The sequence below is a fragment of the Chryseotalea sp. genome (assembly GCF_057350905.1).
In genome coordinates this window covers 1-57671 of record NZ_JBMRCF010000003.1, presented here as the reverse complement: position 1 = coordinate 57671, position 57671 = coordinate 1, and the positions used below count along the sequence as shown (strand labels likewise).

General features: G+C 40.4%; 42 protein-coding genes (1 of these 42 running past the window's edge). 12 read left to right on the top strand and 30 right to left on the bottom strand.

Going from position 1 to position 57671, the window contains the following annotated elements; translation table 11 throughout:
• Nucleotides 1-1547, bottom strand: partial view of an ATP-dependent helicase HrpB gene (hrpB, locus tag ACO1XM_RS06025; protein WP_486226876.1) — the 5' portion only. 931 nt of this gene lie to the left of the window's left edge; only the first 1547 of its 2478 coding nucleotides appear in the window; its start codon is at nt 1545-1547; its stop codon lies beyond the left edge, outside the window.
• Nucleotides 1548-1750: 203 nt separating this feature from the next.
• Nucleotides 1751-2344 (bottom strand): porin family protein, encoded by a 594-nt coding sequence (locus ACO1XM_RS06020; RefSeq protein ID WP_486226874.1) that lies wholly within the window; start codon nt 2342-2344, stop codon nt 1751-1753.
• 224 nt (nt 2345-2568) lie between these two features.
• Here ACO1XM_RS06020 and ACO1XM_RS06015 point away from each other — a divergent pair, with 224 nt between their 5' ends.
• Nucleotides 2569-5940 carry a methylmalonyl-CoA mutase family protein gene (locus ACO1XM_RS06015; protein ID WP_486227096.1) on the top strand — a complete coding sequence of 1124 codons (3372 nt, stop codon included), beginning with the start codon at nt 2569-2571 and terminating at the stop codon, nt 5938-5940.
• A gap of 152 nt (nt 5941-6092) precedes the next feature.
• Here ACO1XM_RS06015 and ACO1XM_RS06010 read toward each other — a convergent pair whose 3' ends face one another.
• The 16 genes from ACO1XM_RS06010 to ACO1XM_RS05935 form a co-directional block, all read right to left on the bottom strand.
• Nucleotides 6093-7541, bottom strand: a complete 1449-nt coding sequence (locus ACO1XM_RS06010; RefSeq protein WP_486226872.1) for a RagB/SusD family nutrient uptake outer membrane protein — start codon at nt 7539-7541, stop codon at nt 6093-6095.
• 19 nt (nt 7542-7560) lie between these two features.
• Nucleotides 7561-10659 (bottom strand): SusC/RagA family TonB-linked outer membrane protein, encoded by a 3099-nt coding sequence (locus ACO1XM_RS06005; RefSeq protein WP_486226870.1) that lies wholly within the window; start codon nt 10657-10659, stop codon nt 7561-7563.
• 523 nt (nt 10660-11182) lie between these two features.
• Complete coding sequence (locus tag ACO1XM_RS06000; RefSeq protein WP_486226868.1) at nt 11183-13615, bottom strand: T9SS type A sorting domain-containing protein; 2433 nt, start codon at nt 13613-13615, stop codon at nt 11183-11185.
• Nucleotides 13616-13653: 38 nt separating this feature from the next.
• Nucleotides 13654-14145: a hypothetical protein gene (locus ACO1XM_RS05995; RefSeq protein ID WP_486226866.1), complete on the bottom strand. Its 492-nt coding sequence runs from the start codon at nt 14143-14145 to the stop codon at nt 13654-13656.
• A gap of 64 nt (nt 14146-14209) precedes the next feature.
• A complete protein-coding gene (locus tag ACO1XM_RS05990) occupies nt 14210-15001 on the bottom strand; it encodes a hypothetical protein (protein WP_486226864.1) in 792 nt (263 codons plus the stop codon).
• Between the two features lie 17 nt (nt 15002-15018).
• Nucleotides 15019-16320 carry a RagB/SusD family nutrient uptake outer membrane protein gene (locus ACO1XM_RS05985; protein WP_486226862.1) on the bottom strand — a complete coding sequence of 434 codons (1302 nt, stop codon included), beginning with the start codon at nt 16318-16320 and terminating at the stop codon, nt 15019-15021.
• A gap of 10 nt (nt 16321-16330) precedes the next feature.
• Nucleotides 16331-19303 (bottom strand): SusC/RagA family TonB-linked outer membrane protein, encoded by a 2973-nt coding sequence (locus tag ACO1XM_RS05980; protein ID WP_486226860.1) that lies wholly within the window; start codon nt 19301-19303, stop codon nt 16331-16333.
• A gap of 118 nt (nt 19304-19421) precedes the next feature.
• The gene (locus tag ACO1XM_RS05975) at nt 19422-21347 is read right to left on the bottom strand and encodes an OmpA family protein (RefSeq protein ID WP_486226858.1); all 1926 of its coding nucleotides are present in this window, start codon (nt 21345-21347) and stop codon (nt 19422-19424) included.
• An 8-nt stretch (nt 21348-21355) separates the two neighbouring features.
• On the bottom strand, nt 21356-21952 hold the full coding sequence (locus tag ACO1XM_RS05970; RefSeq protein ID WP_486226856.1) for an aminotransferase class IV: 597 nt from the start codon (nt 21950-21952) through the stop codon (nt 21356-21358).
• The gene (locus ACO1XM_RS05965) at nt 21936-22907 is read right to left on the bottom strand and encodes an aminodeoxychorismate synthase component I (RefSeq protein WP_486226854.1); all 972 of its coding nucleotides are present in this window, start codon (nt 22905-22907) and stop codon (nt 21936-21938) included. The genes ACO1XM_RS05970 and ACO1XM_RS05965 overlap by 17 nt, the downstream gene beginning before the upstream one ends.
• 22 nt (nt 22908-22929) lie before the next feature.
• Nucleotides 22930-23553, bottom strand: coding sequence for a 7-carboxy-7-deazaguanine synthase QueE (locus ACO1XM_RS05960; protein ID WP_486226852.1), 624 nt, complete (start codon nt 23551-23553; stop codon nt 22930-22932).
• Nucleotides 23554-23583: 30 nt separating this feature from the next.
• The gene (locus tag ACO1XM_RS05955; protein WP_486226850.1) at nt 23584-24471 is read right to left on the bottom strand and encodes a bifunctional 5,10-methylenetetrahydrofolate dehydrogenase/5,10-methenyltetrahydrofolate cyclohydrolase; all 888 of its coding nucleotides are present in this window, start codon (nt 24469-24471) and stop codon (nt 23584-23586) included.
• 99 nt (nt 24472-24570) lie between these two features.
• A complete protein-coding gene (lepA, locus tag ACO1XM_RS05950; RefSeq protein ID WP_486226848.1) occupies nt 24571-26355 on the bottom strand; it encodes a translation elongation factor 4 in 1785 nt (594 codons plus the stop codon).
• Nucleotides 26356-26428: 73 nt separating this feature from the next.
• A complete protein-coding gene (locus tag ACO1XM_RS05945; RefSeq protein ID WP_486226846.1) occupies nt 26429-27739 on the bottom strand; it encodes a histidine kinase dimerization/phospho-acceptor domain-containing protein in 1311 nt (436 codons plus the stop codon).
• Nucleotides 27739-28413, bottom strand: a complete 675-nt coding sequence (locus ACO1XM_RS05940) for a response regulator transcription factor (protein WP_486226844.1) — start codon at nt 28411-28413, stop codon at nt 27739-27741. The genes ACO1XM_RS05945 and ACO1XM_RS05940 overlap by 1 nt, the downstream gene beginning before the upstream one ends.
• Before the next feature lie 4 nt (nt 28414-28417).
• Nucleotides 28418-29635, bottom strand: a complete 1218-nt coding sequence (locus ACO1XM_RS05935) for a hypothetical protein (protein ID WP_486226842.1) — start codon at nt 29633-29635, stop codon at nt 28418-28420.
• Nucleotides 29636-29760: 125 nt separating this feature from the next.
• Between ACO1XM_RS05935 and ACO1XM_RS05930 the strand changes: the two genes are divergently transcribed.
• A complete protein-coding gene (locus tag ACO1XM_RS05930; protein WP_486226840.1) occupies nt 29761-30594 on the top strand; it encodes a thioredoxin domain-containing protein in 834 nt (277 codons plus the stop codon).
• Nucleotides 30595-30671: 77 nt separating this feature from the next.
• Here ACO1XM_RS05930 and ACO1XM_RS05925 read toward each other — a convergent pair whose 3' ends face one another.
• Nucleotides 30672-33062: a S9 family peptidase gene (locus ACO1XM_RS05925; protein ID WP_486226838.1), complete on the bottom strand. Its 2391-nt coding sequence runs from the start codon at nt 33060-33062 to the stop codon at nt 30672-30674.
• 122 nt (nt 33063-33184) lie between these two features.
• The gene (locus ACO1XM_RS05920) at nt 33185-33802 is read right to left on the bottom strand and encodes an SRPBCC family protein (protein WP_486226836.1); all 618 of its coding nucleotides are present in this window, start codon (nt 33800-33802) and stop codon (nt 33185-33187) included.
• Between the two features lie 110 nt (nt 33803-33912).
• On the opposite strand from ACO1XM_RS05920, the gene ACO1XM_RS05915 reads away from it, so the two are divergent.
• The 3 genes from ACO1XM_RS05915 (at nt 33913) to ACO1XM_RS05905 (ending at nt 36301) form a co-directional block, all read left to right on the top strand.
• Nucleotides 33913-34371, top strand: coding sequence for a DUF4199 family protein (locus ACO1XM_RS05915; protein WP_486226834.1), 459 nt, complete (start codon nt 33913-33915; stop codon nt 34369-34371).
• A gap of 181 nt (nt 34372-34552) precedes the next feature.
• Nucleotides 34553-35845 carry an aminopeptidase P N-terminal domain-containing protein gene (locus ACO1XM_RS05910; RefSeq protein WP_486226832.1) on the top strand — a complete coding sequence of 431 codons (1293 nt, stop codon included), beginning with the start codon at nt 34553-34555 and terminating at the stop codon, nt 35843-35845.
• Nucleotides 35846-35884: 39 nt separating this feature from the next.
• Nucleotides 35885-36301, top strand: a complete 417-nt coding sequence (locus ACO1XM_RS05905) for a RidA family protein (protein ID WP_486226830.1) — start codon at nt 35885-35887, stop codon at nt 36299-36301.
• Between the two features lie 9 nt (nt 36302-36310).
• Here the strand turns inward: ACO1XM_RS05905 and ACO1XM_RS05900 are convergent, their stop codons facing one another.
• Entirely contained in the window at nt 36311-36637 is a 327-nt protein-coding gene (locus ACO1XM_RS05900; protein ID WP_486226828.1) for a HesB/IscA family protein, read from the bottom strand.
• A gap of 57 nt (nt 36638-36694) precedes the next feature.
• Complete coding sequence (locus ACO1XM_RS05895; protein ID WP_486226826.1) at nt 36695-37105, bottom strand: hypothetical protein; 411 nt, start codon at nt 37103-37105, stop codon at nt 36695-36697.
• 73 nt (nt 37106-37178) lie between these two features.
• Between ACO1XM_RS05895 and mce the strand changes: the two genes are divergently transcribed.
• Complete coding sequence (mce, locus tag ACO1XM_RS05890) at nt 37179-37580, top strand: methylmalonyl-CoA epimerase (RefSeq protein ID WP_486226824.1); 402 nt, start codon at nt 37179-37181, stop codon at nt 37578-37580.
• Nucleotides 37581-37771: 191 nt separating this feature from the next.
• A complete protein-coding gene (thiL, locus tag ACO1XM_RS05885) occupies nt 37772-38806 on the top strand; it encodes a thiamine-phosphate kinase (protein WP_486226822.1) in 1035 nt (344 codons plus the stop codon).
• A 6-nt stretch (nt 38807-38812) separates the two neighbouring features.
• Here thiL and ACO1XM_RS05880 read toward each other — a convergent pair whose 3' ends face one another.
• Both ACO1XM_RS05880 and ACO1XM_RS05875 read right to left on the bottom strand, forming a co-directional pair.
• Nucleotides 38813-41944, bottom strand: a complete 3132-nt coding sequence (locus tag ACO1XM_RS05880) for a sensor histidine kinase (protein ID WP_486226820.1) — start codon at nt 41942-41944, stop codon at nt 38813-38815.
• A gap of 1 nt (nt 41945) precedes the next feature.
• The gene (locus tag ACO1XM_RS05875; protein ID WP_486226818.1) at nt 41946-42311 is read right to left on the bottom strand and encodes a hypothetical protein; all 366 of its coding nucleotides are present in this window, start codon (nt 42309-42311) and stop codon (nt 41946-41948) included.
• A gap of 91 nt (nt 42312-42402) precedes the next feature.
• On the opposite strand from ACO1XM_RS05875, the gene ACO1XM_RS05870 reads away from it, so the two are divergent.
• Entirely contained in the window at nt 42403-45234 is a 2832-nt protein-coding gene (locus tag ACO1XM_RS05870) for a VPS10 domain-containing protein (RefSeq protein WP_486226816.1), read from the top strand.
• Between the two features lie 58 nt (nt 45235-45292).
• Here ACO1XM_RS05870 and ACO1XM_RS05865 read toward each other — a convergent pair whose 3' ends face one another.
• Nucleotides 45293-45886 (bottom strand): acyl carrier protein phosphodiesterase, encoded by a 594-nt coding sequence (locus ACO1XM_RS05865; RefSeq protein ID WP_486226814.1) that lies wholly within the window; start codon nt 45884-45886, stop codon nt 45293-45295.
• A 70-nt stretch (nt 45887-45956) separates the two neighbouring features.
• Here ACO1XM_RS05865 and ACO1XM_RS05860 point away from each other — a divergent pair, with 70 nt between their 5' ends.
• The 3 genes from ACO1XM_RS05860 to ACO1XM_RS05850 all read left to right on the top strand — a co-directional run bounded on the left by ACO1XM_RS05860 (nt 45957) and on the right by ACO1XM_RS05850 (nt 50424).
• A complete protein-coding gene (locus ACO1XM_RS05860) occupies nt 45957-46349 on the top strand; it encodes a TerB family tellurite resistance protein (protein ID WP_486226812.1) in 393 nt (130 codons plus the stop codon).
• A gap of 27 nt (nt 46350-46376) precedes the next feature.
• Nucleotides 46377-47654 carry an amidohydrolase family protein gene (locus tag ACO1XM_RS05855; protein WP_486226810.1) on the top strand — a complete coding sequence of 426 codons (1278 nt, stop codon included), beginning with the start codon at nt 46377-46379 and terminating at the stop codon, nt 47652-47654.
• 304 nt (nt 47655-47958) lie between these two features.
• Nucleotides 47959-50424 carry an ABC transporter permease gene (locus ACO1XM_RS05850; RefSeq protein ID WP_486226808.1) on the top strand — a complete coding sequence of 822 codons (2466 nt, stop codon included), beginning with the start codon at nt 47959-47961 and terminating at the stop codon, nt 50422-50424.
• 14 nt (nt 50425-50438) lie between these two features.
• On the opposite strand, the gene ACO1XM_RS05845 is transcribed toward ACO1XM_RS05850, so the two are convergent.
• From ACO1XM_RS05845 to murI, 3 genes are all read right to left on the bottom strand, one after another.
• The gene (locus ACO1XM_RS05845) at nt 50439-52442 is read right to left on the bottom strand and encodes a tetratricopeptide repeat protein (protein WP_486226806.1); all 2004 of its coding nucleotides are present in this window, start codon (nt 52440-52442) and stop codon (nt 50439-50441) included.
• Between the two features lie 11 nt (nt 52443-52453).
• Complete coding sequence (locus ACO1XM_RS05840; protein WP_486226804.1) at nt 52454-53530, bottom strand: complex I subunit 1/NuoH family protein; 1077 nt, start codon at nt 53528-53530, stop codon at nt 52454-52456.
• A 142-nt stretch (nt 53531-53672) separates the two neighbouring features.
• A complete protein-coding gene (murI, locus tag ACO1XM_RS05835; RefSeq protein WP_486226802.1) occupies nt 53673-54476 on the bottom strand; it encodes a glutamate racemase in 804 nt (267 codons plus the stop codon).
• Nucleotides 54477-54617: 141 nt separating this feature from the next.
• Between murI and ispE the strand changes: the two genes are divergently transcribed.
• Nucleotides 54618-55424 carry a 4-(cytidine 5'-diphospho)-2-C-methyl-D-erythritol kinase gene (ispE, locus tag ACO1XM_RS05830; RefSeq protein ID WP_486226800.1) on the top strand — a complete coding sequence of 269 codons (807 nt, stop codon included), beginning with the start codon at nt 54618-54620 and terminating at the stop codon, nt 55422-55424.
• Here the strand turns inward: ispE and ACO1XM_RS05825 are convergent.
• Both ACO1XM_RS05825 and ACO1XM_RS05820 read right to left on the bottom strand, forming a co-directional pair.
• A complete protein-coding gene (locus tag ACO1XM_RS05825; protein ID WP_486226798.1) occupies nt 55413-56312 on the bottom strand; it encodes a DMT family transporter in 900 nt (299 codons plus the stop codon). The two genes, ispE and ACO1XM_RS05825, sit on opposite strands and share 12 nt — an antisense overlap.
• Nucleotides 56312-57448: an LptF/LptG family permease gene (locus tag ACO1XM_RS05820; protein ID WP_486226796.1), complete on the bottom strand. Its 1137-nt coding sequence runs from the start codon at nt 57446-57448 to the stop codon at nt 56312-56314. The genes ACO1XM_RS05825 and ACO1XM_RS05820 overlap by 1 nt, the downstream gene beginning before the upstream one ends.
• Nucleotides 57449-57671: the final 223 nt, after the last annotated feature.

Sequence of the window (57671 nt, the reverse complement as noted above, 5' to 3'; positions counted from 1 at the left end):
GGATAAGCCGACAACAACAACTCTCCTAAATGATGATTCAGATTATCTTCATTATACGCTTCTGCTTTTAAAGCCTTACGCCATTGTGCTGATAATTTTTCTATGCGTGTAATAATATTTCTATCAGCAAAATAGCGGTCTCCTTTTCTGAATTTCTGCAGTGCTTCTACACGTAAAGCCACGTCTACACCAGATTCCTTTTGCAAAGGATCTCGTTCCTCCAATACAGCTGCCAGATCACACACCAAGGAAAGCATGGCCTTATGCTTGGGTGTAGTTGTCAACATATGGGCTATGCGCGGATGTGTTGGCAAAGACAACATTTGTCTACCCTGCTGTGTAATTACATTTTTGTCAATAGCACCGAGTTGTTGCAACAATTCTTTCGCCTGACTCCAGGCCCCGATAGGCGGAGAAGTGATCCAGGTTAACTCGTCAATCTCTTTAATGCCCCATTGCATCAACTCCAATACAAGCGATGATAAATCTGCCTCCAGTATTTCTGGTTTACGCTGCTGCACCAGCGCCAGGTTTTCAGCCCACAACCTGTAACACACCCCCGGCCCTAAACGCCCTGCCCTTCCTCTTCGCTGGTCTGCTGAATCTTTTGTAATGCGGATTGTCTCTAATCGCGTTAAGCCACTTCGGATATCAAAACGTGGTACACGTGCATACCCACAATCAATCACCACCTTCACACCTTCAATGGTTAAAGATGTTTCTGCTATAGACGTTGACAATACAATTTTTCTGATGCCCTCGCGATTGGGTAAAAGCGCTTCTTCTTGTTGCTTGTAAGGTAAATCTGCGTATAAGGTATGCAGACGAATATTTAAGTTTAATTGTTCTAAGTCATCAGCTACTCGCTGAATTTCTCCGGCACCGGGAAGAAAAACCAATACATCGCCCTCCTCTTCATTAATTGCTTTTCGAATGGCAGAAACTACACGCTTATTCAACCACTCCTCTTCTTTTTGTGCCAGGTATTGTGTTCTGATAGGAAACTGTTTTCCTTCACTGGTCAGCACAGGCACTTCATTACCCAATACTTTTTTTAATCCTTCTGCATCCAAGGTTGCAGACATGATTAAAATACGCAAATCAGGACGCAAAACATTTTGAACTTGCAAGCATAAAGCAAGTGCCAGGTCGGCTTGCAAACTGCGTTCATGAAATTCATCAAAGATCACTAAGCCAACACCTTCCAAAGCATTATCACTTTGAATCATGCGGGTTAATATCCCTTCTGTTACTACTTCCAGTTTTGTTTGCTGACCTACTTTAGTATCGAAGCGCACGCGATAACCAACCTTCTCCCCTACTTCCTGCTGCTGCATAGAAGCCATGCGTTGTGCCACAGATTTTGCGGCCAGTCTTCGTGGCTCAAGCATGATTATTTTTTGCGCTGCAAGCCAGCCCTCAGCCAATAACTCGAGCGGTACAATGGTTGATTTACCCGCACCGGGAGGCGCTTGTAAAATTACAATCTTGTCAGATTGCAATTTTTCGCGTAAGGCAGGAATAATATCAGCAACCGGATAATTCATGATTGCTGCGAAGAAACAACTACTTTAATTAAAAGAAAAAGAAGCCACCCAAAATTCATTACAGTTTAGCACTGTCATCCCCTTTGTTTAAGTGGATAAGCTAGTCAAGTCCGGAAAGCGTTTACCCTCGTATCAACCCTAAGCCTTCGTGGTACTTTAACTTAGCCCAATGAATCTGAGTGAGCTTCTTTTAACCCCAAGTCTTACTTCAGAAAATTCCAGCCAATTGAAATCAAAAACACCCTGCTTTTGGCTTCGTCACCATTGGTGGCATTATTAATATCCTTTACTCCAATGTTGTAGCGTGCATCCAGGCTTAAGCCAAAAGAGAAATCATAACCGGCACCTGCAGAGACTGCGAAGTCGCTGGACTCATATTGATCTTTAATATCTTGTTTAACTGTGCCGAATACAGTGTTAGCCGTGCGTTCCCCATCCAACAAGAAACCAAATTGGGGTCCTACCTGAAGATTGAGTCCCATCACCGGATAAAACTTTACCATCAGGGGTATGGTTAGATAGGTGAAGTCTTCATTTCCGGTATAACCAGGGCCTGAGAAATCACCACGCTGCGTATACAAAAGTAATTCAGGCTGTATGGCTACTTTATCAAATTTACCTCTTACAAAAATACCAGCATGGTAACCTGTCTTTGAATTATAGCTTGCTTCAGGATCATCAATTTTTATTTCACTTAAATTTAAGCCACCCTTTACACCAAAGGCAGTTTCTTGTGCCATAGCAGAAGTCCCCAAAAACAACAAGCCTACAATCACTATCAAATTCAATTTTCTCATGTTAAGTATGTTTGGTTTCTTATACATACGATCATTTTTGCGGCATAGTCTTGATCCAGGTGGGAATCATCGGTAAATCGCAATATTGGCCTGTAAAATACCCAAATAAGCCCCCTAACCATTGTTAGCTTAATCCTGACCTAATCCGTATTTTTGAGCTTTAAAATTGATATTTCATGAGCACTGCAACCATTAATCCTCCAAAGGCTGACAAAAAAGCAAGCATGGCAGGACATAGCGCCCCGGAACCCTATAAGCCAGTCAATAAAGTGCGCATTGTAACGGCTGCAAGTTTGTTTGATGGGCACGATGCTGCTATCAACATCATGCGCAGGATCATACAATCTACGGGAGTAGAGGTAATCCATTTGGGTCACGATCGCAGTGTGGAAGAAGTAGTGAACACCGCCATACAGGAAGATGCCCAAGCCATTGCGATGACCAGCTACCAAGGCGGTCATAATGAGTATTTTAAATACATGTACGACTTGCTGAAAGAAAAAGGAGCAGGACACATTAAAATATTTGGTGGCGGAGGTGGTGTAATTCTACCTGATGAGATTAAAGAGTTGATGGACTATGGCATCACACGCATCTACTCACCTGACGATGGTCGCTCCATGGGTTTGCAGGGCATGATTAATGACCTGGTGCAACAAAGCGATTATCCAACAGGAGAAAAAATTGACAATGGACAATTGACAACGGACAATCATGTTATGATTGCTCAATTGATCTCTGCTGCTGAGAATTATTTCGATAAGCACAAAGTTGCTTTTGCTGACATTAATAAGAAAGCAGCTAATTCAAAAGCACCAGTTTTAGGTATCACCGGAACAGGGGGTGCCGGTAAATCATCCATGGTAGATGAACTGGTACGCAGATTTCTGGTTGATTTTCAAGATAAAAAGATAGGATTAGTTTCTGTTGATCCATCCAAACGTAAAACAGGCGGTGCTTTATTGGGCGATCGCATTCGCATGAATGCCATTAACAATTCACGTGTGTACATGCGCTCATTGGCCACACGCCAGAGCAATCTTGCTTTATCAGCTTATGTAAAAGAGGCTATTCAGGTGTTGAAAGCAGCCGGTTTCGATCTTATTATTTTAGAAACATCAGGCATCGGACAAAGTGATACGGAGATTCTAGATCACAGCGATGTTTCCTTATATGTGATGACCCCTGAATATGGCGCTGCCACACAGCTCGAAAAAATTGATATGCTCGATTTTGCCGATGTGATTGCCTTAAATAAATTTGACAAGCGTGGTGCTCTCGATGCATTGCGTGATGTAAAAAAACAGTATCAACGCAACCACCAGCTATGGGATAAGAAGCCTGAAGACATGCCAGTATTTGGCACCATTGCTTCGCAGTTTAATGATCCTGGAACGAACCAATTATACAAGCACATCATTGATAAGGTAGTTGAGAAAACAGGTGCCGCCCTGACTTCTACTTTCGCCATTACACGCGAAATGTCGGAGAAGATTTTTGTAATACCACCACACCGTACACGTTACCTCAGTGAAATTTCTGAAAATAACCGCAAGTATGATCAGTGGGTGAATGAACAGGCAGAGGTGGCAGAAAAATTGTATGCCATCAACAAAACATTGCACACGCTTTCTAATGTTGACGATGCCATTATCAAAGTTTTACAAGCAGAGTTTGATCGCGTTAAACTAAACCTTGACCCGAAAAACTGGAAGCTGATTGAAGAGTGGCCAAACGTGATTAAAAAATACAAAGAGCCCCTTTTCAAATTTAAGGTACGCGATAAGGAGATTGGCATTCAAACGCACAGTGAGTCATTATCGCATCAGCAGATTCCGAAAATTGCTCTGCCGAAATATTCAAGCTGGGGCGATTTATTAAAATGGACCCTACAAGAGAACGTTCCTGGTGAATTCCCTTATACAGCCGGTATCTATCCATTCAAACGAGAAGGTGAAGATCCTACGCGTATGTTCGCAGGTGAAGGTGGCCCTGAAAGAACCAACAGACGTTTCCATTATGTCAGTGCTTCGATGCCAGCGAAACGTTTGTCTACTGCCTTTGACTCTGTTACACTCTATGGCAATGACCCTGACTACAGACCTGATATTTATGGTAAGATTGGTAACTCAGGTGTAAGCATTTGCTGTTTAGATGATGCTAAAAAATTATACAGCGGTTTCAATCTGGCTGATCCAAAGACTTCTGTATCCATGACCATCAATGGTCCTGCCCCCATGTTGTTGGGGTACTTCATGAATGCAGCCATTGATCAGCAATGTGAGATTTACATTAAACAGCATGGCTTAGAGAAAGAAGTAAACGAAAAGATTGAAAAGATCTATCAAGCAAAAGGAACTGAACGCCCAAGTTACCAGGGTGCTTTACCAAAAGGAAATGATGGCCTAGGACTCATGCTGCTTGGTGTTACCGGAGATCAGGTGTTGCCCAAGGATGTTTATGAAAAAATAAAAGCAGAAACGCTCACACAAGTACGTGGTACGGTGCAGGCAGATATCTTAAAAGAAGATCAGGCACAGAACACTTGTATCTTCTCTACTGAGTTCGCTTTACGTTTAATGGGCGATGTACAGCAATACTTTATTGATAACAATGTTCGCAATTTCTATTCCGTTTCAATTTCCGGTTATCACATTGCAGAAGCTGGTGCTAATCCTATCACACAATTAGCTTTTACACTAGCTAACGGCTTTACGTATGTGGAGTACTACCTAAGTCGTGGTATGGACATTAATGCTTTTGCGCCAAACCTTTCTTTCTTCTTCAGCAATGGCATTGACCCTGAGTATGCCGTGATTGGTCGCGTAGCCAGGAGGTTGTGGGCAAAAGCCATGAAGAATAAATATGGCGCAGATGCACGGAGTCAGATGTTGAAATACCATATTCAGACTTCTGGTCGTTCCTTACATGCGCAGGAGATTGACTTCAACGACATTCGTACTACGCTACAGGCTTTATACGCGATTTACGACAACTGTAATTCATTACACACCAATGCGTACGATGAGGCCATTACCACGCCTACAGAAGAAAGTGTGCGCAGGGCCATGGCTATACAGCTTATCATCAATAAAGAATTAGGCTTGGCTAAAAATGAAAATCCTTTGCAGGGGTCGTTCATCATAGAAGAGCTTACTGATTTAGTAGAAGAAGCGGTGTTGAGTGAGTTCGATCGTATTACAGAACGTGGGGGCGTATTGGGGGCGATGGAAACCATGTACCAGCGTGGTAAAATTCAAGAGGAGAGTTTGTATTACGAGACACTTAAACACACGGGCGAATTCCCCATCATTGGTGTAAATACATTCCTGAGCAGCAAGGGGTCACCCACTATTATCCCACAGGAAGTAATTCGTGCTACTACAAAAGAGAAAGAGTATCAGATTAAGATGTTAAATATTCTGCATCAATTCCATGGAGAAAAAGCAAATGTATTACTCAATCAAATCCAGGAAGCAGCCGTGCAGAACAAAAATATTTTTGAAGGCTTGATGGAAGCGTGTAAGGTTTGCTCGCTGGGGCAGATTACCAAAGCATTGTTTGAAGTTGGGGGGCAGTATAGGAGGAATATGTAGGGTTGATCAGCGTCTCCAGATCAATAAATTAAGAAAAGCTAATTTCTCTACCTTCATTTTCTTGTGATTGGCAATTCCAGAAAACTCAACAGATTACAAAAAAAGGAGGCTGCCTTATGGGCAGCCTCCTCACTATAGAACTACTGAATTAATTAATAACCGTCATTTTGCCTCATTAATTTATTTGCATTCATTTCAGTAAGTGGAATTGGCAATGCAAATCTAAAATCATTGGCTGGTAACGTTGCTGATGCCGGTGATGGAGCATCTTCTGTATTGCGTGTCACCGCAAAACCTTTACGCTTCAGATCCCAAAAACGGTGACCTTCAAGCGCGAGCTCTTTAAAGCGCTCGTTGAAGATTTCAGTAATCGCCTCATCTCTTGATGTTAAAGTTACATTCACGTAACCAGGGATTCTGTTTGCTCTTAATGCATTCAAATCGCTCTCTGCGCTGTTCGCTCCTGTAATCAGGTTTTGCTCTGCACGCGCCTCAGCTCTGATCAAATACATTTCAGCGGTACGCATTATCTTAGAGTTAGTTACATTCTCTGTAGCCGTTCCGTAAGCTCCACCTGCATACTTTCTAATGATCAAGCCCGGACGGTTCGCATTAGGTCTGTTAGCTGCTGCCAGTGTTGCATCAGTCGTAAAGTAAGCCGCTCTGCGAATATCCGTAGGATCATATGAATCGTATAGTTTATTACTTACAGTCCATACAACAGTTCCAATGTTGGCTGCGCTGGCAGAAGTATTTCTCCACAAGCTACCAGTACGTGCTGTCGCTGTTGTTCTGATTGTTCTGAAAGCAATCTCTGCCGTGTTTGCATCTGTCCAGATACCCGCAAAGTTGGCTGTGGTAGAAAGCCCTAAGCCCGGAGTGTTAATAAAGTTAGTGGCGTATGCTTCAGCCGCTGCCCAATCTCCTGTGTAGAGCGCTACACGTGCGTGTAAACCATTGGCTGATGCCAGGTTGGCCCTGTTAATATCTGCAATTGTTGCAGGTAATAAGGCTTTCGCATCATTGATATCTCTGTTGATTTTCTGAAAGTACTCAGCCATGGTAATTCTGGCCTGAGGTCCCATAGCAGGGCTTTCCATATAAGGCATAGCCAAGCCATCAGCAGAGTATTTGGCACAATAGAAACGGAAAAGTTCGAAGTGTGCGTAAGCCCTTAAGAAAAGAGCTTCACCCTTCAATCTCTTTCTAAGTACATTATCACCAACGCGAAGTGAATCCGCAACATCAACCCTGCCCAATACTCTGTTTACACGGTCAATAATTGTATACTGAGGATTAATAGCCGTATAGGTATCACGAATTGAAACATCCTGAGGTCCGTATAACCATTCATGAACTGTAGCGGCATTGTAAAATTCTCCGGCTGTCTTTACTTCATCAGAGAATACTGCATTTAAAAGCACAGCCATTAAATCACTAACCGCACCATAAGCGCCCATTATTGCTGATTCATTGTTTGCCACGGTCTGTAATGCTACATCCCCTGCAATCAAATCAGTTTCTTTAAACTCCAGATAATCGCTGCATGAGCTTGCCCACAAAGCGGTTATGATCAGGAAAAACGAAAATATCTTCTTCATTACTTATCCTATTTATTAATTAAAACGAAAAGTCTACACCAAACACTACCATTCTAGGGTTAGGATACTCCTGTAAGCTGATGTTGTTATCATCTTCAGGATCTAAACCTTTCCAAGGGCTCCAGATTTTCAGGTTTTGTCCTCTTGCATAGACACGAATTTCCTTGGCAAACAAAACTTTAGGGAAAGTGTAAGCAATTGTCAATTCTCTGAATCTCAAGAATTTCGCATCCATCAAATCAGCTGAGGTGAATCCTTTATCGTACTGTGGTGCAGGATAGTACTTAACATCACCTGGTTGTTGCCATTGTTCTGTTAAAAGAACTGTAGCTTGATTTACAGCATTTGCATATCCAGGGGTACCACGTGTCACCCAGTTCCAAACGTTATTGCTTCTTACAACATCAAACTGGTAGGTAAAGAATGATGACAACTGTAATCGCTTGTACTTAGCCGATAATCCAAAACCACCTACGTGCTTAGGAAGGAAGGTACCAAAATTAGCTACCTGACCTGCATCAGCCTGAGAGAAAGTTGTTGTACCATCAGCCTTACGATATACTGGTTGACCTGTTGCAGGATCTGCACCGATGTAATCATAGGTGTAGTGAGATCCATAAGGGATGCCCTTCTTAATCAAGAAAGTTCCTGTAGGATATTCATCTACTGCACCAAGGTCTTCAATTTCATTCACATTGATGGCATGATTAAAGTTAGCATCAATAGAGAAATCTCCTCTCTTATAAATATCACCACTTAAGGTAATCTCTATACCTTTATTTGACATTCTACCAGCATTAACTGGAAGAGATGTACCACCAAAACCTGTTGTTGCGCCTAATGGCTGATTCACAAACAAATCAATGGTAGTATTCTGATATAAATCCACCACTAAGTTTGCTCTGTTAAACAAGGCCACATCAAAACCAACGTTATATTTCTGTACTGTTTCGATTTTCAAGTTAGGATTACCTGGTGTTGTTGGAACAAGGCCAGGGATTGATGAGCCAGCAAAAGCAGTGCTTGCACCGAAAGACGGTAATTGCGGACCTAAGTAGTTAGGCACACTAAACAATCCACCAGGAAGACCGAAGTTTGCACCAGGGATACTACCAATGTTTGGTACTTCTCCATACGTAGCTCTTACCTTTAAATCAGTAACAATATTTTGTGACTGCATGAAAGATTCATTCGTTACATCCCAACCAATACCAGCTGACCAGGTAAGGATTTCTTTATTGGCATCATTTAAAATGCGCGATGTACCGTCATTTCTTACGTTAAAGTTTACTGTATACTTATCGTTGTAAGTGTAACGACCTGTAGCAAAATAAGAACGGATACCATATTGTGATTTAGCACCTCCACCATTCTGAGGATAGCTTGTCTGACCTGCAGTTGTCGGGATATTGCTTGCGCCTTGTCCTGTCTCTGACAAACGCTTGTCCAAATTAAATAAAGTATAACCAAGACCATTGTTGGTAACCTTAATTGCTTCAAAGTAGGCGCCTACTTCAAATTCATGTACATCATTTATGATGTTGGCATAGTTTAAACTTGTTGTATTGATAATTTGTCCGCTATTACGAACATTCTCTGCATGGTAACCTGAGTTTTGTGTCTGCACAGAACCTGAATATGAATTTGGCTTGATAGAATACATACCCTGCGCTGTGTTGATATCTACACCAAAGCTGTTTCTCACGCTCAAGCCTTTCATGATTTCATATTTAAAAGCCAGGGCCCCTAAAATGCGGAAATCTTTTCTGTTATAGATAGCGTTTTCAGTGCGTTCCATGGCATTGGCAATTGTTCTGGGTACTAAGGCAGTACTTGCACCAAAATCCAATGAGCCATCTGCTTTATAAACTGGTTCATACGGTTTTGCTCTCCAAATAATCTGGAATGGGTTAAGTGCACTGTTTCCAAGTACATCTCCAGTGTTACTATTAGTTTCTGAGCTAACAATCGTAGAAGATAAATTCATTTGAACCTTACCAATTTTCTGATCGATGTTTACACGACCTGTATAACGGGTAAAATCAGAACCTCTTGCGAAACCTTCCTGATCAAAAACGTTAAAAGAAGCAAAATATCTGCTGTCCTCTGTACCACCTCTGGCTACTAATTCATTGGTTGTAGAAACACCATTGCGGAAGAGGATGTCTTCATAATCTAGGTTATTAGCTCTGAAGCCAGCCAATAATGCATCGCGCTCAGCTTTTACCTGTTCTGTTTGTGCTGCGTAAGTAGGGTGGAGTGGAGAATAAATCCATCCTGGTCCTGTAATACCAACACCCGCCAAACCCAAACGTTCTTCATATTGAAGGGTCTGCTCAGTGTTCATCATATCGAAATTAGAACGCTGTGGCAGCATTGAATAACCAACCTGAGTTCTGTAGTCGATAGCATTTACGCCAGACTGTCCCTTTTTAGTGGTAATAACGATTACACCGTTAGCACCGCGAGCACCATACAAGGCGCCAGAAGAACCATCTTTTAGAACAGTGGTGGAAACAATATCGTTAGGGTTAATACCTGACAAATCACCTAGTACAGGTACTCCATCAACCACATAAAGTGGTTGTGCACCTGCACCAGAAATTGAAGAAACACCGCGAATTCTAACGTTAGCGCTAGAGCCTGGCTGTCCGCTTCCTGAGTTTACCAAAACACCGGCAATTCTTCCCTGAAGAGACTGATCCAAAGAACCCATGGGGGTACGTTCAACGATATCACCCTTTAAGGTGGCTGCTGATCCTAGAAACTTACGTTCCTGGGAATAACCAGTTTCAGTCACCACAACTTCTGAAAGTTGTGTAACGTCTAATGCTAAGGAAACATCCACTGTGGTTCTATCGCCAATGACAACCTCTTTAGATTGCAAACCGATGAAAGAAAATACCAAAGCTGATGCAGAAGATGACACACTTAGCTTGTAATTACCGTCTGCATCGGTAACTGTACCGTTTGTGGTTCCTTTAATAACCACATTCACACCGGGTAATGAACTGCCGTCTTCGGCAGAAGTCACTCGTCCGGAAACTGACCGCTCTTGAGCGAAAGCCGAAGCTACCAACACAAGAGAAGCAGTAAACAATAGTAAAACTCTCCTCATAGATTTGTTTTAGGTTAATGTTATTTAATGGAACCAAACTTATAACATTACGGTAATTTTACATAGCCTTTTATCCCCTATTATTCGGTATTAATCAAAAATATTTGCCCCTAGAGGCCTAAAACAAGGAAATGGATAAGACAAAATGATCTGGACAAAATATTATTTGGCGTTTAACTTGCCTATTCTGTCTGACAATTTAGAGCGTTCGATTTATTGGATCTTTCTTCTTCTACAAGGCCTACTTTTATACAGATAATCGATTATTGCTTTGTATTCTCTAGTTTTTTAGAAATGGCTACTGCTTAGTCGTGGGTTAATCTAATTATCTCACAGAACTTCAGGCACCATCAATTGGAAGAGGCTATTGATTTAGCTTATTATAACTAAGATAGAGTCAAACTAGTCTTCAATTAGAATTAAGATTGTTAAGGTTAATAAGCTAGATGAAGTAATAATTGATTTTGCCAGTCATTTTAATGTTAATAATTCTAACTATTATTAAATATTATCATGTATAAAATCATCTTGAGATTAGAAGTTTCTCGCTAACAATTTTACCGTTTAAGTTATACCGGGCAATGTAAAGACCTGCTTGTAGATTATTGATGTCAAAGGATCCGTCCACACTATTCTTGTTCAAAATCCCGATCAACCTCCCATCTAATCTATAAACCGAAAGCTCAGAGACTGTTTCTGATTCAAATCTTAGTTCGGTATTGGCCGGATTAGGAAATAAATATCTTTTGGTTTCAATAATCTTTTCGACTGATACAACCTCTTCCTGAATGGTCAGATCATCTATAGCCCAACCCCATCCTCTACCTACTTCATCAGAATGCAACCTGAATCGAATCAGAATTTCATTACCTGGTGAAAAGTGATTAAGTAAATCAATTCTTCTATTAATAAAATAGTTAAGTGTACCTATTGCATTAGAGTTGCCATTGCTGATTTGTCCATTATAATAGTCTATCCATTTAGTGGCTGCTCTACTATCATATCCATCCACAATTGGAACCCATTCCTGCGTGCCAGAAATAGCTGCCTCCACTATTACATAATCTTTAAATAAAGGATTGGTATAATCTGTACCAGTACCAGGCTCAATAAGTACTACTTCGTTAAATGTAATTATCGTATTTTCATCATCCACTATAATTGGTACTAAGAGCGTATACATCAAATCTATACTGACTCCTGGCTCATTGCTTACCGGGTAAGGGTGTGGGCTATGAATAGCATTGTTTGTAAATCCTGTGGGTTTTGAAATTGAGAAATCTCCAAAGAAATTACTCAAGTCTTCCGCAAAGTCATCCGTATACAAAATTGTTGATTCAAATATTTTAACAGGCACTTGATAAAAACCTGTTGCAGGCTGCGTCTTTGAATTTTGTGAGCTTGAATTGTCAACTGCAATAATTCTATAATAAAGAATATCACCAGAGGCTATTCCCATGTTAAGTAAGTCTAAACTTACTTCGTATAGGCCGTTGCCCTGGTCAATTGCATTTAGTACTTGAATTTCCCCTGATTCATTTAATTTGTATTCAACTGTTACAGCCTGAATACCAATATTGTCTGTTACAGCAGCCTCAATGGTGAGCGATTCATCAATTGGAAGAATAAATTCTTTGGGAACATGTGTAATGGAGGGTGCTGTCAAATCTGTACCGACATAGAACGAAAAATACGCATCGTCAGCTATTGGGAGTCTGAAGCTTCTGTTTAGCACATCTGTAACGGTAAAGAAATAAGAGATTTCACTATCTGTTTGCGGCAGTGCAACAGTACTTCCAAACAAACCATTACCTGAACTTGATAATTGTACAACGGACTCTGTACTAAAGTTGTTGAAAGAATAGTGTAAAGCGACTGACGACTCAATGATAGCAGTGTCCTGCGAAATTGTAACACTAAAGGGGATATCAGTATTTGACTCCCGATCGCCTAATGCCTCATGATCAATAAATGTATTTAACCAACCCATCTCATAAAAGATACCTCTTACCAATGGACCTGGATCATGGGCAACTTTACCATAAGACGCAAAAGGAGTCATCAACGAATTTGGTGTATCTTCATACGTACCCTCATCCAAGTGTGAAATACTGGAGCCTGGTGCATAAGGACTTGGTGCATAAACACGTGGGTTAGCCGAAGTGTTAGCCAGCACTCTAGCTACCGGGCTTTCAAATACCACACTGTTAGATATTAACTGATTCCCCAGTTCAAAGCTACCGTTCTGAAAATTAAGTAAAAGTTGATTAGATCCGTTACGCAAGTATGTATCATAAATTTTAGCATTTCCATCGCTCAGTCCGTAAGCTCCATTAGAGTTGTTCACTCGAAACGTTCCAGAGAATCCCAAGCCATGACCAAGTTCGTGTAATACAACCGTAACAAGATCGAGTTTATCTGCAGGGCAATTACCATCCAAGCCAAAATACCAGTCAGTTCTGCGATTGTTGAAGGTTGCCACGATATCCGCCTCAGTGGTTGGATTGATGTCCCTTCTTGCAAGCTTTTCAGCTAAAGTAACCGGATACCACAAATCTCTGATTGGAGCATCATCGAAATTCTTTACTTCTGTGGGTGTAACAAAGGCCAGAGTATTGATATTCTCTACAAATGCCCAGTTTGCAAAGACCTTGATCTTCACATCTGATTTCAGGTTTTTCTCCCAAATATCAACGGCATATTGAAATGCTGCTTTTGCCTCATCTGTAAAGCCTGTATACTTCACATCAAATATTGGTTCTTCGTCATTTGTTCGTGCCGTAGAATTTTTGAGAGTTGTTAACGAGTTGATGCGGTTAAGTTTATTTAAACCGAATGATGATGGCGTCTTGTTAACTTCGCATTCAATCACATTTCCCGTTCTTATTTCGATCTGCGCAAACAGTTGTGAAGAAACAAAAACAAACAACAGCGTTATCAAAAAATATTTTCTCATCATCTTATCAACTAAATCTAATTTCGAATTGCTGTAGCCTAGTTAAACACAATGGAGCCTAGGTACTTCTCAAATTCATCAGGTTGGCTTAACTTCTTAACATCCTTCTCAACCTGTTTAGTGTCGTAGTTCATCAGTTTAATACCAACTGTCAACACCTTGTTTAACCGGGAAGAGGCTTCATCTCTTGTGACCTTTCCATTTGTATGCAGGTCTGTGACATACTCATTGAAAGATTTAATTTTTTTATAGAGTGCTGTTTTTAATACCACCTTTTCTTCAACCGGGTACGCGCCTGACGACTGTTTATAATAAACGTAATTTTTTTCAAATGAATTCATTAATTGGCTGATGGTATCGCCTAAAATATGGACACCTACATAACTTCCTCTTTTTAAACCTGGAGGTGGACCACTTTTCATTGGCTTAAGGTAGAGCATGGCTCCACCAGCACCGGAAGAGTATACATTTTGAGAAAAAGAAAAATAAGACGTTAAAAGAAAAGCAAGAGCAAAAAGTATTTTTTTCATAGCGATATAAAAAAGAAAAAGCATTTACCGAAAATCGGTAAATGCTTTTTGCATTAATTAGAATTTATTGTCTAGTGTAGGTGTGAGTATTCTCATCAAAAACGGCTCCATCACTCGGTCTGTAAACAGTGTAATCATACTGGAAGTTTCCATTACAAGCAGTATACGTACCACTACCAACTGCGTGAAGCGGAGATCCACCAGCATTCAAACCAATTGGTTGATCAGGGACTGTAACAACATTAGTGTTAGGATCAAAAACCACTACTATTGAAGTTGATCCATAATCCCAGAAATTAGTAACGACAATTGTATTTGGTTCATCGCCAGCCTCTAGTGAAACTTCGTACTCACCGTATCCTGGTTCATCGCAGTCATAAGTTCCAGTGAAATTCTCTGCCTCAAAAGGACAGTCGTCATCAACGATCGTATAAGTGTATTTCTTACCTACAAGGCCAAGACCTGCACTATTTCCTCCTGAAACACTAGTTATTTCAAAAACGATTGTTTTGTTACCAGAAGCAGTCTGATTATTAATCGGTGAAACTGTAAATGATGCAAAAAAATCGCCAGCTGGAATAGTAGCAGAGGTTCCTCCACTCATGTTAAAATCTACTCCAGCGGTTCCTCCGGTAACACTAAAATCTACAGTGATTGCAGATGTGGGCGCAGGACCCGCAAAGTGCATTCTAACTGTGGTTTGTGTAGTTGCGTTTTCATTAACATTAGCACCTGTTCCTGAGAACCTTACATGGTATGGTCCTTCAAATACTGTCAATTCTTCTTCACAGGCTGTAAACAGCACCGCTACTGAAAGAAGAACAGCTTTAAACATTAGTTTAATTGATTTTTTCATTTTCCTTCAGTTTAAAATTAGTAACCAGGATTTTGCTTACCTACAAGTGTAGGGTTCTGCTGAATTTCACGTTGAGGTATTGGAAGCAATACATCAGTAGCTTGCCAGTTATTTGGATTAACAACTGCCATTACTGTGTTCGCGCGACCTGTTCTTACCAGATCATTCCAACGGTGACCTTCAAAGCACAACTCCACGAATCTTTCCTGAAGAATATCATCAAGCGTTACACCTGCTATATCTCCCAAACCTGCTCTGTTTCTAATTGTGTTAACATCATTATCTGCAGTTGCTGAACCAATATTAGCTTCTGCTCTGATCAAGTACATCTCAGATAAACGCAACACCGGAGTTTGGTCAGTTCCTGTAGCTCTATCAGTGTATTTTGCTACTTGGAAACGGCCATCACCCACTGGGGCAATCATGGCTGCTCTGTCATCACCTGCTTCAAACGCAGCCTGAATTTCAGGGCTTGGACCATATTCATAACGACCATCAGTTCTGAACCAGAAAGCCATTTGATTTTGATCTTGTACACTAAAGAAAACTTCAAATATTGCTTCATCAGAACCACCAACAAATGCATCTGCATAGTTAGCCTCTAAAGAGTATGGGCCATTCACTATTACATCATTGGCAACTACTCCTGCCTGTGTAGCATTACCACTATAGAGTAATACTCTTGCCAGCAATGCTTTTGCCACCCACTCGTTAGCTCTGTTTTTATTACCATGATCAACACCATCCAAAAGCGTAGCAGATTCGTTCAAATCAGCTATTAGGTTGCTGTAAACAGTTGCAATATCTGTACGATCAATTGTACGCAATGTTGCTAAGCTTGAAGTTGAAGCATAGGGTATTCCTCCGAAAAGTTTTGCTAAATCGAAGTGCATAAGCGCACGCAAGAATTTTGCCTCACCTATCAATTGATTCTTGAACTCCTGATCAATTTCAATTAATTCAACGCGCTCAATCACAATGTTTGTGATGTAAATTCCCGCATAATACGCTGCCCATAAATTTTGAATGGTTACGTTATTGGAAAGCACTGCGTTATTATCCATCTCAGCTACAGTAGGGAATGAACCTGTGTGCACAAGCTCATCACTTAGCATACCTGTACTGCCTACGATCTGGTTACCATAAGCTTCTACACTTTGTATAGCACTGTAAGCTCCTAGTAGCACTGATTCTGCATCTTCAGCAGAGGATATTACGATATCATCTGTGATAATATCATAAGGAGACTTATCAAGATAGTCTTCGCACCCAAAAGCTGTTAAAGCCAGCAGCAGGGTTAATATTTTAAATTTCTTCATATTGTTTCAATTAAAATCCAATGTTTATACCGAACTGATAAACTTTGCTCTGAGGGAATGTCAAGAAGTCTGTACCCGCAGCAGTATTTGTATTTGCAAAAGTACTCACCTCTGGATCAGCACCGTTATAAGCAGTGAAGGTCAGTAGGTTAGAACCTGTTGCATACACTCGTACACTTCTTAGCTTAGCCTTAGAAACAATGTTCTTTGGTAAATCATAAGAAAGTGTAATGTTTTTCAAACGCATGTAAGAACCGTCTGACAAGAATCTGCTGTTATCAGAACCATTAAGACCTGCTACAGTAGATGGTCTTGGGATATCAGTGATATCACCTGGATTTCTCCAACGTCTTCTCATTTCAGTAGACATACCCCAGTTTGCTGCAGGGTTTGTTGTGAATTGAAGTGTGTTATTGTAAACATCAACACCTTGAACAAATTGGAAGAATGCATCTAAAGTAATACCCTTGAAAGTAAATGTATTTGTAAAACCACCAAGGAATTCTGGCTGATAATCACCAATTACTGTTTCATCATTGATGTTAACTACTCCGTCATTATTTGTATCCTGGAAGATAGACTCACCAGTGGCAGGGTCAACACCTAAGAATTTAAGACCGTAGAAGGTATTCAAAGGAAGCCCTACTTTATAAATGCTGGCAAAACCTGATCTAACAAGGTTTTCGTTAACAAGTGAAACTACCTCGTTTTTCAAAAACGAAACGTTACCGTTAATTCTCCAGTTGAATCCTGAGCTGGTATTTACTACAGTACCTCCCAATTCAATCTCAAGACCTGTGTTCTCAATTTCACCAAAGTTTTCCCAAACACCATTGAAACCAGTTGATTGAGGAAGTGGCGCGAAGAACAGAAGATCTTCAGTATTTCTCATGAAGTAGCCGACATTTAAGTCAACTCTACTTTCAAATAAAGACAACTCTAAACCAATGTCTGTTGTTTTGGTCTGCTCCCACTTTAAGTCAGGGTTAGCAATCTGTGTTGGTGTAAAGGCTGGATTATCCAGGTAGTTAGCACCACCGCCCCACGCACCTACGTAGCGGAAGTTACCTATACCATCATTACCAGTTGTACCATAGCTGGCTCTCAACTTACCAAGTGTAACAAATGAGAGACCATCCATAAATGCTTCTTCTGAGAAATTCCATCCCAAAGAGAATGCATAGAAAGTACCGAACTTATAGTTATCACCGAAGCGAGAAGAACCATCTCTACGAACAGAAACTGAAGCCAGGTATTTCTCTTTAAATGCATAGTTGACACGACCAAAAGCTGAGTTGATTGAATACTCATTAGCATTTGAAGTTCCACCATAAATGGTTGCGGCAGAAGTAATATATGTCAACTGCTCTTTAGCAAAGCCTGTACCACGTACAATACTTTCGAACTGCTTGCGATCCTGGAAAGTAAGACCTGCCACAGCATTAATGCTGTGTGTGCTGTTTATGTTCTTAGCATAGCGTAAAGTTGGTTCAATAATATAAGTCCCAACTGAACGGAAGTTAAAGTTAGCATCACCAATTGGACGACCAATGGCAGTACTTGCAGGCAGATAATGATCTTCAGTAATTGTGTTATAGTCGTAAGAGAAGTCAGTTCTGAAATTCAAGCCTTCCATCAATTTAAAGTCGGTATAAAAATTACCAATGAATTTAATCGATTTGTTGTCAAAACGTGGCAATAAGGCGTCACGCACAGGGTTAGTGTTAAATGATGGCAACGCATCAACATATTCACCATCCTCATCTCTTACAGGGCGAAGTGGTGGTGTTAATATGGCTGCTGAGTAGATACCATAAATGTTATTGTCATTTTGGATACGCTGATTTAAGTCACTTGAAACAGAAAGACTTGTTCCAAAGCTGAAAACCTCAGTGGCTTTGTGATCTAAATTCAAACGCATGGTACCTCTTTTATAACCTGATCCGATAATGGTACCTTCTTCGTCACGGTAGCTACCACTGAAGTAGTAACGTGTTTTTTCATCACCACCACTCATGTTAAGTTGGTATTCACTGATTTTAGCTTTTCTGAATACTTCTTCAACCCAATCAGTATCTGTTACGCCATTCCATCCGAAGTAAGCATTATCAGCCAGAGGAGTTAAGCCTGCCGTAACACGCGCTTCGTTTTTAATATCAACCCATTCACGTGAAGAGACGATATCAACTGTATTTGTTGGTTCCGCAAAACCAGTCCAAACATTTACGTTGATTGTTGACTTTCCAGTTTGACCTCTTTTGGTTGTAATTAAAACTACACCATTAGCACCACGAGTACCATAAATAGCCGTTGTAGAGGCATCCTTTAATACCTCGATGCTTTGGATATCCTGAGGGTTTAAACCAGCCAAAGCATTTTGCTCCTGACCACCAAAACCATCCTGGCTAATATTACCAGCGATAACAGGTACACCATCAATCACATACAAAGGATCAGATGTTCCGTTAATTGTTGATTGACCACGAACCCTTACTGAAATACCACCACCTGGAGCACCAGAGTTAGATGTTACAAAAACACCTGCTGCCTGTCCTTGAAGCACTTGGTTTACTGATAGTGCGGGGATTTTAGATATATCCTCAGTACTAATCGTTGCAGATGAGCCGGAGAACTCTTTCTTTAACGTTGTACCGTAACCAGTAACAACAATTTCAGAAAGCTGCGTTACATCAGCAGCCATTTGAACATCAACAGTTTGTCTTGAACCGATACCAATTTCTGAAGTGGTTAGACCAATAAATGAAAAAACCAAGGTTCCGCCCTCTGCAGGCACTGAAATCTTGTAATTACCGTCAACATCTGTAACGGTACCTGTAGTGGTTCCCTTTAACACCACGTTTACCCCGGGTAAAGCACTGCCGTCTTCAGCAGATGTAACTTTACCTGTAACTGTCCGCTCCTGAGCGAAGGCCGAAGTGACCAACACCAAAGAGGCAGTAAGCAATAGTAAAACTCTCCTCATAGATTTAGTTTTAAGTTTAGATTATGATAACGTCAAAAATATAACAAAACGTTCAAGCGCCATAACCTTTTAAAACAAAATATGGTAGAATTGATTGATTAAAATACCGAATAAAACATTACAAAATGCTAAATTCTATTCTTCTATTGAGTTTTTGCCCTGTTTCGGTAGAATTTGAGGCTATAGGCTTGGATGAGCCATATCCTTTGTAAAATACCCTCTTTTGGGGTACGCCTTTTTTAATCAAATAAGCCGCAACGGTACTTGCGCGCTTCTCAGACAACTGTTTATTGTAAGCTTCACCACCTATAGAATCAGTGTGACCACCAATTTCGATGGATGCTTTTGTGTCGTTCAGCAAAAACCTAACAACTTTATCCAATTCAGGAAGTGAGTTGGGTGTCAGGTCATATTTATCAAATTCAAAAAAGATATTGTTAAGAACCGTGACCGATCCGGCTTTAATTTTTTCTAACTCGATATTAATTACAATTGGTTCATTCGGTCGATCATCTATAAAGTCAAAGCTCAGACTTTTAAAAAGATAATCTTGCTTGTTAATATAGAGTGCATATCTTGAACCTTTAGTTAAAACCATCAGGTAGGCTCCGCTGATGGAGTCTGATTTTGTAAATGCTTCTAACGTATCTCTGTCTATATTAATAAGTTCCACTGATGCCAATAATGGCTTACCACTCTCTTTATCGGTAATAATTCCCTTAACAAAATTCGTTTTTCGTGGTCGTTGCAATTCTGGCACAACTACTTCATATAATTTACTGAAGGACTGACCATTTTCTCCCAAAGACTCGTGGGAGTAAAATGCTTTCTCGCCATCGGCTGTAATAAAAAGCGAAAACTGATCTTCATGGTTGTTGATGGGCGCGCCCATATTTACCGGTGCTGCCCATTTACCATTAGTATCCCGCTCTGTATAATGAATATCATAACCCCCGAAACCTGTGAGCCCGTTAGTCGCAAAGTATAATGTTGAATTATTAACATGAATGAAGGGTGAAATTTCATCGTACACTGTATTGATCTCTTTGCCCAGATTGCGTGCCCTTGTCCAATTCCCTTTTACATCAAGTGTGCTGATCCAGATATCTCTTCTGCCTATTCCTCCCTTTCGATCTGAAACAAAATATAGCGTACGCCCATCAGCGGATAAACTGGGTTGCGATTCCCAATCAGAAGAGTTTACCAATTGCCCCAGATTTTTTGGCGCAGACCAATGTTCACCCACTTTATTACTCTCATACAAATCGCAACTTCCCCAACCGTCACGACCAACACAAGAAGTAAAGATTAGTTTTCTTCCATCTGCAGAAATAGCACTGGTGCCTTCGTTTAATGAAGAGTTTATATTTTCAGAAATTGAGACTGGCGCAAGCCATCTGCCACGTTCATCTTTTTTTGATATGACAATATCTTCATCATCAGAATTGTTATTGCCCTCTCTGCGTGTGTAAATTAAAGTTTGCTGATCCGCTGTGAGTACAGGGAAATATTGCATAGTGAAACAATTAACCGTATCACTAAGCGCCTGTTGCTTGAAATCTTTCGCTAGCTGTTGATTCTTTTTTGCGTATTCCGCGTTATCAATAATTTTTTTTGCATTATCAAATCGTGCTTTGTTCTGAAAAGAAGGAACTTCTGCTTGAATGTATTGATTTAATAATTTTGCAGCACCCTCATAGTTACCCGACAGAAAATACACTTCACCTAATTCATACCAAAAGGGTCTGTTAATGCGCTCATCTTTTTCGATGGCCATTCCTCTTTCAAAATACTCTATTGACTTAGGATACTGTTTAAATGACTTAAAGGTTTGCCCAAGTCGAAAATAGGCCTCAATAAAGTTTTTATCTTTTTCGATCGCCTGCTCCAGCATGTCAATTGCTTGTTTATACTGGCCACGCACCCTAAAGTTATCTGCAGCATTATAAAATTCAATAGCCTTCTTGGATTTTGTATGGAGGGCGGGTTGAGCATTTAGCTGAGTAAGGCTAAATAGAAAAATAAAAATCAGTAAGCAACGCATGTGTAAATCTAAAAAACTATGTTATTGATAGCAATCTCTTCACTCTCAAAACGCAGCATCGCATTAAAGATTTTACAAGTCTCAAAGTCTTTTATATCACTTCTTGAAATCTCCTCTTCCTGAATTTTTTCAAACTCGAGTAATTGTTGGCGCATGGTTCCTTTCAGGAGAGGTTGCCAGGGTGTATACCACTTATTCTCTCGCTTAAAGGCTATGTTTGCATAAGAGGTATCTGTAACCATGCCTCTTTTTAATATTAATACATCATCACATTCCTCACGCAGTGAAAAGAGGTGATCCAGTAATTTCCGATCACTATACTTGAATTCGTAATTGATGCGATTGTGTTCTACTATTTTTAAGCTCTTGACTTCTCTGGGTTTATATTCAGTCAATTCTATATTTCTGCTGATATCATCATAAATAAGTTTGCATTTAAACAAGCCTGTGGTCTCAAGTGGAATATTACTCAGCTCTTCTTCCAGGTCGAAAGGTTCATCTATGCCATATAGTGCATGCAAAGAACGCTTCATGCGCTGCTCGTGGTAAACGAGGTTCTGAAATTTACCATCCTCTACGCGTATGCTTTCAAACAACAGGGACATAAATTTTAGCTAAGGCTTCCTTATATTCTTGTTCGCAATCACTTTGTGTTGTAATACCTCCTCCACTTCTATAGAAGAGTTGTCCGTTTTTATTTTCAATGCAACGAATCATTACTGCACTATCAAGATTCGTGCCGTCAAAGTAACCCATTACACCTGTGTAAAAACCTCTCTCCTCCTCCTCTGCCTGTTTAATGATTTCAACCGTTTTTTTCTTAGGTGCTCCGCTGATGGAGCCTGCCGGTAGTAATTGCCATATTAAACTACCTAATCTATTTGAATAATCAAGCGGTAGATCCCCTGTAATTTCAGAGCTTACTTGCAAAAGGTTTTTATGCTGCGTTTTGATTTTATCGATAAAGCGAAAGCGTTTTACTTCAACATTATCAGCCACCATACTAAGATCGTTGCGAATCAAATCCACAATGGTAACGTGTTCTGCCAACTCTTTCTCATCGGTTAGAATCTTTTGCTCTGCATTTTCAACTGCGGCATCAATTGTTCCCTTCATCGGATAAGAGAATATCTTACCGTCAATAATCTTTACAAATGATTCCGGTGAGTACACGACCAGTTCATTTTTATACCAAAGTTTGTATGGGGCTGATGCCAAAGTGTAAATTTCATCAAGACTTAAATTAGTTTCAATCTCTGTTTTAATGGTGAGGTTAGTCAGGAAAGAATCACCATATGCCAGGTGCTTAGCTACCAGCTCAAATTTTTTCGTGTATTGCGTAAGTGAAATAGGGGCACTCCTTAAGATTAATTTATTAACGAGTGCTGTAGAGGATTGGCTATTTGTAAAACCCGGAAAGGATATTTTTATCTCGACCTCATCTAATTCACTTAGCTTGAAAACCTGCGGACGCCTCATTTCAAAATCAATCATGAAAAAAAATGGTGTGTGCGCAGCGCCCCATTCGTTTACTTGATCGATAAAATGTTGTTGTGTCATGGTCAAGATCTGCGAGGCAGTCTTATGGAATGTTCATGTACTTATGTACTTGCAGTGAAACCTGCCACTGCGGATTAGATTTAACGTACTCAATAATCAATGGAAGCATTTCTTTTTCTTTTGACCACTCAGGCTGAAGAAATAACTGACAACCTTGCCGTACCAGTGCAGCATGCTCTTCTGCCCAAAAAAAGTCGGACCTATTATAAATGACTACTTTAAGTTCATCTGCTTTCGTGTAAATAGATGGATGTGGTGCCTTGAATTTTTTTGGTGAAAAACACACCCAGTCCCAATAGCCAGTGAGTGGGTAAACACCTGATGTCTCAATATTCGTTAGTAAACCTTCTGCCCGTAGGGCTTCCGTTAAAGGTGTAAGTTCATACATAACAGGTTCTCCCCCGGTTACCACTGCTATCTTTCCTCCGCTTTTTGCAGCACGTTTTGCTATTTCCTTAACCGAAACCTGCGGATGTGCTTCTGCATCCCATGATTCTTTCACATCGCACCAGACACAACCTACATCGCATCCACCGAGGCGAATAAAATAAGCTGCATGTCCCTGATAGAACCCTTCACCTTGTATGGTGTAGAAGTCTTCCATCAAGGGGAGCTCGGTTGTTGAAATCGGGATTCTGGTGCTCATTCTAAATTTGAAATTTCAAATTTGAAATTGTTAAGGATTTCTATTTTCAGTCGCGCGCAAGGTATTCAGTAGCAATGAAGCAATGGTCATAGGACCTACACCTCCAGGCACTGGTGTAATGTAAGACGCTTTGGCTGCCACTGCTTTAAAATCTACATCGCCTTTTAATGCAAATCCATTTTTAAACTGAGGGCCTTCAACACGTGTTGTACCTATGTCGATAACAACGGCACCTTCTTTCACCATGTCTGCAGTTATCAAACCTGGTTTACCAACTGCTGTAATCAAAATATCAGCACTGCGAGTGTAGGTATTAATATCTTTTGTGTACTTATGACAGATAGTTACTGTTGCATGACCTTGCTCCGTCAACATCATGCTTAAGGGTGCACCTGTTAAACGACTGGCACCGACTACCACGGCATGCTTTCCTTCGGTTTCAATGTTGTACCTGCGCAATAATTCCATTACACCAAAAGGTGTAGCTGGCATGATTAAAGGATTTTTAGAAACGATGCTACCAAAATTATGATTAGTAAAGCCATCTACATCTTTATCGGAACGAATCTTCTCTGTTATTTTCTCAACAGAAATGTGCTCAGGAAGTGGTAATTGCACAATGAAGCCATCAACATCGTCATCATTATTAACGTGATCGATGTGCTTCATCAGTTTTTCTTCACTGATGGTATCCGCAAAACGCATCATGGTATAATGAAACCCAACAGCCTTACACGCTTTAACTTTATGGTCTACATAGGTTTGGCTTGCACCATCATCCCCAACTAAAATAATGGCAAGATGAGGTATCTTTTTATTCTGTGCCTTGCGTTCAGCCACCTTTGCTGAAATCTCTTCCTTTATATCAGCAGAAATTTTACGACCATCGATTAGCGTATATGTTGTTGTTTCTGTCATCGGCTACACATTTTGAAAGCGCTTACTATTTTTAACTTTTTACAACTATTGTGTTTCGGTCTGTGAGGACACAGACCGAGGAGAGGACGGTTGAATAAATTACTCAATCTTCAAAATCGCCATAAAGGCTTCTTGCGGCACCTCTACCGTACCGATCTGGCGCATACGCTTCTTACCCTTCTTCTGCTTTTCCAACAACTTACGTTTACGTGAAATATCACCACCATAACACTTGGCAATTACGTTTTTACGAATTGCACTGATGTTTTCGCGCGAAACAATTTTTTGTCCGATAGCCGCTTGAATTGCAATCTCAAACATCTGACGGGGAATCAACTCTTTTAGTTTCTCGCAAAGTTTTCTTCCCCACTCTTGTGATTTGCCGCGGTGAACAATAGCGCTCAAGGCATCTACTTTCTCACCATTCAACATAATGTCCAATTTCACCATGTCTGATTCACGGAAACCAATTAAATGATAATCCAAGGAAGCATACCCACGGGAGATTGATTTTAGTTTATCAAAGAAATCGAATACAATTTCAGATAAGGGCATTTCAAAAGTCATTTCCACACGATCTGTGGTCAGGTAGTTTTGATTAAGAATAATACCACGCTTATCCATACACAGGCCAATGATGGCTCCAATGTATTCTGACTTACTGATGATCTGTGCTTTAATATAAGGCTCTTCAATGTAATCCATCTTGGTAGGATCAGGCATTTCTGACGGAGCATTGATATCAACTTGTGATCCATCGGTTAGGAATGCCTTAAACTGTACAGAGGGTACAGTTGTAATTACCGTCATGTTGAACTCACGCTCCAAACGCTCTTGTATAATCTCCATGTGGAGCATACCCAGGAATCCGCAACGGAAACCAAAACCAAGGGCCGCGGAGGTTTCTAATTCCCAAACCAGGGAAGCATCATTCAATTGCAACTTCTCCATAGAAGCACGCAACTCTTCAAATTCAGTTGTATCAACGGGATAGATACCGGCAAATACCATGGGCTTTACTTCCTGAAATCCTCCCAGCGATTCACCAGGATTATTTGCATTTGTAATAGTGTCCCCAACATGTACTTCTTTTGCTACTTTAATACCTGAAATAAGATAGCCTACATTACCAGCGCTGATCTCATTGCAGGGTTGCTGATTGAGTCTAAGGATACCAATTTCATCTGCGTTGTACTCCTGCCCTGTGCTGACAAATTTTACTTTCTCGCCTTTTCTGATCGTGCCATTCACCACCCGGAAAATAACTTCAATACCTCTGAATGAGTTAAATACAGAATCGAAAATCATTGCTTGCAAGGGCGCCTTTGGGTCTCCCTTAGGTGCTTTGATGCGATGAACAACGGCTTTAAGAATATCTTCAATACCAATACCCTCTTTGCCGCTGGCATGGATCACATCTTCACGCTTGCAGCCAATCATTTCCACAATCTCATCCGTTACTTCTTCGGGCATGGCGTGTGGAAGATCGATTTTGTTTAACACCGGAATAATCTCCAGGTCGTTTTCTAAAGCCAGGTATAAGTTGGAAATAGTTTGTGCTTCAATTCCCTGGCTGGCATCCACAATTAACAAAGCGCCTTCGCAGGCAGCAATGGAACGAGATACTTCATAGGAAAAGTCAACGTGACCGGGGGTATCAATCAGGTTTAACACATAATCCTTACCATCCAGTTTGTAATTCATTTGGATGGCATGCGACTTGATTGTAATACCTTTTTCACGCTCCAGATCCATGTTATCAAGCACTTGTGCCTGCATTTCACGGTCTGTAACGGTGCCAGTAAACTCTAATAAACGGTCAGCCAAGGTGCTTTTACCGTGGTCAATATGGGCTATTATGCAGAAATTGCGGATGTTTTCCATTGCTCCCTTCAAAATCGGTTTTTCGGACTGCAAAAATAGCTAAAGAAGGGCTTTTCAGGCGATTTTACCTGGCTTATATTTTTATGCTCAGGCTGGCGGTAAATTCATGCTGCTGACTTTCCAGGCTCAACTTAAAACCTTGAAGCTTTACTATCTGATCGCAAATCCATAAACCCATTCCCAGGCCTGAGCTCAGGTCGCTTGATTTTTTAAACTCCTGTAGAAATAATTCCGGCTGATGGATAACAGCAGTTATCGGATTGCGAACGCTAAGCAAAAAATGATCTTCTGTTTTGGTAAGGTAAACGGTTACAGTTGAATGACGTGGAGCGTACTTGATGGCGTTCTCGATTAAATTGGCTATTACCGTTTCCATTTTATCAGCATCTACCATGGCTTCAAAATTCTCAACGCTTTCATCAATCATCAATTGAACACTTGTACTATATGCTTCGCTTGTATATTTAATTTTCTTTAGCGAAGTGTAAATCAACTCGTCTAGTGATTCCTTTGACTTTCTAATGGTGAGTATGTCCGCCTTAAGCTCACTGATTAACAGAAAGTCATGAATAACCCGTTCAAGGCGCTCAACTTCGTGTAGCAAAGAACTGATGCGGTTTGCTGAACCTTCGCTGTTTGCCATGGTCAATTCTGCTTTCATGACAGCAAGTGGTGTTCTTAACTCATGTGCTGCTGAGGCAAAAAAATTTGTTTGTGCATTGGCTGACTGCCGAATGCGTTCCAACATGCTGTTGATGGATTCGGCCAGCTGCTTGCTCTCATCGTTTGTATCTGGTAATGGAATCAGGCTGATGTCTTTAGAAGAATTTACTAAAGACGAAGCATGAGCTATTTTTTTAATAGGTTTTAGTATAAGCCCTGAAGCGAAAAAAACCAGCACTCCCGCTGAAGCAATGGCCATGGCAATTGCAGCAAAGAGATAAAACTGAAGCGAACTAAGTTGATCTTGAAATACTGTGCCACTTCTTCCAAGTGAGAGTATAAGATTTACTTCTTGCTGTTGGAGGGGTTTGCTAACATTAACAACTTCAAAAGTATCAGCATAGGTTATGTCTTGTAAATAATTCAGTGCCTCCATTTCAGGAAAATCAGGTGAACTGAAGATGGTCTCAAACTGTATAGTTCGCTGAAACTGAACCTTCATTACAAAACCTTCTGCCGGAATCGGGATCGTTAATGGGTCAAGTCTTACCTGACTTAATAGTTTTTCTGCTTCAGTCGTTAATTCTCTTTTATTTGTTTCACTAAGGGCAGATTCGATTTTTTTGTAGACAAGCCAATGCACTGGCAAAATCACAATCAGAAAAACCAGAAAAAAGAGTATGGCTGTTTTTGCTCTTATGCTTTTGAAAAAGTTTAACATTATTGACGGATCAATTCTCCCTCAATATAATAACCCATACCCACTTTGGTGCGAATAATTGTATCTGATAACTTTTTTCTGAGTTGCGAGAGGTGCACTTCAATCACATTACTGCTCATATCGAAGTTCACTTCCCATACTTTCTCTGCAATTTCCGTTTTTGACAAAACCCGGTTACAATTGATCAGGAGAAGTTCAAGCAACATGAATTCGCGCTTAGTAAGCATTAATTCGTTTTTTTGAAGGATTACCTTTCTGCTCAGTAAATCCATCTCTAAATCACCTACGCGATAATAGGTGTAATTACGACTTCCTGGTTTACGCGTCACCGCTCGGATACGCGCCAGAAACTCACCAAAGTCAAAAGGTTTTTTAATATAATCTATCGCGCCTTTATCGAGTCCTTCAATTACCCGTTCTGAGTTACTTAATGCGCTGATAATAATAACAGGCACCTGAACATTAAATCTTTTCAGATTGTCCAATACGTCAAAACCACTTTGTCCGGGTAGCATTACGTCCAATACAAGTAAATCGTATTGGTTTGCGGATGCCATTTCCAAACCTTCACTCCCACTAAAAGCGACATCTACCAAATATCCTTGTTGCACCAAACCGTTGCGCAGGTGTTCATTGAGCCTTGGCTCGTCTTCTATTAAGAGAATTTTCAGCATGGGGTCAGGGTAATGGGTTGATTGAAAAGGTTTTGCCATCAATTGTTACTTTCCCAGGCGTCACTATCCTGTAATCTTTACTGTAAACTTCGCCTGATTTTTTAATACGTTCACTCCCATCCACTGCAATCTGCAAACCTCTTTTCAATAAAGTACCAATCTGTTTTTCCAAACGCGGATCAATTTCAACAAAAAACTTATGATCAACAATAAGACCAACTATTCTACCCTTATTTGTTTTTACAAAATCTTTGATCTTTCCTTCAAACTCTACTGGTTTATGTTCATGAGTTACGTCTGATCCTCCATAAAAATTGAATCTGTGTAATAACAAGGTATCGCTCCCTTGAATCAATGCGTGTAGTTCGGGCCCCTCTAACAGCCCCTCAGAATTATACGCACCATGATAAATAGTAAGAGGAACCTCAGGACGAATGAATTGTTGAATCTCCTTTGCTTTGTCGCTAGGAAAGGAAACGATAGCGCTCTCATCTTTTGTTAAAAATTTGGCACCTATACAAACATGATTTTGTTTGTATAGGTAGGACATAAGATGAACCTCTCTCTTAACCAAGGGTGTTATTGTATATACATTCTTAATGTCAAATTTAATAGGATAAACATAACCCTTTCTAACAGGCAAGTAATACCCAGTAAATGAAAAGTTGTCACCGATTTTTGAATTCTTCAGCGGATCAAAAAATTTACCCATCCCGCCAGAAAAACCGATTAAGCCATCTTTGAAAATAGCTGCTGTTTTAAAATCATCATAAATATAGAAGTCAATAATCTTTTGATCCAAAAAGGTTTTATAAGCCGGTCTGTCAAAGGTTTCCTGCTGTACAGGAAGTAATATCCATTCATTTTTAATCTTTATCTCAACAATATTTTCTCGTCTGAAAAAGAATGTTTTTTTCCTTTGTTCCTCAGACAGCTTCGCGAATCCATCTCGCATTTTATTGTTAATCTTTACTTTGACTGAAACCTGGTCTCCTTCAGCAAAATTCTGTTTGATCAGCTCACCATAGTAAGGATAGAATTGAAAGCGCTCCAGCCCCTCCTTAGTTTCTAGCATAAGGTATTCGTAGGCAAAATAATAACCGGTATCAAACTCTTTAATTGTACCCTGAAACTCCTTAATCTCAGCAGCCTGTTGCCCAATGGAAACGTCCGAATTATATAAGTAAATGCTCAGCGTTAATAGTAGTAACCTTACTTTCATACTACAACATTAGTTTACCAACTTAAAAACTTACTTAAGTGTACATTAAGTTTTCTTAATACACGTTTCTGAATTTTTACTATTTCTGTTTAATCCTTAATTTCAATTATTAAAACCTACATAACATGAAGACAAAACTCTCGTTGTATTCACTTATTATTTGCTGTCTGGTCTGCCTTAACGGATATGCTCAGAGTGGCTGGTTAAGTAACTTTGAACTTGCTCAAGGTGCGGCCAAGGCAGGTAACAAGCTTATTCTTGTTGACTTCTGGGCAACCTGGTGCGGCCCTTGTAAAAAAATGGACGCAGAAGTATGGAGCACCGCTGAGGCACAAAAAATAAAGCTCAATTTTGTGCCCCTGAAAATTGATATCGATTCTGAAAAAGCACTCGCAGCTGAATACGGCATTCGTTCTATACCCAATCTAATTTTAATGGATTATAAAGGCAGGGTGATTAACTCTTATGTGGGCTATAGTTCCAAATCGGATCTCCTTAAATTTATTGAGAATATACCCGCTGATGCTTCTGCCTTGTACGAACAAATTCAACAAGAACAGCATAAACAGGAATTGAATCTACAGCAGGCCAAGGATATTGCATTGGCTTATCAGGACTTAAGCAAAGCGGTTAAACATGCTGCGCTTCAGCAATCGTTTATACAAGAAAGTGAGCGTTATCTCAAAAAGGCTAGCAAGAAAGCAAGTAATGAAACTGAGTTGAATGAAATTGAGCTTTGGTCATCGTTAAATGGAATCATCAGGGGAAGATCTAAAAAAATAATTGCCAACCTCACTGAAGAAAAGAGCAAATATGAAAATACAACTAATGAGCCGCTCCTCAATTTTGTGCTTTTATGCGCTTATAAAGATGTAGGCGACAAGGTTGCCTACGATGCCACATTAGCATCTTTAAAATCTAAGCCAGAGGGTGAACGCTTTGCCAAGTTAGTAGAGTAGTTACTTATCTTAATAAAATAAAAAGGCTGTCTCCACAAAGGGACAGCCTTTTCTTTTAGCCTGGGATATACAGCGAACTATTTCGTTCCCTTCACATACTTCTCTAACCAGGTATCCATCTCCCACAACATATGCAGCAGACTTTCCTTGGCCTGGTAGCCATGGCTTTCGTAAGGCAGTAATACAAAACGTGTTGTAGCACCGTGGCCCTTTAATGCATTATAAAAACGTTCTGTTTGCACAGGGAAGGTACCTGAGTTGTTATCAGCTTCGCCATGGATCAATAAAATTGGTTCTTTAATTTTATCAGCAAAAGAGAAAGGACTCATATCGAAATACACTTGTGGTGCTTCCCAATAGGTTCTTTCTTCTGCCTGAAAACCAAAAGGTGTTAAAGTTCTGTTGTAAGCACCACTGCGTGCGATGCCTGCTTTGAACAAATCAGAGTGTGCTAATAAATTGCCTGTCATGAAGGCGCCATAAGAGTGTCCACCGGCTGCAACTCTGGTTGGATCTACCACACCCAAAGATGCACCATAATCAATAGCGGCTTTTGCACTCGCCACTAATTGTTTAATATAGGTATCATTAGGCTCTTTATCACCTTCACCGATAATAGGAATTGAGGCATTATCCAGAATAGCATAGCCACGTGACACCCAAAAAATAGCACTACCCCAACCAATGCGTGGAAAAGTGTAAGGAGAACCTTTTACCTGACCTGCATTGGCAGAAGATTTAAATTCTGCCGGGTAAGCCCACAAGAAAGTTGGCAAAGGGCCATCTTCTTTTTTATAATTAGCGGGTAGGTATAAGTTGGCGGTAAGGTCAACACCATCATCGCGCTTGTATTTCAATACTTGCTTCTTTACTTCCTTAATAGATGGATAAGGATGTGCAAAAGCTGTCAGTTGTGTTACTGACTTACCTGAACGGATATAATAATTAGGATTTTCTGTTAGGGATTCGCGCGAAGTAATGAAAATATTTTTCTTAGGGTCCAGCACGGTGCTTACACTTTCATAATAAGGTGCTACACATCTCCACAATCTCGTTTTCTTACCAGATGTCAAATCCATCTTATCCAGAAAAGGCATATCTCCTTCTGGTGAAGAACCTTCTCCAGTTAACCAAACAGTATTCTCGCGAACCATCATCACTGATCTTCCGAATGCATTCCATTCTGTCAGTACATTTCCCGGATCGGTGTAAACATCTTCACTCGAACGATCTTCTATTAACTTAACCGCTTTTGTTGTCGGGTTGAGTTGATGTGTTCTTGTTTTTCTATCTGTCCACCAGTTTTCATACACCCAGGCGGTATTCGCATTGCCCCAGGTGATGCCACTGTAGCGGAGTGAAAGTTTTACTAACTCAGCGGGTGTTCCGGTAAACGGTGCCACTTGTTCAAAAACTTTATCGCGCACATCTGCCTTCGTTTTCGGGTCACCTCCATCTTGTGCCTCCACCCAATACAGTGTAGCCGGAACATCATTACGCCAGCTATGCCCACGCGGGCCTGTAGCCACTGCGTTAAAACCTGTTGGCAAGTTATCCACCAAAGGAAGATCGATGATGGCCTTTACCAAATTACCTTGTTTATCAATAACATTTACCTGTTGTGGAAAACGATTGAATGGAACAATGTAAGAATAAGGCTTATGTAAATTACGTGTCAGCAAATAGTTACCATCAGGCGAAGGATTTACTGATGTATATACAGCCGGTTTTCCAAGTAAGCTTTCAGCTCCTGCAATATTTTTCAACACGATCTGCGCTGTGGCATAGTAATCAAATGCTGTTTCATCATATGCATTTTTTAACAAATCCTGATACGTTCTGTTAGGTGCCTTTTTACCAAGGTTTTCTTCAATGGTGGGCCCAACTGGCACCCTTGATTTTTCTTCAAGTGCTTTTCTGTTATCTGGCACTGCGGTAAATACAATATGTTGTGAATCTGACAGCCAGCTGTAAGCATTTCCAAAAATGGCATTGACACGTTTCTCACTTAATTTACTTGCAGTGAAAGTATTCAGGTCAATCATCCATAGTTCAATGCGATCTGCACTATTTTGCAGAAAGGCCATTTTTTTTCCATCAGGAGAAAAGGAAGGTGATGACATCAAAAGCGGTGAAGGCAATGCCTTTACTTCGTATTGTTTTTTATCACCAAGGTTTTGAAACTTAATACCGGTTAAGTAACGCTGGCGGCTTTGTCCGTTATTGCCCGGATCAATGCGTAAGCCGGCAAGACGGAGTTCCGGACGTGACAGTTCTTCAATGGTTGGATAGTCGGAGCGATCCAATAACACCATCCACTTTTTATCAGGAGAGAAAGTAACAGCAGGTGTTAAGGGTGCCTCCAATAATTGCGCTAGTGCATCGGGTGGTCTTTGATAGGTTGTGTTATCCTGTGCATGGGCAATGGATATCACCGCCAGGAAAATCAGGTAAATTATTTTTTTCATAATAGATGGATTGACTTTAGTAAGCTAAATGTAAAAAGCCCTGTGCTTACAGGGCTTTTGTTTTTATTAACGGCTAATGATTTCACTGTCCGGTAAAATCACTGGTCATTATCTGGTCAGTATTATTCATTGCTGGTATCAACGGCCTCTTCGGAAGCTGGAACTTCTTCAGCGGGTGCAGGTTCAGGAGCCGGGGCACTCTCTACTATTTGTTTTAAAGAAGCCAAACCCTCTTCGTACTGCTTGCCTAGCATACCTTCTAATGCAAAGGCATTAAAAAACTTTGTCATCGATGCATTGCCAAAACCTGTCTTGCTCACATCGCTATCGTAATGCCATATTACCTTGGTTCCTTCAGGCACTTCCTCTAAAACAAACTCTGCAAATATCTGACCCTCCATACCTTCGAAAGCCATGGCATTTTTCACACGCTTATTTTCTTCGTACTCAACCGTCCATTGAGAACCTTTACCCGTTTCAGGGCCGTCCCAACTCATTTTAGCACCTACACCTACCGCGGGGCCTTCAATTACTTGCTTGGCCTCTGGATCCATTTTTACCCAGGGTGACCATTTATTAAAATTCTCGAAGGAGGCTAGCTGCTGGAAAACGGCTGCCGGAGGTGCGTTCACTACAATACTACGCTCCATGTGGGCGCTGGGTGACATAACGGATACAGCTATCACTGCTATTAATAACAATGACAGGATGGCGATGCCTGCTATTTTTAAAATTTTCATGATTAAAAGGGGATTGGTTAGACCTCTAATGTAATAAAAGAATAATGCTTTTAAAACATTGATTATCTGAATATTAATTTGAATATTTCATAAACCAACCTCAATAATCTATGAGCTTTTTTTCAAATCCTAATCGCATTCCAGAGAGCTACGGATTACGCATTGCTGCGGGTCTGATCGGCTTTTTTGTACTCATGTTTGTTCTAGGCTTCGGCCATGTAGTGGAGTTGCGACTTCTCAATCTCTTTATTTTAGCAGGCGGCATATACTATGCGCTAAAGAAATTTAAAGCAACCCATGGCGCCTCTATTCATTACTTCAGGGCACTGGCAACCGGGGTAGCAACAGCAGCCATTGGTTCTTTTATTTTCGGTGCCTTTCTTTTTTTCTTCCTGTACATCGATGTAGGTTTCATGGAGTGGATTGTAGCCAATGAACCGATGGGGCGTTATATGAATCCGTACATAGCTTCCTTTATTGTTGTCTTAGAGGGTGTATTTTCAGGGCTGTTGGTAACATTTGTACTTATCAACTATATCAGCACTGAAGTGGATAACATAGCATCCTGAGTTACTTAACAAGCCGATAAAGAGGCAATCTCTGATAAGCATAAATTCTTAGCATCGCCCCGATTTGCGGGGATATATTCATCATAATTTGAGGGGTATAGGAATAAATCCTGCGAGAGTTTATGTTTTTCGGTTGCCTCTTTTTTGTTTTCATTATCTTGCCGCCCTTAAATATTTCATCATGCGTTACGAGGCAATCAGCAAGGAACTTTTTATCAATAACCGTAAGCGATTAGTTAAAGAACTTAAGGAACAGTCTATTGTGGTGGTGAACGCCAACGATATACAACCGACCAATAGCGATGGGTCTATGCGCTTCCGCCAGAACAGCGACTTGTTTTACCTGACTGGCATTGACCAGGAGGAAACCATATTGGTACTATGCCCTGGTTTCCCTGACAAAAAATACCGTGAAGTTTTATTTATCCGCGAAACCAACGAAACCATTGCCACCTGGGAAGGTCATAAATACACCAAAGAAGAAGCCCGTGCTGCATCGGGCATTGAAACCGTTTTATGGACTTCAGAATTCTATAAACTCTTAAATACCATGATGGTGATGGGCGACACACAAAATGCCTATCTCAACACTAACGATCACTACCGTGCGGACGTAGTGGTGGAAACAAGGGAGATGCGCTTTGTAAAGTGGTGCATGGAGAAATACCCATTACATAATTACGAACGGCTTGCTCCGATTATGCATCGCTTACGTAGTATTAAATCTCCCCATGAAATTGAAGCCATGCAAAAGGCATGCGATATAACTGAAGCAGCTTTTAGAAGAATACTGAAGTTTGTAAAGCCCGGTATTGCTGAATATGAAATAGAAGCTGAGTTTATTCATGAATTTATTCGTCAGTGTTCTCGCGGCTTTGCTTACGAACCCATTATTGCTTCAGGCCCTGACTCCTGTGTATTGCATTATATCGACAACAGCAAAGTGTGTAAAGATGGGGATATACTTTTGTTAGATGTTGGTGCAGAGTACGCCAACTATAATGCTGATATGACACGCACCATTCCAGTAAGTGGCAGGTTTACGAAAAGGCAAAAGGAAGTCTACAATGCTGTGCTACGTGTTCAACGCGAGGCCATGAAAATACTAAAAGCCGGAGTTGTCTATTTTGATTATCATAAAGAAGTACAGAAGATTACAGAAGCTGAGCTTATCAAATTAAAACTGATTGATAAAACAGATGTAAAAAATCAGCATCCTGACAAGCCCTTGTTTGCTAAATACTTTATGCACGGCACCGGCCACCAATTGGGTTTGGATGTTCATGATGTTGGTAATATGTACCACAAAATGCAAGTTGGTCAAGTTTGGACGGTGGAGCCTGGCATTTACATTAAAGAAGAAGGCTTGGGTATTCGCATTGAAAACAATGTAGTGATTACTAAAACCGGCTTAAAGGATTTGATGAAAAATATTCCGATTGAAGCAGATGAGATTGAGGAGTTAATGAATTGATTTTAAGATTCGGTGATTTGAAAATTTGAAGATAAATCTATGAGCGATATTCTAAATTCAGATAAGGCACCAGAACCTGTTGGCCTGTATCCCCATGCCAGAAAAGTGGGCAATCTGCTTTTTTTATCAGGCGTGGGGCCGCGTAAAAAAGGGTCGAAAGAGATTCCTGGCGTAACCTTGGATGAAAACAAAAATATTATTGCTTATAACATTGAAGAGCAATGTCATTCTGTTTTTCAGAATGTTCGTTACATTTTAGAAGCTTCGGGTTCGCGTTGGGAAAATCTGGTGGATGTAACGGTTTTCCTTACCAACATGAAAGATGACTTCGCTACCTACAATAAAATTTACGCTGAGTACTTTAAAGACAATTTACCTTGCCGCACAACGGTAGAAATAAATTGCCTGCCAACGCCAATAGCCATTGAGTTGAAGTGTATTGCTACTGTCGATTAATTTGAAATTTTACACCGAAAAACTTTCCCCGCATCCGCAAGTACGAGAGGCGTTGGGATTGATGAATTGAAAACCTTTTCCGTTTAGTCCGTCTGTAAAATCGAGTGTTGTACCGAGTAAGTACAGCAGGCTTTTTTTATCGACTAAAATTTTAACGCCCTTATCTTCAAACACCTGATCGGCAGGATTAATACTATCATCAAAACCTAAATCGTACATCAGGCCTGAACACCCTCCTCCTTTTACAGACACTCGAATGTTATGCGCCTCATTTCTTCCTTCTTCCTTACGCAGTGCTGTGATTCTCTCTTTTGCCTTATCCGTTACGCTAATCATAATTCAACATTTTTAAAATTCAACATTCCAAATTTGGAATTTGAGATTTGTAGTTCTTTAGGAGACTGGATTTAATACAACACTAAATACAGTTAATGTGTTCATGTCTCTACCGTAATACAATTTTTGTAAAGCATCCATTACATTGCTAGCCCTGAAATAAGAGGTATGTAGTTCTTTATCCCCTTTCGCCACCCATTGTATGGTGTAGGAAAGTTCTTTTTCTTTATAGTCCTGCACATACAGGAGCATCTTTTTTAAAGCATCTAGTTTATCAATACCGGTTTCACTATGAAAAAGGAAAGCCTGGTTATGCTTAGGATTGATTGTGATCAAATCAAGCTTGGTTTTACCTTCTTGCACAGAAAACTCAAATACAAGGTCAGCCGTACGCACCCCCAAGTAGCTCTTAATCTCTTGCTGGATGCGGGCAGATTCTACGTGCATCTCACTGGCTGTCTCTATCATGATTGCTTATTTCTATTCAAAAACTTGACCTTAACCTAAAAAGTTTCGGTTCTTACGTACAAAATTAACAATTATGGAAAAACTTGAGCATATCGGTATCGCGGTAAAAAATCTGGAGGAAGCCAATGCCCTGTTTGCCCGCTTATTAGGCCGAAAACACTATAAAATCGAAGAAGTTGAATCAGAAGGCGTTAGAACTTCTTTTTTTGAAGTGGGTGGCGTTAAGATAGAATTGCTGGAAGCAACCAGACCCGATTCGCCCATTGCCAAGTTTATTGAGAAAAAAGGTGAAGGCATACACCACCTGGCTTTTGAGGTTCAATCCATAGATAAAGCTTTAAATAAATACCGTGAAAATGGGTTTGAGTTGATTAATCAACAACCAAAGGCGGGCGCTGACAACAAACAGATTGCTTTCCTGCACCCTAAATCAACGCAAGGGGTATTGGTTGAGCTTTGCCAGGATAGAACCTAAGGGCTAGCACTTTCATTTCATGCATTCTGTAAAGTAGCTCTGGTTGAGTTTCTTTTTATAAGTGCACACGCACTGGTAAAAGGTTTACGATCATCATTTAATTACAGGATACACACCAGGCCCTAAATAGATGATAGTTTCTTAATTTTGCATTGCAAACTGTCGCAACAATTGGCAGATGGCATTTACTTATGGATAAAAAACGACTTGAAATAAGCGACTTGGGGGAGTTTGGACTCATCGACAGAATAGCTAAGAACTTCGACATCAAAAACAGAAGTAGTATAAAAGGGATTGGTGATGATGCTGCTGTTATTGATGTTGGTGATGATTATCTCCTGGTTTCAACCGATGTGTTAGTTGAAGGTATACACTTTGACCTTGCTTACACACCACTTCATCATTTAGGCTATAAAGCGGTGTCGGTTAATGTATCAGATATTGCTGCTATGAATGGAAAAACAGAGCAGATTACGGTAAGCATTGCACTGAGTAATCGTTTTTCTGTTGATGCTGTAGATGCTTTGTATGAAGGTATAAAAGCTGCCTGCGATAGTTTCACCGTTGATCTTGTTGGCGGTGACACTACTTCTTCCCGTGCTGGTCTCATGATTTCCATTACGGCCATTGGTCGTATTCAAAAAGACAAAGTAGCTTACAGAAGTGGAGCAAAACCCAATGACATCATTTGTGTTACCGGAGATTTGGGTGGCTCGTTTTTGGGATTGCAAATATTAGAACGCGAAAAGGAAGTATACCTCAGCAATCCTGAAATGCAACCGGAAATTGAAAAATATGAATATATGGTTGGGCGTCTGCTCAAAGCTGAAGCCAGAACAGATATTGTTGCTGATCTTGCCGAAGCAGGTGTTGTACCCACTTCTATGATTGACATTTCTGACGGCCTGGCCTCTGAGTTATTTCACATCAGCAAAGCATCAAATGTAGGCATTCATATTTTTGAAGATAAAATTCCGATCGATCATCAAACATATGATGCAGCGATTGAATTTAAACTCGATCCGATTACGTGTGCACTAAATGGTGGCGAAGATTATGAATTACTTTTCACCATTGCACAAGCTGATTATGAGAAGTTAAAAAACCATGCCGACATACACATGATCGGCTACACCAATGACAAGCCAACGGAGAAAATAATGGTGAGCAAGCAAGGCACTGTAGTTCCGCTTCGTGCTCAGGGTTGGAATCATTTTAATGGATAAATTACACTATGCTGCGGGGAAGGTAATCGTGAATATTGAGCCTTTACCTTCTTCGCTTTCTATTTTTAAGGTGCCTTTTTGAAGCGCGACAAACTGTTGGCACAAAACAAGACCAAGACCGGTTCCCTTTTCATTTGAAGTGCCTTTCTTAATGGTAGGATGTGCTTCTGTCAATAGTTTGTTGATATACTCCTTATTCATACCAACGCCTTCATCTTTTACTACAATATTTACTTCGCCTGCTTGACGATAGGCCTGCAATTCTATCTTTTTCCCATCTGGTGTAAACTTAATGGCGTTGGAGACAAGGTTGCGCAAAATAACATAGAGCATATTCTCATCGGCAGTAACAAAGAGGTTGTCTTCAACTTGTGTTTTAAGCTGTATACTTTTTCTTGTCAAGCCTAACTGATTCAAGTCGCATACTTTCTTTACCAGATCGTTAACTGAAATGCGACCAGGCGTGTATTGTATCCCACCCATCTGAGATAAGGACCAAAAGAGCGTATTGTCTATCAGATCGAGGGAATTAGCAACCGAAGCCCTGATAAGTTCTGCATGCTTTTTTATTTCTTCTCTGGAAAAATTCTCTCCATTATCAATCAGTAAACCTAAAAATCCCTTGAGCGTAGTAAGCGGAGAACGTAAGTCATGTGATAAGATGGAGAAAATCAAATCCTTTTTCTCATTAAGGTTTGCCAGTTGCTCCCGCGATTGTTCAATTTCACTCGTTCTGATTCTTAACAACTCTTCCAGCTTTTCTTTATCCTTCTTCTCACGCTCTACACGAATTCTAAAGCTTATCACCGCTATACTTATAACAATTACGGAAAGTATTAACCTGAACCACCAGGCCATCCAAAAGGGTGGTTTAATATAAATTCGTACGGCATGCATGCGTTGTTCGCCTGCGGGATTTGTGATCTTAACACGAAATGTATAATTGCCAGGACTGAGTTGATGATAGTTTGCCTTACCAAAAGCATCAGATTTTTGCCAGCCCTCATCAAAACCTTCTAATTTATATTCAGCAATGAATCTACTGGGTTTACGGTAATCCGTTACTCCAAAGCGCACGGTAAAAGATGTTTCATCACTACCCAGTTTTATTACGCTATCCATGAGTGTGGACTTCTCTAACTCAACGACCTCATTTCCTTTGCGCAATGTTAATGAGTAGATCACCGGTTTCAATGGCAACGTTTGTGCCGTGGATCGCAGTGGATCGATAATATTAATGCCATTGATGCCACCCACAACAATAGAACCATCACTCAATTTCAAATCGCATTTCCGGTTAAATTCCTCTGCCTGTACACCCTCACTTACCTGATAATTGGTAAACCTTTGATAAGGATCAAGTTTGCTTAATCCCCTGTTGGTCGTAATCCAGACATTACCAAAATCATCAGGAACTGTAGCATATACAGTATTATCTATCAGACCATCATTATTTGTAATATTTCTTTCAACTGAAATTTTACCTTCACGTTCAGACACTTCGAATATTCCATAATTCATAGTAGAAAGCCATATCTTATTGTTGACTTCTGCTATATTCAAAATCAAAAAATTTGCCGTGTCTCTTGGTAATTTTTGGTAGGTAAGTTCATCTGTTGCTGTATTCAGTAATGATACCGCGCTATTTGAACCTACCCAGAATCTGTTTTGCGTATCAATGAGCAGCGCACTCACATTATTTCTGGCCGGTAGTTGATACGCTTTAAATGTATGGGTGTTCATGTCAAACTTAAACAGATAACCCACTACTACACCATAGAGCAGATGATCCTGCAGCAATAAATGTCTTACTCGCTTTCCTTTTAAATAATCGGCTGATGGAAGGTGATATGAGAATGTTCTTCTCTCCTTATCGAAAATGAGTAATCCGATAGAAGTGCCTACTAAAATTGTATTATGATCCAATTTTGCAAAAGCAAATGGAACTATAGACTCATGCGCTGGAAAATCCTTACCCTTAATAGCAATTCTTTCAACACTATTTTTTTTACGATCGATAAGGTTTATGAAGCCACCATCTGTACCTACCCAAAGCAGGCCTTCATCTTCAAAAACACTACGCACCATATTGTCGCTTAGTGAGTTAACATTATTGGGTTGGTGAGCATAGTGAAGGAATTTACGTTGCTCTCTGTCAAAGAAGTTGATAGCACCATTTGTTCCAATCCATATCAATCCTGTTTTATCCTCAAGAATAGCATAGCAATTGTTCCCTCCCAGTGTATTTTCCTGATAAATATCTTGTTGTAGTAATCTAGTTGTTTGATTTATCGGGTCGTAAATGGCTAGACCTTCTGCTTTCGTCAGTATCCAAACCAATCCCATATTGTCCTGATGAAGCGCATTTATTCTGCTGTAGAAGGGTCTGCTATCAGGTAAAAATTCTCTCACCAGTTTACCGGTATCAGTATCAAAAACCATGACACCCTCTTTCTCTGTACCAACCCATAGCTTTTGCTCGTTGTCTATTAGCAATGCAGAAGCACGCGTTGTATGCGGGAAAATCCTTTCGGGCGATTTGATCACTACATCTTTCTTTTTTATACCTTTTATATAGAGAGAAACTTTGCCAACAAGGCCAACCCAAAGGCTATCACCTTTTACAAGTAAGGGCAAAGCACCAAGTGATCTTGTCACATCTGAGAATTCCGTGAGTTCATTTTCCACTAATTCAAATAAACCATTGGCTGTACTCAACCATAAGCGCCCATCGGTAGTTTGTGCGATATCGTGAATCGTTTCCTCCTTTGCTGTGAGCGTAACAATGGTGTTGTATTGATATGAAAATGCCAACAGCCCCATCATGCGTGTGCCAATCAGCAGCCGATGGTTGATAAAATCCCAATGCAGTAGAGTAATCTGCCTTTCATCAAGCGATAATCCCAAGTCAGATCTGTAAGGATAGTGTTTAAACTCTTCTCCATTAAAACGAAACAGGCCACTGCTGGTGCCGAACCAGATTAGTCCAAATTCGTCCTGCTTAAGGCTTGCAACAAAAGTAGACTTGATAACGCCCGGTATTGTATAGTGATCAAAAAAGATGGGAGGTTCATTCTGCTGAGCCGCCACTGAAATGGTTCCAAAGAAAAAAAAGAGTGCAAAAATTTTGCTCTGCATATTAATCTTCAGGGTAGGGAATAAAAACAAAGTTGGTGAATTCCTTATCAATTACGAATAAACAACAAAACTCATCTGGATCTTTATACGCGGAAAAGAAGTTGTCTTTTTTATCCTCCTCTACTAAACCACGCTGCAAGTACTCATCCAAAAAAGAAATGTAATACGACCATTTTAAACCAAGCGAGTTCCTGTCGATCAGCAGTTGACCTATTGGCTGATCTATCTGACAAATCGGAAATATCGGGTAGTCGAATCCGCTCTTGCGCAATTGATAGGATGCCTCCCGTAAAGTATCTGCAACCCGTACAAAGTCCTGAGAAATGGTACCTAAGTATTTGCCGTTCAACTCTGGATCGTTATTCATAAATCTCTATCTAAGCCATTTAAATAATCAACCACTTCCAGCTTAGGCAGGCAAGCTAATAATTCCCTATTTTAGTAAAAATAAATTTAGTATGAAGAATCTTTTTATTTTCAGTGTCTTGTTAATTCCCATGCTGGCAGCTGGGCAGGCCTCAACCGAGGCTGAAATCACCACAGCATATCAAGTAAGAAAAAAAATGGCAGAGACCTCTTTGCTTAAGAATTTACCTGCCCGCAATGTAGGGCCTACCATTCAGGGTGGTCGCATTGTGGACATGGATGTTAATCTTAAAAATACAAAAGAGTTTTACCTGGGATACGCGTCAGGTGGTATTTTCAAAACAGTTAATAATGGCATCACTTTCGAGCCCATCTTCGATCATAACGATGCCTTAGGAATTGGTGATCTTGTGTTATCACAACAAAATACCAATACCCTCTACGTTGGTACTGGCGAAAAAAACAGTAGTCGATCCAGCTACGCAGGATCTGGTGTTTACAAAACCACTGACGGAGGTAAAACCTGGGCAAACCTGGGGCTGTCCAATACACAACACATTAGTCGTATCGTACTTGATCCCAACAACGACAACATTGTTTACGTTGCAGCTTTGGGCTCTCTCTATTCAAAAAACAAAGAGCGGGGGATTTATAAATCCACTGATGGTGGCAAAACGTGGAAACACACACTATTCTTAAGCGATAGCGTTGGAATTATCGACTTGGTTATTAATCCACAAAACCCTAAACAACTTGTTGCAGCATCATGGGATCGCTCACGTAAAGCTTCCAACTTTAAAGGCAATGGCGAAGGATCTGCCATCTACCGATCAGAAGACGGTGGCGAAACCTGGACTAAATCAATTGCCGGATTTCCAGAAGGGAAACAAGTGGGCAGAATAGGTTTAGATGTCTGTCTGACCAGCCCCAATGTTATCTACGCAATTCATGACAATCAAGGAGAAATTCCGGATGCATCTGCCAAGAAGCCTACTGAGAAGACAGACGCACTCACTTTTGAGAGTTTTAAAACCATGAGCAATGAAGACTTACTCAAACTTGATGACAAAAAACTTGAAGCATTCCTGAGAGATAATGGTTTCCCCAGAAAGTATAGCAGTGCAGTGGTGAAAGTCGATATCAAAGCAAATAAATATACAGGTAAAACTATTGCTGAATATTTCGGTGCTGATGCGAATGCTAATTTGTTCAATACCAAAATTATTGGAGCCGAAGTATACCGATCTGACGATAGCGGCAGCACCTGGAAAAAAATGAACAGCTATGATCTTGATGGTGTTTTCTATACTTATGGGTATTACTTCGCAGAAATTAAAGTAACACCAAGCAATCCTGATGTACTTTACATTTATGGTGTACCCATGTTAAAATCCAAAGATGGTGGTGTAACCTGGCACAGACTGGATACGCTCAGGGGCGTACAAAGTATCCATGTAGATCATCATTCAGTTTGGGTAAATCCACAAGATCCACAACATATTTTGTTGGGTAACGATGGTGGACTTTATCAAAGTTATGATGAGGGTGCCAACTGGATTCACATCAACAATATGCCTGTCGGGCAATTTTATACTGTAAGTGCTGATATGGAAACACCATATAACATTTATGGTGGCCTGCAAGATAATGGTGTGTTGAAGGGATCAAGCAAATCAGTCCCCAATCAAACAGAACATTGGGAAGAGATTTCGGGTGGAGATGGTATGTACGTAGTTCCTGATCCACGCAACAGCAGGTTAGTATACACAGGTTATCAGTTCGGTAATTATACAAAAATTGATAATGGTAAAAGAAGTCGCATTACTCCAGCACACAATATTGGTGAAGCACCATACCGTTGGAATTGGAGAACACCTTTAATGTTAAGCAAGCACAATCCAGACATTGTGTATATGACCTCTCAATTTGTTCACAGGAGCTTCAACAAAGGGGAAAGTTTTGAAACGATCAGTCCAGACCTGACAAAAAATGTTAAGCAAGGAAATGTTCCGCTTTCTACAATAGCTTCATTTACAGAATCGGGGTTAAAGTTTGGCCTGCTCTATGCTGGTACCGATGATGGAAATCTCTGGGTAAGTAAAAATGCGGGTGGATCGTGGGAGAATATAACGGCAGGGCTACCTGCAAATAAATGGGTCAGTTCTGTTTTCGCTTCCACCCATGATGAGGCAACTGTTTTTGCATCGTTGAATGGATACAGGGAAGATGATTTTAAAACTTACTTGTTCCAAAGCAAGGATTATGGAAAAACCTGGAAGAGTATAAAGGGAAATCTACCTGAAGCTGTTGCCAATGTTATTATTCAGGATCCGGCAAATGCCGACCTTTTGTATTGTGGTTTAGATAATGGAACCTATGCAAGTCTGGATGGTGGCAATACCTGGCACTTTTTTACCAATATGCTTAATGTGGCATCCTATGACATGATGGTACATCCACGCGAAAACGAATTAATAGTGGGTACACACGGACGCAGTATCTATGTTGCTGATGTTAAGCCTTTACAACAATTAAAGGGTAATGCAAAAGATAAAGCAGTTGTAGCTTTCGCTGCTGAAAACATCAGACACAGCGAAAGGTGGGGCCAAAAGGCATTTGCCTGGGATAAAGCTTACGAGCCTAAGAGCACCGTCTTATATTACTGTAGTAAAAACACAAACTTGTCTATCGACATTATTGATGAGAAAAATAATGTAGTGCGGACGGTTAATGCTGTAGGAGTACAGGGCTTTAATAATTTTACCTGGGATCTTAAGGTTCAAAAAGCAGCACCGGTAGTTAAGGGCAAATCGAAAAACACGGCTCCGGCAAATCCTGAATTAGTGTATGCAGGCAAGGGTAAGTATAAAATCAAGTTTAATGCAGGCACTGAGAGCAGTGAAACTGTTATTGAAATAAAGTAAACATAAAAACAGAAGGTCGTGCAGTGCCGTTAAGGCTTACAAACTGCATGACCTTTTTTTATAATCCATTTTCTTCTCTAAATTTTTTTGCCTCCTCAATTAAGTCAGGAAAAAAGAGTTGAAATTCAGTCTTAAATGCTTCATAAAATTCCTCCAGGTCTTTCACTGATTCTTCCATTTTAGAAACAAAAGTTGTTCGCCTGGCCATGCCACTTAAGGCACGGTGTATCCCCTCCAGCCTTGCGTAGTTCACCAGCCAGTTTCCTTTAACGATATGTGGAAGTAGAAGATAAACAGGTTCTGGCAAGGTGTAGGTGCGAGTTTGCAACACCTGATAACAAGCCCCAGCAAAGTCGGGTAGTGGATCGTGATGGTAATCGCCCCAGTTTTTGGCCAGAAAGTGATCGTAATAAATGTCAATAATTACACCCGAATAATGTCTATATTTTGGCCATAATCTTTTTTTACTGCTAGACACCACTGGATGTGAATCCGTGAAAGCGTCAATAATTCTGTGCAATTCGATGCCAGCAACCACCTTTTCGGGCAAGTGTTGGTAATGCGGTCTGCCTTTAACAAAATCTCCGATAAAGTTTCCTGTCATTACATCAGGATCTGTTCCAGACAAATACAAGTGCGCCAGGAAATTCATTCATCCTAAAGGTATTGGTTATTTCTCATTTACTTGTTAGGTTGAAGGTCATTTAGCTAAATCTAGACCTATGGCTTTACTTGCCCAAATGAAATTACTCATCAACCTGGCTCGCATAGATGGCGAAGTGGCCGGTAAAGAGCGTGCTTATATCCGCAATATTGGCCTTGCCAACCACCTTGACGCTGGCGAGATTGAGAAACTCTTTGATCAAAGACACGATCTGATTGTACCTGATGACCTGTCTGAGGACCAGAAGTTTGAATACATCTTTAGCCTTGTTCAGCTTATGAAAATTGATGAGCGCATGTACAAAGAAGAGATTATGTTCTGTTCAAAAATTGCATCCCGTCTGGGTTATGACGAACAAGTCATGTTCGATCTTATGTTGCATGTAAAGGCTGCCGCCATGGGTGAGGATGAAATGACAGCACTAAAAAAACTTACAAAAAAATACCTCTAGTCCCACTGATCCACAAATTAATTCAACATGAAAAAATTATTCTTCACAGCTTGTGCAATCCTCGCACTATTTACAGTTCAGGCACAGAAAACGTATCTGCATTGTGGAACCCTCATTGACGGAAAGTCTAATGAAGCACAATCGCAAATGACAATTATTGTTGAGGGAAACAAAATTATTGCAATTGAAAAGGGATTTAGTAAAGTCGGTGCAACCGATAAACTAATTGACCTGAGCAAAAAAACTGTCATGCCGGGCTTGATTGATATGCACGTGCACATGGAAAGCGAAACCAGTAAAGATCAGGCTTTGCAACGCTTTACTTCAAGCGAGGCTGATATTGCTTTCCGTTCTACTGTCTATGCCAAGAGAACTTTAATGGCTGGCTTCACTACTGTGCGCGACCTGGGTGGATCTGGTGTGAACATCTCGCTGCGTAACGCTGTGGCCTCAGGTCTGGTGCAAGGACCACGTATTGTTACTGCTGGCAAGTCTATTGCTACCACAGGAGGTCACGCAGATCCGACTAATGGATATAGAAAAGATTTAATGGGCGACCCTGGACCCAAAGAAGGTGTTATTAATTCACCTGAAGAAGCAAGGCAGGCTGTGCGCCAGCGCTATAAAGATGGTTCAGATATGATTAAAATTACTGCCACCGGTGGGGTATTAAGTATTGCTAAAGACGGCTCAGGGCCTCAATTCACTGATGAAGAATTAAAAGCAATTATTGAAACTGCCAATGATTACGGTATGCACACTGCTGCCCATGCCCATGGTGCGGAAGGCATGAAACGTGCTGTGATGGCGGGCATTACCACCATTGAGCATGGCACTAAAATGGATGATGAAATTATGAACCTGATGAAGCAAAAAGGAACCTACTATGTGCCAACTATTTCCGCAGGTAAGTATGTGGCACAGCAGGCGAAAGTTATGGGCTATTATCACCCATTAGTAGTTCCTAAGGCTTTAGAAATTGGTCCACAAATTCAAGCAACATTTGGCAAAGCATATAAAGCAGGTGTAAAGATTGCCTTTGGCACTGATGCCGGTGTGTTCCCTCATGGAGAGAATGGTAAAGAGTTTACTTTCATGGTTGAGGCAGGTATGCCGGCTATGGAAGCCATTAAATCAGCCACCGTGGTGAATGCAGGAATTTTAGGCATGGCCGATAAAGTGGGAACATTAGAAAATGGTAAGCTTGCAGACATTGTTGCCACAGATGAGAATCCATTGAAGAATATTAAAACAATGGAAAATGTAAGTTTTGTAATGAAGGATGGTGTTGTGTATAAGCAGTAATAGATTTTACATACCATCATTTTCTTTTTGACTACTCCACCCATTACAGGAAGTCAGATTTCCTGGTTCTCACAGCCAGAAATCTGACTTCTTTCCAATTTACGACACCATTATAAGCAATATCTCCTCCCTGGTTTCAATTGAAGATGGCGCCAAGCCCCTACACCAATATAGGTTAGTCTCTCTTTTAGAATAAACCTGATGTCTAAGAACTATTCTTTTGCTTTGCACATCTATAAAATAGTAATGGGAATATTGTAACCTTTCCGATTAAAGTCAGTTTTCTAATTATAACCCTTTTACTATGCTGCAAAACCTCCTACTTACAGCCTGGAGGAGCTTAAGGAAAAATACATTTTTCTCAGCTCTTAATATTCTTGGCCTGGCCATTGGTATGACCGTATTCATACTCATTGCGCTCTATGTTCATTTTGAAAGAAGTTATGAAGATTTTATTCCAGGGCGTGATTCCATTTTCCGTGTAACACTGGAAACTTCTCTCAACAACGAACTTGTTATTGCCAGTGCAGAAAATTATCCTGGTGTAGGACCTGCTTTATTGAATGATCTTCCAGAAGTAACAGCTTATGCACGCTTGTACAATATGGGGTACAAGAATAATGTTATCATCACTAACGAAGAAGGCAAACCTGACCCCATTGCGTTTAAGCATAGGAAGTTTTTGTATGCCGACTCCTCCTTTCTTCCGATGATGGCGTACCCAATGGTACAAGGAGATGCCAAAACAGCATTGGCTGAACCCTTTACGGCAGTACTTTCATCTAGTTATGCCAAGAAATATTTCGGTGATGAAGACCCTATTGGAAAAATGCTTCGTTTGCAAGACGATGATTATAATAATGAATTAGTAAAGGTTACTGGAGTGTTTGAAGATTTACCAAAAAATACGCACCTGAAATTTGATATACTGTTTTCATACAAAACACTTTTTACCCGATTTGAACGTGCTCCCTTCCGGTATGATCAAAGCTGGCAGCGAAAAGACATGTACACATTTATTTCTGTACAACCCGGTACTGATATAAAAGCATTAGAGGCCAAACTTCCTGCACTTGTAACCAAATACAAACCCGAGAATCAGGAAAAAAATCAGCGTGATGTTTTAGCACTTCAACCGCTTGAGGGTATTCATCTCACCTCTAACCTTGCCGAAGAACCTGAACCAAATGGTGATAGACAAATCGTTACCTTCTTAGCACTGATTGGCATTTTTGTTTTGGTCATAGCCTGGATCAATTACATAAATCTTTCTACCGCTAAAGCAATGGATCGCGCCAAAGAAGTTGGTGTACGAAAAGTAATGGGCGCCTACAAAAGCCACTTGATTAATCAATTCATGGCTGAGTCTGCTGTAGTCAATTTACTTTCGCTTCTGCTGGCGATGCTTTTCGTTGCACTTATGCTTCCTTCGTTCAATACTCTTTCAGGTCTGTCGCTCAGTCTTACCTATTTCTTACAATCCTGGTTCATTCTTTTAATTTTAATCTTGTGGATAGCAGGAACACTTTTTTCCGGCTTCTATCCGGCATTTGTTTTATCTGCCTTCCAACCTGTAACAGTACTTAAAGGAAAACTAAAAAATAGTGCACGGGGTATTCTCTTGCGCAAGTCGCTGGTAGTTCTGCAATTTATGGCCTCCGTTGCACTTATTGCTGGAACCTTTATCGTATATCAGCAACTCAATTTTATGATGAATCGCGATTTAGGATTAAACATTAATCAGGTATTGGTGGTGGAGCGCCCAGGTATTTCACCCCGCGACCGTACAGCATTCTCGTCTGCCATAGATGTATTTCGTGATGAATTAAAAAAAGATCCGTCAATAGAAGGTGTTGCTTCTTCTGTAACCATTCCCGGAAAACAACGGGAGTACAAAGCTGTAACTAAACAGTATGGAGCATCGGATGATAAATCGGTTACTGTACGGTTTAACAGTATGGATTATGATTTTCTTAACGTCTTTAAAATGAAATTAGTGGCAGGCAGAGCTTTCTCACCTGACTATGTAAACGATCAGGATACTTCTGCCATACTTACTGAATCTGCTGTACGCATGTTAGGATTTGGCTCTGCCGAAGAGGCCATTGGTCAGACTGTTTCTATTCCTGATTTTCAATGGGATCCTATTATTGTGGGTGTTGTTAATGATTACCATCAAGTATCATTGAAGAAATCATTAGACCCAACTATATTTTATTGCTCACCTTTTTACGGTGAGTTTTATTCGATCCGTGTAAACACGAACGATCTAAACAAAACGATTAATCATACGAAGCAAGCTTGGGAAAAAGCATTTCCAGGAAACCCTTTTGACTATTTTTTCCTGGATGATTATTTTAATAAGCAATACGAAAACGAAAAGCGCTTTGGTAAACTATTCAGCACTTTCGCAATTCTGGCTGTAGTGGTTGGATGTCTTGGGCTCTTTGGTTTGTCTGCCTATACAGCTACACAGCGCACAAAAGAAATTGGTATCAGAAAAGTTCTGGGATCTACCGAAAAGGGAATATTTTATCTTCTTTCGCAGGAATATATCAAGCTGGTTGGTCTCTCCATCCTCATGGCCTGCCCTTTGGTGTGGTGGGGAATGGGTAATTGGATGAATGCCTTCCCTTATCGAACATCAATATCCATATTTGTGTTTGTGGTATCCGGTGGCATTGTGTTAATGGTGTCCTTAATGACGGTGAGTTTTCAGACTTTGAAAGCTGCAAGAGCCAATCCTATTGATTCGCTTCGGCATGAGTAGTTTCAGAATTATTTTCACCCCTTAGGAACGGTGAAGGAGAAGGTACTTCCTTTTCCTTCCTGGCTGGTGACTGATATTGTACCCCCATTTTTCTCTACAAACTCTTTGCAGAGAATTAAGCCAAGACCAGTACCTTTTTCGTTAGCTGTACCACGGGTACTGTAGGGAGACGTTTTATCAAACAACATCTTAAGTACTTCAGGCTTCATGCCAATACCATCATCTTTAACACTTACGCTCCAGAATTTTCCTTTATCTTCAGCAAACAATTGTATGTGACCGCTTTCGTTGGTAAACTTTATTGCATTGGTAACTAAATTTCTGATGACCAGATTAATGGTGTTAGAATCTGCAAAGGCAAAAGTATTGTCTTGTATATCATTGCTGAAGGTGATCTTCTTGTTTTGAACAGCACTAAGCATCTGAATATTTTCAGCAGCCACCTTATTAAGATCAATTTTAGCAGGCTGTAAGCTGAGTTTATCCATCTGAAGTAATGTCCAATCCAGTAAGTTATTCAACAAAGTTCTAGTATGATTAAACCTGGCTTTAAGCTCCTGAATATTTTTACTCATATCATCAGGAGAAAGTGCACCTCTGTCCATTAAATCAAGTAATCCCGCCAAAGCATTAATCGGAGAACGCAGGTCATGAGAGATAATGGAGAAGAACTTATCTTTTACCTGATTCAACTTCTCTAGTTCCTCGCTTCTCTTTTCGGTTTCCTCTTGGTGTTGTAACAAGAGCTTGTTGATTCTTCTCCTTCGTTGCCCGCTACGATAAATGGTTACCAAAAGCACTCCGGCCAAAGCACCAACAATTACAAAAATATTCAGGATAAACTCTTGTCTTTTTATTTCAGATTTCTGAACCTCCTCCAGCCTGCTCAACTGTGCGATGCGTGTATCTTTAGATTCGGTTTCGAAACGCATCTGGTCGCGGAAAAGCTTCTCATTCATTTCCTGACTAAACAATGAATCTTCCAGGAGCTTAAATGACTTATAGTACTCTAATGATCTTTTGAAGTCACCTTTTTTCTCCCAAAGTCTTGAAAGATTATTGTAACAACGTATTTCTAAAGTTCTTGCGTTAAGTCCCTGCGCAATGCTAAGGCTTTTTTCAAAAGCCGTCTTGGCCTCTTCGAACTTATTCTGCTGCGCATAAATTTGTCCGCGCCCCAACTCTACCTCTGCAGTACCCAGTTTGTTGTTCGTTTTTGTGTAGGCGATAAGTGCCGAATCGTAATAATTGAAAGCAAGATTAAAATCCCCTTTTCGCATGTACACATTCGCTATACGCGACATCGTACGTGGTTCAAGAATCTGATCTTGGATAGTTTTCAGACTCATCAAGGATTGGTTGAGGTAAATAAGCGCTGAATCATATTTCCCCTGTCTGATTAACACATCACCAAGTTCATCGAGTGAGTAAGGTTCTCCTAATTGATCACCAGCCATGGCACTCATCTTTCTGGAGAGTTCCAGGTGATTTTTCGCTCTTTCATACTGACCCAGCACTTTAAACACACGACCAACATTATGCAATGCGATAGCCATACGCATAGAATCCGGTGGTGCATTGGTATTGGCGATTCTGTAGCTTTGGGTAAAATAAAAATACGCCTCATCGTATTCACCCAAATCGAAATAATGATCACCAATCATATTATAGGCAGCAGACATCTGCAGGCTATCGTTAATGCTGATACTATTTTGAAGGTATTGGGTGCTGTATCGAAGTGCAGTTGAGTAGTCACCAAGCAGAATCTGCGTAATGCCCATGTTGCGGTAGGCAAGATTAAGCGCCCAAGGTTCCTTCATGCGTTCGGCAAGAAAAACGGCATCCTCTGCAAATTTCAAGCTCTTTGTAAAATCAATTGTTTCATACGCAACCGATAGCTCTACAAGCAGTTGCATTTTAACGGAGTCATTAAGACTTCGCTGCAGTGCAGTTTCCAGACTGTCGATGTTTTTATTTTGCGTATAGGCCCATGTTGTAAACAGGGTAAACGCGATCATTATAAAATACCTCAGACGAGTAAAATTTTCCATAGAGCAGCAAGTAATAAAAAGAGTAACGCAAATGGCACTAAATACTTCCAGCAAACATTCATTAACTGGTCAATTCGTAAACGAGGGAAAGTCCACCTTACCCACATTTGAACAATCACAAAGAAAATTGCCTTCCCTATCAACCAAAAAATACCCCATACAGTAGAAGTCCAGCTTCCATTTGTTCCATTAGTCCAGTCAGCAAGTCTGACTGGCCCCAGGTTGGGCAAGGGTGAATACCAACTACCAAAGAACAAAATAGCACCAATTATGCTAACGAGCAACATCATGGCGTATTCAGTGAGCATTATGGTTGCCCAGCGAAATCCAGAATACTCCGTTTGGATACCGGCAACCAGTTCAGATTCAGCTTCAGGCAAATCGAATGGCGCCCTATTGCTCTCGGCTAAAGAGGCAATGAAAAAGATGAGCCATACAGGGAGTAATATGGGATATCTAAACACATTCCAGGTAAAAAAACCACCCCATGCAGAGGCATCTCCCAGCGCCTTGATGCCAAACAAATAACTGTATCCGCTTTCATGTATCCCTTGTTGATTTGAGATGGCTTGTAAGTCTAGCGTGCCCGCCAGCAAGCATACTGTAAGAATGGTTAACCCAAGCGGCACCTCGTAGGATAAAAGCTGAGCCGCAGCACGGAAAGCACCCAGGGTGCTGTATTTATTGTTAGAACTCCATCCAGTCATTACCAGCGCGATTACATCCAAAGAAACAATGGCCAGCATAAAAAAAACACCGGAGTGGATGGCTGCACCATGCCAAGATTGACCAATGGGCAGTACGCTAAATCCGGCAAAAACAGCTGTAAAAGCGAGTAAAGGAGCAATTAAAAAAATCAGTCGCTGTGCAGCAGTGGGTACAATATCTTCTTTTTGAATAAGCTTTAACAGGTCAGCCACTGTTTGAAGCAGTCCGTAGGGGCCGGTTTCCATCGGCCCCAATCGATCCTGCATAAAGGCTGATACCTTGCGTTCGGCATAGATCGCGAACACAACATAAGCAAGTAAAACAGGCAGATAGAATAAAAAACTCAATGGATTTTAAATTGACGAAAGATAAAACCTGATGCGCAGGAATCAATCCTTGAAGCAGGATAATTTAAGCGCTTATTGATGCATTTTGCATGAATCATTGCTATCGCACCCATTAAAAAGCACTTATCTGATTACGGAACGCTTATTCCCACAAACGGTGCTTATCCAAATGCACTACTTCACCAAAAAACAGTTTGGTACTTGCTTCAAAAGAATCTGTATAATCCGATACCAGAAACTTGTGTTGTGGACTGGCGCTGCTTAAAAGATTATTTTCTGCTAAATACTTCCTCAAAGATTCTGCTACCTCTTCCGATGAATCCAAAACGCTTATCTGTTGTTTGTAGAAGTCACCAATCTCTTTCTTAATCAAAGGATAATGTGTGCATGCTAAAATCAATGCATCAATATCCTGCAACACCGGGTCATTTAGATATTGTGCTATAATGTCATGACTGATCCGGTTATCAAAAAAACCTTCTTCTATCATGTGTACTAGCAAAGGCGTTGCCAGCTGCTGTAAGGTAATACTGTTGTCCAGTGCGTGAAGTTTTTGTGCATATACATTCGACTGCACTGTGCGCTTGGTGCCTATTAATCCAACCTTTTTGCCACTGAACTTGCTCACTACCAACGACACCATAGGATCAATCACATTAATGATATGGGCACGCTTACCTACATATTCCTTCAACAACTCAGTTGCGGCAGAGCTGGCAGAATTGCAGGCTATTACAATCACCTTACAATCCATTTTAAGTAATACATCGGCAATCTTGATGGAGTAGGCCTGAATGGCTGCCGCTGATTTATCACCATAGGGTAAGTGAGCAGTATCACCAAAATAAATCATGCTCTCATTTGGCAGTGCTTTTTGTATAGCATGTGCTACCGTTAAACCGCCAATACCGCTATCGAAAATACCTATGGGTTGGTTCTGATTCATAAAAATTATAACAAGGCGAATTTCAGTATTTTATTGATTAACCATTGCATCCATCTGTTGTATTACCATAAAAAATTAATAGAATCGCAGACTTATTACGTATTTCGTTGTTAAACTCAGACATTTGGTATCCTGAATAGTATGGTAAGCTTTCCTCCCTGTAAAATAAATCTTGGTCTCAACGTTTTAGAAAAGCGAAGCGATGGTTATCATAACCTGGAAACTGTATTTTACCCCATTCCTTTGTTTGACATTGTGGAGGTAATACCAGCCCCCACTACTGTATTCATTGCCAGTGGCATAGCCATACCAGGCGAGAATAATACCAACCTTTGCCTGAAAGCATATGAACTCCTGAAATCCAGCTATAACCTTCCGCCAGTTGAAATCAGACTTCATAAAGTAATACCCACCGGTGCAGGACTTGGCGGTGGCTCAGCAGATGCTGCACATACACTACGTATACTTAATCAGCTTTTTAACCTTCAGTTATCTACCACACAACTTAAAGATTATGCGCAACAATTGGGCAGCGACTGTGCGTTTTTTATCGAAGACAAACCCATGCTTGGTTTAGGGCGCGGTGAGCTATTGGAACCTATACAATTCTCTTTAAAAGGAAAATTTTTAGTACTCTTAAAACCAAATGTTCATGTCTCAACAGCTGAAGCGTATAAGGGCGTAAAGCCTTCCACAGCACAGCCGCGTGTTAAGGATATCATAGAAAACATCCCTTTACAGGAATGGAAACATGTACTTAAAAATGATTTTGAGGAATCCGTTTTTAAAGTGCACCCAATTATTAGTCAGTACAAGGAAAAACTGTATACAGCAGGTGCGCTTTATGCCTGCATGAGCGGCTCGGGATCTTCTGTATTCGGTATCTTCGAGAAACCATTCAATTTTACAGGAGAAGATTTAGTCTGGAGTGGTTTGCTAACGCAGTAAGGGATCCGGATTAAACTTGCGTTTCAACACTGGGTAACCAGCAACGGCCATCAGAATAATTAAGGTGCCCAGGTAAAACTGAATATTCATTTTTTCTGTGTTACCAAAAATCATTACGGCCAATATAATTCCATAAACAGGCTCAAGGTTTAGCGATAACTGCATGAAAAATACAGACAATCTTTTCATCAGGTCAACAGATACAGAGAAGGCATATACTGTACATACTATACTTAAGATCAGGATGCACAACCAATCAGTCCAATCTGCATTAAAATTAATTACATAAGCAGTGTCTACCACCGAAGTATGAAAACCCAGATAAATAATCGCACCTATGCAGGCACCAAACATTTCAAAAAAAGTAATCTGATAGGTTCCCACTGATTTACCCAGGCGTTGATTCAGCGCGAAAAATAAAGCAGACAGAAAGCCAGACAATACGCCAAGAGCCAGTCCCAGTGGGTAATCAAAGTCAAATGAAAAAATAACGTACAAGCCAACAATTACCAGAGAACCTAATAATACCTCGTAGCCTCTTATTTTTCTTTTTGTGAACAGAGGATCCAGCACCGATGCCCATAGCGACCCCGTTGCAATACCCACCAAACTTACAGATGCGTTAGACACACGGGCTGAGGCAAAAAAGGTAATCCAATGTGCTGCTACTACAAAACCTACCAATATAAGTTTAGGTAAATAACCGGCAGGCACTTTAAAATTCTGTTTTACCAGCACAATTAAAAGCCCCATACCCAGTGCAGCCGTTAATGTACGTAACACCACCAACTCAATAGCTGGTATCTTTATAAACAAGCCCAATATGGCTGTGAAGCCCCACAGGAAAATAATAAAATGAAGTTTAACGTAATCTATTGTCGAGGCCATTAGCGCGGTACGTACTTATACATTAAAGCTGAAATAACACCAAAGATGATGTTGGGAATCCAAACCGAAATTTGTGGTGGGGTTGATCCTGCTTCTGCAAAAGTTCGAAACAACATAAAGAACAAAATAAACAAAAAGGATAAGCCAAAGCCCAATGCAATTTGCAAACCTGTACCCCCCCTGCTTTTACGTGCCGAAACAATCACACCCATAAATGTTAAAATAAAAATTGTAAAAGGTGAAGAGAAACGCGTGTGCAGTTCAACTTCGTAGGCTTCCACACCCGTAGATCCACGGGCTTTTAATGTAGCAATATAAGACTCCAGTTCATTAATGGTCATTCCATCAAACTTTCTGTAGTCATTTTCAAATTCTTTAGGCGTTATCACTAGCGTTGTATCCAGTGCAGTTCCTCCCATGACAGCATCATTCAATTTTGCTTTGCGATTGGTCTCAAAGCCCTCTATTGCCTCAGGCGCCATAGGGGTTTCAAACACACCATCCACTTTACGCAGTTGCCAATCATGCATCGTCCATTTATTCTTCGTTGAGTCCCAGACAATGCGATTAGCCGTGAGCTTCTCAACCAGCCGTAAGCCTTCAAACTTTTCAATTGAAAAGTTGTAGCCTGTATTTACAGAATTGTTATAGTTCTGAATATATAAATACACATCAGGTGCAACCTGAATATGTACGTTACGCTTATCGAAGTAGAATTTATTTTTGAGGTATTCTAACTCAAATGCCAGACGATCCTTATTAGAGTTAGGTATCACCCATCCATTAAACCAAAAGCTCAAACCGGCTATTAATGCTGCGCCAATAAAATAAGGCAACAGTAATCTTTTAAAACTCACACCACTACTTAATATAGCAATCACTTCAGTATGCCCCGCCATGCGAGCACATACATACACCGTTGCGATAAAAACCGTGATTGGCGTTACTAAGCCACCAACCCAAGGCAGAAAATCCAGGTAGTAGCCCAAAATTTGAGAAGCACTTAAAGCATTTTTAGTGTACTTATCCATCTTCTCTGTAAGGTCAATTACACAGATGATGGCCAGCAGTATAAGCACTACAAAAAAGAAAGTGCTTAAAAAACGCTTTAAAATATATTGATCAATTAATTTCATTCCTATTATTTATCAGACGTAAGTAGCAAGACGTAAGTAGTTAGACGTAAGTAGTTAGTAGTATGACGTAAGACATAAGAGTGTTACAATTGTTATAATTAAATCTTAAATCTTAAATCTTAAATCTTAAATCTTAAATCTTAAATCTTAAATCTTAAATCTTAAATCTTAAATCTTAAATCTTAAATCTTAAATCTTAAATCTTAAATCTTAAATCTTAAAT

Excerpts from the sequence above, each read along its gene's own strand:
- ACO1XM_RS05960 (WP_486226852.1), bottom strand. The coding sequence starts at position 23,553 with ATGAGCACCAGAATCCCGATTTCAACAACCGAGCTCCCCTTGATGGAA.
- ACO1XM_RS05965 (WP_486226854.1), bottom strand. The coding sequence starts at position 22,907 with ATGACACAACAACATTTTATCGATCAAGTAAACGAATGGGGCGCTGCG.
- ACO1XM_RS05915 (WP_486226834.1), top strand. The coding sequence starts at position 33,913 with ATGAGCTTTTTTTCAAATCCTAATCGCATTCCAGAGAGCTACGGATTA.
- mce (WP_486226824.1), top strand. The coding sequence starts at position 37,179 with ATGGAAAAACTTGAGCATATCGGTATCGCGGTAAAAAATCTGGAGGAA.
- lepA (WP_486226848.1), bottom strand. The coding sequence starts at position 26,355 with ATGGAAAACATCCGCAATTTCTGCATAATAGCCCATATTGACCACGGT.
- ACO1XM_RS05975 (WP_486226858.1), bottom strand. The coding sequence starts at position 21,347 with ATGCGTTGCTTACTGATTTTTATTTTTCTATTTAGCCTTACTCAGCTA.
- ACO1XM_RS05875 (WP_486226818.1), bottom strand. The coding sequence starts at position 42,311 with ATGAATAACGATCCAGAGTTGAACGGCAAATACTTAGGTACCATTTCT.
- ACO1XM_RS05910 (WP_486226832.1), top strand. The coding sequence starts at position 34,553 with ATGCGTTACGAGGCAATCAGCAAGGAACTTTTTATCAATAACCGTAAG.
- ACO1XM_RS05940 (WP_486226844.1), bottom strand. The coding sequence starts at position 28,413 with ATGCTGAAAATTCTCTTAATAGAAGACGAGCCAAGGCTCAATGAACAC.
- ACO1XM_RS05895 (WP_486226826.1), bottom strand. The coding sequence starts at position 37,105 with ATGATAGAGACAGCCAGTGAGATGCACGTAGAATCTGCCCGCATCCAG.
- thiL (WP_486226822.1), top strand. The coding sequence starts at position 37,772 with ATGGATAAAAAACGACTTGAAATAAGCGACTTGGGGGAGTTTGGACTC.
- ACO1XM_RS06000 (WP_486226868.1), bottom strand. The coding sequence starts at position 13,615 with ATGAGAAAATATTTTTTGATAACGCTGTTGTTTGTTTTTGTTTCTTCA.
- ACO1XM_RS05820 (WP_486226796.1), bottom strand. The coding sequence starts at position 57,448 with ATGAAATTAATTGATCAATATATTTTAAAGCGTTTTTTAAGCACTTTC.
- ACO1XM_RS05900 (WP_486226828.1), bottom strand. The coding sequence starts at position 36,637 with ATGATTAGCGTAACGGATAAGGCAAAAGAGAGAATCACAGCACTGCGT.
- ACO1XM_RS05905 (WP_486226830.1), top strand. The coding sequence starts at position 35,885 with ATGAGCGATATTCTAAATTCAGATAAGGCACCAGAACCTGTTGGCCTG.
- ACO1XM_RS05955 (WP_486226850.1), bottom strand. The coding sequence starts at position 24,471 with ATGACAGAAACAACAACATATACGCTAATCGATGGTCGTAAAATTTCT.
- ACO1XM_RS05995 (WP_486226866.1), bottom strand. The coding sequence starts at position 14,145 with ATGAAAAAAATACTTTTTGCTCTTGCTTTTCTTTTAACGTCTTATTTT.
- ACO1XM_RS05845 (WP_486226806.1), bottom strand. The coding sequence starts at position 52,442 with ATGATCGCGTTTACCCTGTTTACAACATGGGCCTATACGCAAAATAAA.
- ACO1XM_RS05980 (WP_486226860.1), bottom strand. The coding sequence starts at position 19,303 with ATGAGGAGAGTTTTACTATTGCTTACTGCCTCTTTGGTGTTGGTCACT.
- murI (WP_486226802.1), bottom strand. The coding sequence starts at position 54,476 with ATGAATCAGAACCAACCCATAGGTATTTTCGATAGCGGTATTGGCGGT.
- ACO1XM_RS05865 (WP_486226814.1), bottom strand. The coding sequence starts at position 45,886 with ATGAATTTCCTGGCGCACTTGTATTTGTCTGGAACAGATCCTGATGTA.
- ACO1XM_RS05870 (WP_486226816.1), top strand. The coding sequence starts at position 42,403 with ATGAAGAATCTTTTTATTTTCAGTGTCTTGTTAATTCCCATGCTGGCA.
- ACO1XM_RS05920 (WP_486226836.1), bottom strand. The coding sequence starts at position 33,802 with ATGAAAATTTTAAAAATAGCAGGCATCGCCATCCTGTCATTGTTATTA.
- ACO1XM_RS05850 (WP_486226808.1), top strand. The coding sequence starts at position 47,959 with ATGCTGCAAAACCTCCTACTTACAGCCTGGAGGAGCTTAAGGAAAAAT.
- ACO1XM_RS05990 (WP_486226864.1), bottom strand. The coding sequence starts at position 15,001 with ATGAAAAAATCAATTAAACTAATGTTTAAAGCTGTTCTTCTTTCAGTA.
- ACO1XM_RS05880 (WP_486226820.1), bottom strand. The coding sequence starts at position 41,944 with ATGCAGAGCAAAATTTTTGCACTCTTTTTTTTCTTTGGAACCATTTCA.
- ACO1XM_RS05970 (WP_486226856.1), bottom strand. The coding sequence starts at position 21,952 with ATGTCCCTGTTGTTTGAAAGCATACGCGTAGAGGATGGTAAATTTCAG.
- ACO1XM_RS05985 (WP_486226862.1), bottom strand. The coding sequence starts at position 16,320 with ATGAAGAAATTTAAAATATTAACCCTGCTGCTGGCTTTAACAGCTTTT.
- ACO1XM_RS06020 (WP_486226874.1), bottom strand. The coding sequence starts at position 2,344 with ATGAGAAAATTGAATTTGATAGTGATTGTAGGCTTGTTGTTTTTGGGG.
- ACO1XM_RS05855 (WP_486226810.1), top strand. The coding sequence starts at position 46,377 with ATGAAAAAATTATTCTTCACAGCTTGTGCAATCCTCGCACTATTTACA.
- ACO1XM_RS05925 (WP_486226838.1), bottom strand. The coding sequence starts at position 33,062 with ATGAAAAAAATAATTTACCTGATTTTCCTGGCGGTGATATCCATTGCC.
- ACO1XM_RS05860 (WP_486226812.1), top strand. The coding sequence starts at position 45,957 with ATGGCTTTACTTGCCCAAATGAAATTACTCATCAACCTGGCTCGCATA.
- ACO1XM_RS05825 (WP_486226798.1), bottom strand. The coding sequence starts at position 56,312 with ATGGCCTCGACAATAGATTACGTTAAACTTCATTTTATTATTTTCCTG.
- ACO1XM_RS05945 (WP_486226846.1), bottom strand. The coding sequence starts at position 27,739 with ATGTTAAACTTTTTCAAAAGCATAAGAGCAAAAACAGCCATACTCTTT.
- ACO1XM_RS06005 (WP_486226870.1), bottom strand. The coding sequence starts at position 10,659 with ATGAGGAGAGTTTTACTATTGTTTACTGCTTCTCTTGTGTTGGTAGCT.
- ACO1XM_RS05930 (WP_486226840.1), top strand. The coding sequence starts at position 29,761 with ATGAAGACAAAACTCTCGTTGTATTCACTTATTATTTGCTGTCTGGTC.
- ACO1XM_RS06015 (WP_486227096.1), top strand. The coding sequence starts at position 2,569 with ATGGCAGGACATAGCGCCCCGGAACCCTATAAGCCAGTCAATAAAGTG.
- ACO1XM_RS06010 (WP_486226872.1), bottom strand. The coding sequence starts at position 7,541 with ATGAAGAAGATATTTTCGTTTTTCCTGATCATAACCGCTTTGTGGGCA.
- ispE (WP_486226800.1), top strand. The coding sequence starts at position 54,618 with ATGGTAAGCTTTCCTCCCTGTAAAATAAATCTTGGTCTCAACGTTTTA.
- ACO1XM_RS05935 (WP_486226842.1), bottom strand. The coding sequence starts at position 29,635 with ATGAAAGTAAGGTTACTACTATTAACGCTGAGCATTTACTTATATAAT.